The sequence below is a fragment of the Streptomyces cyaneofuscatus genome (genome assembly GCF_033109485.1).
Lineage (GTDB): Bacteria > Actinomycetota > Actinomycetes > Streptomycetales > Streptomycetaceae > Streptomyces > Streptomyces cyaneofuscatus.
Map to the genome: position 1 here is coordinate 7605728 of NZ_CP137002.1, position 56371 is coordinate 7662098.

The 56371-nt window shown below is 73.2% G+C and carries 52 protein-coding genes (2 of these 52 cut by a window edge); 24 read left to right on the top strand and 28 right to left on the bottom strand.

Annotated features, from left to right (window positions below; all coding sequences use genetic code 11):
- A protein-coding gene (locus R2B67_RS33700; RefSeq protein ID WP_018514811.1) for an ROK family protein crosses the window boundary here: on the top strand, window positions 1-917 show its 3' portion. Its footprint begins 298 nt before the window's first position; only the last 917 of its 1215 coding nucleotides appear in the window; its start codon lies beyond the left edge, outside the window; its stop codon occupies window positions 915-917.
- 93 nt (window positions 918-1010) lie between these two features.
- Here R2B67_RS33700 and R2B67_RS33705 read toward each other — a convergent pair whose 3' ends face one another.
- Together R2B67_RS33705 and R2B67_RS33710 are read right to left on the bottom strand one after the other, a co-directional pair.
- Window positions 1011-1529 (bottom strand): ATP-binding protein, encoded by a 519-nt coding sequence (locus R2B67_RS33705; protein ID WP_317823867.1) that lies wholly within the window; start codon window positions 1527-1529, stop codon window positions 1011-1013.
- A gap of 259 nt (window positions 1530-1788) precedes the next feature.
- Window positions 1789-2106 carry a hypothetical protein gene (locus R2B67_RS33710; protein ID WP_109980822.1) on the bottom strand — a complete coding sequence of 106 codons (318 nt, stop codon included), beginning with the start codon at window positions 2104-2106 and terminating at the stop codon, window positions 1789-1791.
- Between the two features lie 278 nt (window positions 2107-2384).
- Here R2B67_RS33710 and R2B67_RS33715 point away from each other — a divergent pair, with 278 nt between their 5' ends.
- Window positions 2385-3530, top strand: a complete 1146-nt coding sequence (locus R2B67_RS33715) for a PLP-dependent cysteine synthase family protein (protein ID WP_317823874.1) — start codon at window positions 2385-2387, stop codon at window positions 3528-3530.
- Between the two features lie 30 nt (window positions 3531-3560).
- Here R2B67_RS33715 and R2B67_RS33720 read toward each other — a convergent pair whose 3' ends face one another.
- The 5 genes from R2B67_RS33720 to R2B67_RS33740 all read right to left on the bottom strand — a co-directional run bounded on the left by R2B67_RS33720 (window position 3561) and on the right by R2B67_RS33740 (window position 9480).
- Entirely contained in the window at window positions 3561-4040 is a 480-nt protein-coding gene (locus tag R2B67_RS33720) for an SRPBCC family protein (RefSeq protein WP_018514815.1), read from the bottom strand.
- 70 nt (window positions 4041-4110) lie between these two features.
- Window positions 4111-5685, bottom strand: coding sequence for an SDR family oxidoreductase (locus R2B67_RS33725; RefSeq protein WP_317823886.1), 1575 nt, complete (start codon window positions 5683-5685; stop codon window positions 4111-4113).
- A 77-nt stretch (window positions 5686-5762) separates the two neighbouring features.
- Entirely contained in the window at window positions 5763-7760 is a 1998-nt protein-coding gene (locus R2B67_RS33730; RefSeq protein WP_317823893.1) for a hypothetical protein, read from the bottom strand.
- Between the two features lie 335 nt (window positions 7761-8095).
- Entirely contained in the window at window positions 8096-8527 is a 432-nt protein-coding gene (locus R2B67_RS33735; RefSeq protein ID WP_317823899.1) for an SRPBCC family protein, read from the bottom strand.
- Between the two features lie 98 nt (window positions 8528-8625).
- A complete protein-coding gene (locus R2B67_RS33740; protein ID WP_317823906.1) occupies window positions 8626-9480 on the bottom strand; it encodes a DeoR/GlpR family DNA-binding transcription regulator in 855 nt (284 codons plus the stop codon).
- Between the two features lie 267 nt (window positions 9481-9747).
- Here R2B67_RS33740 and R2B67_RS33745 point away from each other — a divergent pair, with 267 nt between their 5' ends.
- On the top strand, window positions 9748-12192 hold the full coding sequence (locus R2B67_RS33745) for a hypothetical protein (RefSeq protein ID WP_317823916.1): 2445 nt from the start codon (window positions 9748-9750) through the stop codon (window positions 12190-12192).
- Here the strand turns inward: R2B67_RS33745 and R2B67_RS33750 are convergent.
- The 5 genes from R2B67_RS33750 to R2B67_RS33770 form a co-directional block, all read right to left on the bottom strand.
- Window positions 12162-14603, bottom strand: coding sequence for a right-handed parallel beta-helix repeat-containing protein (locus R2B67_RS33750; RefSeq protein WP_317823924.1), 2442 nt, complete (start codon window positions 14601-14603; stop codon window positions 12162-12164). The two genes, R2B67_RS33745 and R2B67_RS33750, sit on opposite strands and share 31 nt — an antisense overlap.
- A gap of 213 nt (window positions 14604-14816) precedes the next feature.
- Window positions 14817-15407, bottom strand: a complete 591-nt coding sequence (locus tag R2B67_RS33755) for an Rv1733c family protein (RefSeq protein ID WP_317823931.1) — start codon at window positions 15405-15407, stop codon at window positions 14817-14819.
- Window positions 15408-15474: 67 nt separating this feature from the next.
- Entirely contained in the window at window positions 15475-16299 is an 825-nt protein-coding gene (locus R2B67_RS33760) for an MOSC domain-containing protein (RefSeq protein WP_317823939.1), read from the bottom strand.
- A 73-nt stretch (window positions 16300-16372) separates the two neighbouring features.
- The gene (locus R2B67_RS33765) at window positions 16373-16861 is read right to left on the bottom strand and encodes a DUF6643 family protein (protein WP_018514824.1); all 489 of its coding nucleotides are present in this window, start codon (window positions 16859-16861) and stop codon (window positions 16373-16375) included.
- Between the two features lie 371 nt (window positions 16862-17232).
- The gene (locus R2B67_RS33770) at window positions 17233-17370 is read right to left on the bottom strand and encodes a hypothetical protein (protein ID WP_317823953.1); all 138 of its coding nucleotides are present in this window, start codon (window positions 17368-17370) and stop codon (window positions 17233-17235) included.
- Window positions 17371-17563: 193 nt separating this feature from the next.
- Between R2B67_RS33770 and R2B67_RS33775 the strand changes: the two genes are divergently transcribed.
- The gene (locus tag R2B67_RS33775; RefSeq protein ID WP_317823959.1) at window positions 17564-18244 is read left to right on the top strand and encodes a 2-phosphosulfolactate phosphatase; all 681 of its coding nucleotides are present in this window, start codon (window positions 17564-17566) and stop codon (window positions 18242-18244) included.
- Between the two features lie 76 nt (window positions 18245-18320).
- Window positions 18321-19691: a TerD family protein gene (locus tag R2B67_RS33780; RefSeq protein ID WP_317823965.1), complete on the top strand. Its 1371-nt coding sequence runs from the start codon at window positions 18321-18323 to the stop codon at window positions 19689-19691.
- Between the two features lie 51 nt (window positions 19692-19742).
- Here the strand turns inward: R2B67_RS33780 and R2B67_RS33785 are convergent, their stop codons facing one another.
- Complete coding sequence (locus R2B67_RS33785; protein ID WP_317823972.1) at window positions 19743-20942, bottom strand: glycosyltransferase; 1200 nt, start codon at window positions 20940-20942, stop codon at window positions 19743-19745.
- Window positions 20943-21000: 58 nt separating this feature from the next.
- Between R2B67_RS33785 and R2B67_RS33790 the strand changes: the two genes are divergently transcribed.
- The 4 genes from R2B67_RS33790 (at window position 21001) to R2B67_RS33805 (ending at window position 24609) form a co-directional block, all read left to right on the top strand.
- Window positions 21001-21786: a glutamate racemase gene (locus tag R2B67_RS33790; RefSeq protein WP_109976676.1), complete on the top strand. Its 786-nt coding sequence runs from the start codon at window positions 21001-21003 to the stop codon at window positions 21784-21786.
- 48 nt (window positions 21787-21834) lie between these two features.
- The gene (locus R2B67_RS33795) at window positions 21835-22398 is read left to right on the top strand and encodes a hypothetical protein (RefSeq protein ID WP_317823983.1); all 564 of its coding nucleotides are present in this window, start codon (window positions 21835-21837) and stop codon (window positions 22396-22398) included.
- A gap of 106 nt (window positions 22399-22504) precedes the next feature.
- Window positions 22505-24097: an apolipoprotein N-acyltransferase gene (gene lnt, locus R2B67_RS33800; RefSeq protein ID WP_317825020.1), complete on the top strand. Its 1593-nt coding sequence runs from the start codon at window positions 22505-22507 to the stop codon at window positions 24095-24097.
- 29 nt (window positions 24098-24126) lie between these two features.
- Window positions 24127-24609 (top strand): NUDIX hydrolase, encoded by a 483-nt coding sequence (locus R2B67_RS33805; RefSeq protein WP_317823985.1) that lies wholly within the window; start codon window positions 24127-24129, stop codon window positions 24607-24609.
- A gap of 3 nt (window positions 24610-24612) precedes the next feature.
- Here the strand turns inward: R2B67_RS33805 and proP are convergent, their stop codons facing one another.
- Window positions 24613-26112 carry a glycine betaine/L-proline transporter ProP gene (proP, locus tag R2B67_RS33810; RefSeq protein ID WP_317825022.1) on the bottom strand — a complete coding sequence of 500 codons (1500 nt, stop codon included), beginning with the start codon at window positions 26110-26112 and terminating at the stop codon, window positions 24613-24615.
- A gap of 190 nt (window positions 26113-26302) precedes the next feature.
- Here proP and R2B67_RS33815 point away from each other — a divergent pair, with 190 nt between their 5' ends.
- From R2B67_RS33815 to R2B67_RS33830, 4 genes are all read left to right on the top strand, one after another.
- Complete coding sequence (locus R2B67_RS33815; RefSeq protein WP_317823987.1) at window positions 26303-26776, top strand: carboxymuconolactone decarboxylase family protein; 474 nt, start codon at window positions 26303-26305, stop codon at window positions 26774-26776.
- Between the two features lie 39 nt (window positions 26777-26815).
- Window positions 26816-27745, top strand: a complete 930-nt coding sequence (locus R2B67_RS33820) for an oxidoreductase (RefSeq protein ID WP_317823988.1) — start codon at window positions 26816-26818, stop codon at window positions 27743-27745.
- Between the two features lie 109 nt (window positions 27746-27854).
- Window positions 27855-28640 (top strand): SAM-dependent methyltransferase, encoded by a 786-nt coding sequence (locus R2B67_RS33825; protein ID WP_109976673.1) that lies wholly within the window; start codon window positions 27855-27857, stop codon window positions 28638-28640.
- A 180-nt stretch (window positions 28641-28820) separates the two neighbouring features.
- Complete coding sequence (locus tag R2B67_RS33830; protein WP_317823991.1) at window positions 28821-29255, top strand: DUF2267 domain-containing protein; 435 nt, start codon at window positions 28821-28823, stop codon at window positions 29253-29255.
- 56 nt (window positions 29256-29311) lie between these two features.
- Here R2B67_RS33830 and R2B67_RS33835 read toward each other — a convergent pair whose 3' ends face one another.
- A complete protein-coding gene (locus tag R2B67_RS33835) occupies window positions 29312-29800 on the bottom strand; it encodes a beta-class carbonic anhydrase (RefSeq protein WP_109976670.1) in 489 nt (162 codons plus the stop codon).
- 146 nt (window positions 29801-29946) lie between these two features.
- On the bottom strand, window positions 29947-31788 hold the full coding sequence (locus tag R2B67_RS33840; protein WP_317823994.1) for an SIP domain-containing protein: 1842 nt from the start codon (window positions 31786-31788) through the stop codon (window positions 29947-29949).
- Between the two features lie 386 nt (window positions 31789-32174).
- Between R2B67_RS33840 and R2B67_RS33845 the strand changes: the two genes are divergently transcribed.
- Both R2B67_RS33845 and R2B67_RS33850 read left to right on the top strand, forming a co-directional pair.
- Window positions 32175-33950 (top strand): ABC transporter ATP-binding protein, encoded by a 1776-nt coding sequence (locus R2B67_RS33845; RefSeq protein WP_317823996.1) that lies wholly within the window; start codon window positions 32175-32177, stop codon window positions 33948-33950.
- On the top strand, window positions 33943-35646 hold the full coding sequence (locus R2B67_RS33850; RefSeq protein WP_317823998.1) for an ABC transporter ATP-binding protein: 1704 nt from the start codon (window positions 33943-33945) through the stop codon (window positions 35644-35646). The genes R2B67_RS33845 and R2B67_RS33850 overlap by 8 nt, the downstream gene beginning before the upstream one ends.
- 7 nt (window positions 35647-35653) lie before the next feature.
- On the opposite strand, the gene R2B67_RS33855 is transcribed toward R2B67_RS33850, so the two are convergent.
- Genes R2B67_RS33855 through R2B67_RS33870 form a run of 4 tightly spaced genes read right to left on the bottom strand, consistent with a single transcriptional unit; the run spans window position 35654 to window position 39627 of the window.
- On the bottom strand, window positions 35654-36697 hold the full coding sequence (locus R2B67_RS33855) for an ABC transporter substrate-binding protein (RefSeq protein ID WP_317824000.1): 1044 nt from the start codon (window positions 36695-36697) through the stop codon (window positions 35654-35656).
- Window positions 36698-36701: 4 nt separating this feature from the next.
- Complete coding sequence (locus R2B67_RS33860; protein ID WP_018514844.1) at window positions 36702-37505, bottom strand: ABC transporter ATP-binding protein; 804 nt, start codon at window positions 37503-37505, stop codon at window positions 36702-36704.
- A complete protein-coding gene (locus R2B67_RS33865) occupies window positions 37502-38575 on the bottom strand; it encodes a FecCD family ABC transporter permease (protein WP_018514845.1) in 1074 nt (357 codons plus the stop codon). Before R2B67_RS33865 ends, R2B67_RS33860 begins: the two co-directional genes overlap by 4 nt.
- Entirely contained in the window at window positions 38575-39627 is a 1053-nt protein-coding gene (locus tag R2B67_RS33870; protein WP_317824005.1) for a FecCD family ABC transporter permease, read from the bottom strand. The genes R2B67_RS33865 and R2B67_RS33870 overlap by 1 nt, the downstream gene beginning before the upstream one ends.
- 162 nt (window positions 39628-39789) lie before the next feature.
- Between R2B67_RS33870 and R2B67_RS33875 the strand changes: the two genes are divergently transcribed.
- The gene (locus R2B67_RS33875) at window positions 39790-40572 is read left to right on the top strand and encodes a helix-turn-helix transcriptional regulator (RefSeq protein WP_317824011.1); all 783 of its coding nucleotides are present in this window, start codon (window positions 39790-39792) and stop codon (window positions 40570-40572) included.
- A 9-nt stretch (window positions 40573-40581) separates the two neighbouring features.
- On the opposite strand, the gene R2B67_RS33880 is transcribed toward R2B67_RS33875, so the two are convergent.
- Both R2B67_RS33880 and R2B67_RS33885 read right to left on the bottom strand, forming a co-directional pair.
- Entirely contained in the window at window positions 40582-42051 is a 1470-nt protein-coding gene (locus R2B67_RS33880; protein WP_317824013.1) for a SulP family inorganic anion transporter, read from the bottom strand.
- A gap of 561 nt (window positions 42052-42612) precedes the next feature.
- The gene (locus tag R2B67_RS33885; RefSeq protein WP_317824020.1) at window positions 42613-43296 is read right to left on the bottom strand and encodes a class I SAM-dependent methyltransferase; all 684 of its coding nucleotides are present in this window, start codon (window positions 43294-43296) and stop codon (window positions 42613-42615) included.
- 163 nt (window positions 43297-43459) lie between these two features.
- Between R2B67_RS33885 and R2B67_RS33890 the strand changes: the two genes are divergently transcribed.
- On the top strand, window positions 43460-43720 hold the full coding sequence (locus R2B67_RS33890) for a hypothetical protein (RefSeq protein ID WP_018514850.1): 261 nt from the start codon (window positions 43460-43462) through the stop codon (window positions 43718-43720).
- A 17-nt stretch (window positions 43721-43737) separates the two neighbouring features.
- Here the strand turns inward: R2B67_RS33890 and R2B67_RS33895 are convergent, their stop codons facing one another.
- Window positions 43738-45627, bottom strand: coding sequence for an ABC transporter ATP-binding protein (locus R2B67_RS33895; protein WP_317824034.1), 1890 nt, complete (start codon window positions 45625-45627; stop codon window positions 43738-43740).
- 175 nt (window positions 45628-45802) lie between these two features.
- On the opposite strand from R2B67_RS33895, the gene R2B67_RS33900 reads away from it, so the two are divergent.
- Both R2B67_RS33900 and R2B67_RS33905 read left to right on the top strand, forming a co-directional pair.
- Complete coding sequence (locus R2B67_RS33900; protein WP_317824042.1) at window positions 45803-46597, top strand: SDR family NAD(P)-dependent oxidoreductase; 795 nt, start codon at window positions 45803-45805, stop codon at window positions 46595-46597.
- A 97-nt stretch (window positions 46598-46694) separates the two neighbouring features.
- Window positions 46695-47402, top strand: coding sequence for a ribonuclease H family protein (locus R2B67_RS33905; RefSeq protein ID WP_317824049.1), 708 nt, complete (start codon window positions 46695-46697; stop codon window positions 47400-47402).
- Window positions 47403-47526: 124 nt separating this feature from the next.
- Here R2B67_RS33905 and R2B67_RS33910 read toward each other — a convergent pair whose 3' ends face one another.
- Window positions 47527-47937: an ATP-binding protein gene (locus tag R2B67_RS33910; protein ID WP_317824056.1), complete on the bottom strand. Its 411-nt coding sequence runs from the start codon at window positions 47935-47937 to the stop codon at window positions 47527-47529.
- Window positions 47938-48105: 168 nt separating this feature from the next.
- Between R2B67_RS33910 and R2B67_RS33915 the strand changes: the two genes are divergently transcribed.
- From R2B67_RS33915 to R2B67_RS33930, 4 genes are all read left to right on the top strand, one after another.
- A complete protein-coding gene (locus tag R2B67_RS33915; RefSeq protein ID WP_317824063.1) occupies window positions 48106-48939 on the top strand; it encodes a Scr1 family TA system antitoxin-like transcriptional regulator in 834 nt (277 codons plus the stop codon).
- Window positions 48940-49009: 70 nt separating this feature from the next.
- Window positions 49010-50134, top strand: coding sequence for a PP2C family protein-serine/threonine phosphatase (locus R2B67_RS33920; RefSeq protein WP_317824069.1), 1125 nt, complete (start codon window positions 49010-49012; stop codon window positions 50132-50134).
- Window positions 50135-50215: 81 nt separating this feature from the next.
- Complete coding sequence (locus tag R2B67_RS33925) at window positions 50216-50473, top strand: WhiB family transcriptional regulator (RefSeq protein ID WP_317824076.1); 258 nt, start codon at window positions 50216-50218, stop codon at window positions 50471-50473.
- A 48-nt stretch (window positions 50474-50521) separates the two neighbouring features.
- Window positions 50522-50875 carry a YkvA family protein gene (locus R2B67_RS33930; protein WP_018514858.1) on the top strand — a complete coding sequence of 118 codons (354 nt, stop codon included), beginning with the start codon at window positions 50522-50524 and terminating at the stop codon, window positions 50873-50875.
- A gap of 13 nt (window positions 50876-50888) precedes the next feature.
- Here the strand turns inward: R2B67_RS33930 and R2B67_RS33935 are convergent, their stop codons facing one another.
- Window positions 50889-52274 carry a DUF6777 domain-containing protein gene (locus R2B67_RS33935; RefSeq protein ID WP_317824089.1) on the bottom strand — a complete coding sequence of 462 codons (1386 nt, stop codon included), beginning with the start codon at window positions 52272-52274 and terminating at the stop codon, window positions 50889-50891.
- A gap of 180 nt (window positions 52275-52454) precedes the next feature.
- Between R2B67_RS33935 and R2B67_RS33940 the strand changes: the two genes are divergently transcribed.
- On the top strand, window positions 52455-53765 hold the full coding sequence (locus R2B67_RS33940; protein WP_317824091.1) for a streptophobe family protein: 1311 nt from the start codon (window positions 52455-52457) through the stop codon (window positions 53763-53765).
- Here R2B67_RS33940 and R2B67_RS33945 read toward each other — a convergent pair.
- The 3 genes in view from R2B67_RS33945 to R2B67_RS33955 are tightly spaced (at most 9 nt apart) and all read right to left on the bottom strand, a layout consistent with a single transcriptional unit that may run on beyond the window.
- A complete protein-coding gene (locus R2B67_RS33945; RefSeq protein WP_317824093.1) occupies window positions 53762-54778 on the bottom strand; it encodes a serine/threonine-protein kinase in 1017 nt (338 codons plus the stop codon). The genes R2B67_RS33940 and R2B67_RS33945 overlap by 4 nt on opposite strands.
- 6 nt (window positions 54779-54784) lie before the next feature.
- The gene (locus R2B67_RS33950; RefSeq protein ID WP_317824095.1) at window positions 54785-55447 is read right to left on the bottom strand and encodes a hypothetical protein; all 663 of its coding nucleotides are present in this window, start codon (window positions 55445-55447) and stop codon (window positions 54785-54787) included.
- Window positions 55448-55456: 9 nt separating this feature from the next.
- A protein-coding gene (locus R2B67_RS33955; protein ID WP_317824097.1) for an FHA domain-containing protein crosses the window boundary here: on the bottom strand, window positions 55457-56371 show its 3' end. Its footprint extends 1449 nt past the window's final position; only the last 915 of its 2364 coding nucleotides appear in the window; its start codon lies off the right edge, out of view; its stop codon occupies window positions 55457-55459.

A 56371-nucleotide genomic window follows, 5' to 3' on the forward strand; every position in this document is an offset into this window, starting at 1 on the left:
TCCGGGCCGCGCTCGTCGGGCTGGGCGGCCGGATCGTCGCCACATCGCCGGGCTGCGTCGCGGTGATGGCCGACCCCGCGCAGGTGCTCGGCGAGGTCGTCGGCGCGGGAGCGGAACTGCTCGGCGCGAGCGGCCTGCGCTGCGTCGGCGCCGGGCTCGCCGTACCGTCGGCGGTCGCCGAACCCGAGGGCACCGCGCTCAACCCGCTGCACCTCGCCTGGCCCGCCGGCTCGCCGGTCCGCGACATCTTCGCCGCCTGCGTCCGGGACGCGGGCATCACCGGACCCGCCTTCACCGGCAACGACGTCAACCTCACCGCGCTGGCCGAGCACCGGCACGGCGCCGGACGCGGCGCCCAGCACCTCCTCTGCGTCGCCACCGGCCACCGGGGCGTCGGCGGGGCTCTGGTGCTCGACGGTCGCCTGCACAGCGGGAGTTCAGGGCTGGCGCTGGAGGTGGGCCACCTCACCGTGAACCCCGAGGGGCGGCCCTGCCACTGCGGCGGCCGCGGCTGCCTCGACGTGGAGACCGACCCGCTCGCCTTCCTCACCACCGCGCGCCGCGACCCGGGCCCGGAGGAGTCGCTCCTCAAGCAGGCCGGGGACCTGCTGCGTACGGAGTACGAGGACGCCGACGTACGTAACGCCGCCGAGGCGCTGATCGACCGTCTGGGCCTTGGCCTCGCCGGGCTCGTCAACATCCTCAACCCGGACCGGATCATCCTCGGCGGGCTCCACCGCGACCTGCTGGAGGCGGACCCGGAGCGGCTGCGGGCCGTGGTCGCCGACCGCAGCCTCTGGGGCCGTAGCGGCAGTGTGCCGATCCTGCCCTGCACCCTGACCCACAACAGCCTGGTCGGCGCGGCCGAACTGGCCTGGCAACCGGTCCTGGACGACCCGCTCGCGGTACTCGCCTGAGCCGGAAGCCGGAAGCCGGAAGCCGGAAGCCGGAAGCCGGAAACGGCGGTACGGCATCAGGCTCGCCGCACCGCCGCACCCAGGTACTTCACCTCAGCCGACCACGGCCGACCGGGCCGGGGCCGCCGCGACGGCCTCGGGGCTGATGGGGACGGACCCGAACGGCCCGTCGGTGATCGACCCGTAGACCGCGAGCGGCGGCAGGGTCGAGGTGTTGCAGACCGCCGGCAAGGTGAACCAGACGGCCTTTCCGGCCGCGCCGCTCGGCCGTACGCCCCAGCTCTCGCTGACCGCGGCGATCAGGGCCAGACCCCGTCCCGAGGTGGCGAAGGAGTCCGCCTCGTTCACCGTGGGGACACGGGGGTCGTGGTCGTGGACGGAGACCGTCAACCGGTCGAGCAGCAGCTCGATGTCGACGGTGCATGACTTGTCCGGCTGTGCGTGCCGGTGGACATTGGTCAGGAGTTCGGTGACGCCCAGGGCTGCCTGGTCGATCAGAGGATCGAGATGCCAGTAGCGCAGTTGGGCCGAGATGATTCTGCGGACCTGACCGATCCGCGACGGCAGGGCTTGGAGCTCCACCGTGCAGTGCCTGCTTGGCTCGCTGATCACGGCTGCGACTCCCCGAAATAGGTCCGGAAGAAGAAGACGGACGAACGGAGCCGGCGGACGACTGGGCTGACTGCCGAATCCGCTCTGCTCTTGTCGTGTCTGCTCGTGTCGCACGATCCGGTCCCGCGGTGTCCCGTGGGAGCGAATCGCTCTGTCACCGACGGTGCACCTTCAGTGACGTGGGTCCAGCGTGGCCCAGCCCGAGCGGCTCCGCAACTCGCGGAGCCGCGTACGGCACCTGAGGAACCGGGCCCGGGGCTCAGCCCCTGCGGCCGCCCGCGCTGCGCAGCGCCTCCAGGAAGCGGCGCAGTGGGGCCGCTCCGTCGCGTCTGCGGTTGCGCTGCCCCATCGTCAACCGGTAGCGCACGCCGTTCACCCGGGCGATGGCCGAATCCGCCGCGAAGAACCACCGCTTGCCCGCACTCACCGTGCCCACCGGGGCGCTGTCGATCTCCCGCCCGTTGCTCGTCAGCAAGGACAGCCGGCCGTCCTTGACGACCACCTGACCGGCCCTGGTCAGCGACCGGGTGAACCGCTCGATCCTGACCCCCGACGCACTGAACTCGGCGTCCGCCATCGCGGCTTCGCCCCCCTTCGTCACCACTTCTCCTGTTGCAGTGTGCCCGGCCGCGCGCCCGGCCGCCAGAGGGCACGGGAGCCCGCCGCGCGCTCCTCGCACCGCCCGCCCCAACTGCTCCCGCAAGGCCTGCTCAAAGCCAGGGCTATGGACCATCAAAGTCAACGTTTGTGCAGGTCGGGGGCATATCGTGGAGACCGGAGCACCGGGCTGACGAACAGCGGCGAACAACGCACGAACAGAACAGCGGCGAACAGCGCACGAACAGGAGCACGGCGATGGACACCCATGAGCTGGGACAGGACCGCGGGGCCACGGGGGCGGTCATGGGGACGGTGGACGTCGACCGCAGCGACCCGGAGTACCGGGCCTGGCTGAAGGAGGCCGTCCGCAAGGTCCAGGCCGACGCCAACCGTTCGGCCGACACCCACCTGCTGCGCTTCCCGCTGCCCGAGGAGTGGGGCATCGACCTCTACCTCAAGGACGAGTCGACGCACCCCACCGGCAGCCTCAAGCACCGGCTCGCCCGCTCGCTCTTCCTCTACGGGCTCTGCAACGGCTGGATCCGGCCGGGCAAGCCGGTCATCGAGGCGTCCAGCGGATCGACCGCCGTCTCGGAGGCGTACTTCGCCAAGCTGATCGGCGTGCCGTTCATCGCCGTGATGCCGCGCACCACCAGCCCGGAGAAGTGCCGGCTCATCGAATTCCACGGCGGGCAGTGCCACTTCGTCGACGACTCCCGCAAGATGTACGAGGAGTCCGCGTCCCTCGCCGCCGAGAGCGGCGGGCACTACATGGACCAGTTCACCTACGCGGAGCGCGCCACCGACTGGCGCGGCAACAACAACATCGCCGAGTCGATCTACCAGCAGCTCCGCCTGGAGCGCTATCCGGAACCCGCCTGGATCGTCGCCACCGCCGGGACCGGCGGCACCTCGGCCACCATCGCCCGCTATGTGCACTACCTCCAGCACGACACCCGGGTCTGCGTGCCCGACCCGGAGAACTCCTGTTTCTTCGACGGCTGGACGCGGCACGACCCGTACGCGAGCAGCGATTGCGGCTCCCGGATCGAGGGCATCGGCCGCCCCCGTATGGAGCCGAGCTTCGTGCCCGGCGCCATCGACCGGATGATGAAGGTGCCCGACGCGGCGAGCGTCGCCGCCGTACGCGCCCTGGAGCGGGCCATCGGCCGCAAGGCGGGCGGCTCCACGGGCACCGGGCTGTGGAGCGCCTTCAAGCTGATCGCCGAGATGGTGGAGCAGGGGGAGCGGGGCAGCGTCGTCACGCTGCTGTGCGACCCGGGCGACCGCTACCTGGACAAGTACTACTCCGACTCCTGGCTGGAGGAGCAGGGGCTTGACATCGCCCCGTACACCACGGCGATCGGCAACTTCCTCGCCACCGGAACCCTGACCGACTGAGACCCAGGAGCGCTCAGGCTGCCTGAGCGCTCAGGCAGCCGATGCCGTCAGCCGCCCGTCGAGCCGGCGCACCGCGTCCCGGAAGGACCGGCCCATCCCCAGCCGCGCGACCCCCAGCACCGAGCGGAACGGGCCCGTTCCGTCGGCGGCGAAGGTCCACTGCACCCGGGTCCCGGTCCCGTCCGCGGTGAGCCGCCACTCCTCCACCAGGGCCCGCAGCCCCGGCGCGTTCGTTTCGTCGACCCGGTAGGCGTACCGCTCGCCCGGCTCGGCGGCCACGATCGTCTCGCGGAACCGGACCCCGCCGCGCAGCCGCACCTCCCGGCCCGCGCCCCCGTCGGTGGGCGTGGCCCGGGTGACGGCGGTGAACCAGGCGGGCCAGGAGGCGACGTCCTCGGCGAGCGCCCGGTAGACCACGTCCGGGGGTGCGGACACCTCGGCGGCGAACACCAGACGAATCGGCGCGGATTCGGTGAACTCCAGTCCTACGGTACGGAGTCGGCGTGCCATCGTGTGCACCTCCCGGCGGTCTGCGCCTTATGGGGCGCTCATGGGGAGGGACACCATAGCGGCCGGGGCGTCAGTTGTCTGTACCACTGCCGGCCACCGGTTCCCTGTCCTGCTGCCGCGCCCGGGCGGCTGCCTGGGCGGCCGCGGCGATGTTGCGGGCCATCCCGCCGAAGACCACCGCGTGGAAGGGTGACACGCCCCACCAGTACGCATGGCCGAGCAGCCCCTGCGGGTGGTACAGGGCGCGCTGGCGGTAGAGCGTGCGCCCCTGGTCGTCGGTGGCCACCGACAGTTCCAGCCAGGCCAGGCCCGGCAGCCGCATCTCCGCCCGCAGCCGCAGCAGTTCGCCCGGCACGATCTCCTCCACCCGCCAGAAGTCCAGCGAGTCCCCGACCCGCAGCCGGTGCGCGTCCCGCCGTCCGCGCCGCAGCCCGACCCCGCCGACGATCCGGTCGATCCAGCCGCGCACCGCCCAGGCGAGCGGGAAGGAGTACCAGCCGTTCTCGCCGCCGATGCCCTCGATCACCCGCCACAGGTCCGCCCGGTCCACCGGCACGGCCAGCTCCCGTTCGTCCCGGTAGAGACTGCCGCCCGCCCAGTCGGGGTCGGTGGGCAGCGGGTCGCTCGGCGCGCCCGGCAGCGAGGCGGAGGACCAGCGGGTGTCCACCCGGGCCTCCTTGATCCGCTGGAGGGCGAGGCTCAGCGCCCGGTCGAAGCCGATCGCCCCCTCCGGCGGATCGGGGACGTACCGCACGATGTCGTGCTCCCGGCAGACCACCTCATGGCGCAGCGACTCCGCGAGCGGCCGGGCGATCGACCGGGGGACCGGGGTGACCAGCCCGATCCAGTGGCTGGAGAGCGTCGGGGTGAGCACCGGGACCGGCACGATCACCCGCCGCGGCAGCCCCGCCACCCGGGCGTAGCCCTGCATCATCTCCCGGTACGTCGTGATGTCCGGCCCGCCGATGTCGAAGGTCCGGTTCACGTCGGGCGGCAGCGTGGCGCTCCCCACCAGGTACCGGATCACATCCCGTACGGCGATGGGCTGGATCCGGGTGGAGACCCAGCTCGGGGTCACCATCACCGGCAGCCGCTCGGTCAGATAGCGCAGCATCTCGAACGAGGCCGACCCCGAACCGATCACGATCGCCGCCCGCAGCACCGCCGTCGGCACCTGGGAGTCCAGCAGGATCCGCCCCACCTCGGCCCGCGACCGCAGGTGCGGCGACAGCTCCTTCTCGTCCACCCCGGCCGGGGTCAGCCCGCCCAGGTAGACGATCCGCCGCACCCCGGCCGCGCGGGCCTTCTCGCCGAAGTTGCGGGCGGCCTGCCGGTCGGTCTCCTCGAAGTCGGAGCCGGAGCCCAGCGCGTGCACCAGGTAGTACGCCACGTCGACGTCCCGCATCGCCTCGGTCAGCGAGTCGGCGTCGGTGACATCGCCGCGCACCACCTCGACCCGGTCCGCCCAGGGGTAGTCGCGCAGCTTCTGCGGCGTCCGGGCCAGCGCGCGGACCTGGTGGCCGGCGTCGAGGAGCGCGGGCACCAGTCTGCCGCCGATGTAGCCGGTGGCGCCGGTGACCAGGCAGCGCAGCGGGGTCTCGTCGGGGGCCTTACGTACGTCGGGTTCCTCAGGAAGATCCGTCACCTGTCCGAGTCTCGCACCCGACGGCGCACGAGGTCGGGACGAGGACTCCGTACGGCGGAGCGCGCGCTGCCGGGGGCTCAGCGCACCGCCGCCAGCGTCCCGCCCTCGGGCAGCCTCGCCGTCAGCTCGACGGAGGCGTCGCGCGGCGCCCGTACCGCCAGCGTCGGGCCGCCCGCCGCACCCCGCACCTGGCCGGTGGCCTCGATCCGGTTGACCGCCCGGCTGCCCGCCGCCAGGACGTACCACCGGCCGGAGGCGGCCTTCCAGTGCGTGCCCGCCAGGATGTGCTGCCCGAACCGGCTGCACAGGGCGGTGTCGTTCCGGTCGGCGACCACCGCCGCCGGGGCGGTGGGGGAGGCGGCGGGCTGGAGGAACTGCACCAGCACCCGGCCGGGGCCGCGCCAGGTGTCGGCGCGGGTGCAGAGCCACTCGGCCGACGCCCCGCCCTCGGGCAGCCGCTGCTCGGCGAAGGCCCAGTTGTTCACCGCCCGCACCCCCGAGCCCGACAGCGCCCGCAGCGAACACGCCGTCCGCGCCCAGGCGAGGAGCGCCTCCGGTCCGGTCGCCTCGCGGGGCTGCCGGGCGGGTGCGCCACGGCCCGGCTTCGGCGTGTACGTCAGATGCGCCGGGGCCAGGTCGCCCAGGTCGGTCACCAGGAACGCGTGGTTCTCCACGATCCGCTCGGAGGAGCGCAGCTGGAGCACCGGCCAGGCATCGCAGCCACCGCCCGCCGCCGGGCGCTCCACCGGGGCGGTGATCCCGTCCGGGCCCACCTCCAGCGGCCGGCCAGGGGTGTCCGGTGCGAGCAGGTCCCGGGTGGTGGTCTCGGAGATCCAGGGGGCGAGCAGGAACCGCGCCTTCTCGCCCGTACGGCTGACGACCACGGCGGCCCCCGTCGTCACGTCCGCGTCATCGGTCCGGGCGAAGTCCAGCGCCGCCCCGCCACCGCCCGCCAGCGGCTCCGCGTACCGCACGATGCGGACCCCGCCGTCGTGGAACAGCACCACGGCCGCCCCGTCCACCTCACCCGCGAAAAGCAGTCGGGGCGGCTGCGCGGGCGGCACGTCGACCGTGCCCGGCGTGGTCGACACCGGAACGTTCCCCGGGGGCTCGGACCAGGCCCGCAGCGCCCGCCCCAGCAGCTCCCCGTCACCCCGCCGGTCACCGCGTACGGGCCAGGCGGTGAAGTCGATGCGGGAGGTGTCCGCCCACTGCTCCGCCGCCGTACGCAGCAGGGCCGCCGGGTCGAGGGACGGGACCGTCACACCGGCTCCCGGCGCCTCGTCCCGTACGTCGTTCCCGGCGGCCACCGCGAGCGTGCCCGCCACCACGCAGAGCGCCGCCGCGAGGGCCGCCGCCCGCACCCGGTGCCTGCGCCGCAGCAGATCGCTCGGCCGGGTCTGCACGGTGCACGGGTCGAACTCCCCGGACCGCAGCAGCACTTGGGCCGCCGCCCGGTCCGGCCTCCCCAGCCGGGCCGCCCGGCGCACCGCCCCCGCCGGATCGTCCACCCCCGCCTCGGCCAGCAGCGCCCGCACCGCAGTCTCCGGCAGCCCGTCCAGCAACTGGAGCGCGAACGCGGCCCGTACGGCACCCGTGACCTCCGACAGCGACCGGTCCAGGGCCAGTTCGTCGACGCCGCCCGCCCGGGGGAAGAGCCGCAGCCCCCACACCACGGGCAGCGTCGGCCGCAGCGCGGAGGGTGCCGGGAGCCGGCCAGGCCACCAGCGGGGCCTGCGCTCGTACGCCAGCGCCGTCCGCAGCACCCGTAGCCGCATCGAGGCGTACGGGGCGTTCGCCGGAGCCTCGGCCTGCCCCGCCTCCGGGGAGCGCCGGGACTGCGCGGGCACCTGGGCCATGCGGGCCGGGGCGGTCCTGGTCACGGGCAGCGCCCGCTGCACGGCACCGTGCGCGGCCAGGACCCGGCGGTGCCGGCCCAGGGAGGGCGGCAGCACGACATAGGCGAGCCGGACCAGACGCGGGTAGTGCTCCACGAGGGCGGCCTCGGCCTGCTGGACGCCCAGGGACTCGCTGGATGCGGCGGCGGAGCGTTGCTGCGGTTGATGGATCGGCATGAGTTCGGTGCCTTCCGGGGCCGTGGCGGGGAGTGTCATACCGACAAACGAGTCAATCGTGTGACGGTCACATCACCCGCACCGGTCACCGGCGCCGGATCGGTCCTAGCGCCGGACGCCCTCTAGGGCCTGTCGTCAAACTGCCGCCTGCCGGGCGACGCCTGGCACGCCCTCCCCCAAGCTCTCGGCTTCGCTCGAGCAGGGAGGGACCCCCTCCGGCGTTGCCGCAATGCCCTGGTAGCTCCGCTACAAGACCATTCCGGCGCCTTGCGATCGCACGCACCAGACGCCGCCCGGCCGCCCTCCGGGCGACGACGGCAGTTTGACGACAGGCCCTAGGCCAGCAGCTCGTCCAGCACCCCGCCGAACAGCCGCCGCCCGGCCGAGGCCAGCAGCGGATCACCCCACCGCGGCACCAGCCGCACCCGCAGCTCCTCCACCCACACCACATGGGAACCGGAATGCGTCGGCAGCACGTCGATCGAGGCCCGGCCCAGCACCACGGAGCCGCGCTTCTCCAGCAGGCAGATCCCGGCCCGGCCAGCGGCCGGCGGCGTCCAGCGGACCACTTCCATCGGATCGTCGAAGGCCAGCGGGCCCACCCCCGTACGCGCCGTGAACACCGTGCCGACCCTGGTCGGCGGCCCGCCCGCCACCGAGATGGCGGTCAACGGGACATGCTCGGCGTGCCGTTCCCAGTCGGTCACCCGGCGCCAGGCCTCGGCTGCGGGGAGAGGGGAGAAGCGCTCGATCCGGAAGACGGCCATTCCCCGATCCTAGGACGTCACGGCCGGACGGCGACCCGAGCGGAATCCGGCGGACCGCGCCCCGGTTGATCAGCCGGGGGAAACGGTCTCCCCGGGGATCAGCCGGGGAAGACGGTCTCCTCGGGCGGTTCGTACGAATCGCCCGCCACCACCAGGCCCGGCAGATGCTCGCCGATCTCCTCGCGTGCCCCGGGAGCCAGCCCCGCGTCCGTCACGAAGGTGTCCACCTCGTCCAGCGTGGCGAAGGAGCTCAGCCCCACCGTGCCCCACTTGGTGTGGTCGGCCACCACCACGACCCGGCGGGCCGACCGGACGAAGCGCCGATTGGTCTCCGCCTCCGCGAGGTTGGGGGTCGACAGACCGGCCTCCGCCGAGATGCCGTGCACCCCGAGGAAGAGCAGGTCGAAGTGGAGGGAGTCGATGGCCCGGTCCGCGACCGGCCCCACCAGCGAGTCCGAAGGCGTCCGCACCCCGCCCGTCAGCACCACCGTCGCCGTCCCCGGCCGCGCACCCCGTCCGGCCACCGGACGCTGCGCGTCGTGGAACACGTCGGCGACCCGCACCGAGTTGGTCACCACCGTCAGATCCGGTACGTCCAGCAGGTGCCGGGCCAGAGCGTAGGTCGTCGTACCGCCCGAGAGGGCGATCGCGCTGCCAGGCTGGGCCATCGCCGCCGCCGTCCGCGCGATGTCCTCCTTGGCGCTCAGCTCCAGCGCCGACTTCACCTCGAAGCCGGGCTCGTGGGTGCTCGCCTCGACCACCGGGACGGCACCGCCGTGGACCTTCTCGATGACCCCCTGCCGGGCCAGCGCGTCCAGGTCCCGACGGATCGTCATGTCGGACACATTCAGCCTGCGGGTCAGCTCGTTGACCCTGACCCCGCCGCGCCTGCGCACCTCGTCGAGGATCAGGGCACGCCGCTGCTCCGCGAGCAGGTTCTGATTCTCGCTCAACGCCGTCGCCCGGTCCTTCCCTCTGCTCCCACGGTCCGCAGCGGCCTGCGGGACAGGCTCATCCTGCCACGCAGGCATGTCCGGCGTACCACCTGGGGAGATTCCGTGAGACCGCTCACGCACCCGCCCCGCCTCCGGGATTCTGGGGCCGGGCCGGAGCCCTCGGCTCCCCGCCCACCTTCGCCCGACCTCCGTCATGTCCTGCCCGACCCCTGTCATGTCTTCGCCGGCCCCGCGCGGCCGGTGCGCCCGAGAGAGAGTGCCGCCTTGGCTCCTGCCATCCCGCCCCCGTCGCGACCCCCGCAGAACACCGGGGCGGCGCTGGAACTGCTGGTCCACGGCGTCGGAGGCGCCACCCCGCAGGAGATGCTCGGCGATCCCCGTACCGTCCGGGTCACCGGGGACGCGACCGCCGCCGTCTACCGGCGCACCGAGGACGCCCACGGCGAGAAGCACCCCGAGCGCTACCGGGACGAACCCGTCGCCGAGGCGTACTGCTGGTCCGGGCTCACCTCCGGCAACGGCTCCCGCGCCCTGTGGCTGCTGCTCCTGCCGTTCATGGTGGTCAACCTCGCCCACTGGATGCGCCCCACCGCGTCCGGCCGCCGCCGCGCGGTCCGGCTCTACGGCGTGGTGGTGCGGCTCGTCGCGCTCAGCCTCACCGTGCTGCTCACCGCGGCCGCCTGCGAAGTAGCGCTCGACCTGGTGGCCTGGCAGTGCGCGGGCACCTCCGCCTGCTCCGAACGCCGTTCCTGGCTCGGCTTCCTGTCGAGCCATCAGGGCGGCTGGTGGTCCCAGCCCGGACGGCGGCTCGCCCTGGCGGCCGTCGTGCCCGCCGCCCTGGTGGGGCTCCTGTGGTACCTCTCCAACCGGACCTGGAGCGCCTACGAGTCCCAGAGCCCCCTGGACGCCACGGACGACGACGCCTGCGACCCGGACGGGACGGAGGAAGCCCACGGGCCGGGCGCGGACAACGCCGACGACCCGGAGTCCGCGCGCCCGGTGCCGCCCGCGCTCAGCAGGCCCGGCTTCTGGTACGGCCGCCGGCTCGTCTCCCGGCTCCGCGCCGCGCACACCGCCGCGGGCTTCCTCACCGTCGCGGCCTTCGTCATGGGGGCCGCGGCCCTCCACGACCGGACCGTCGGCAGCTCGGTGCCGCCGGTGTTCGGGGTGGTGATACAGGGGGCGCTCGTCCTCTGCGCCATGGTCGTCGTGTGGGTCATCTGCCGCCGGGGCCGCAGCGAGAGCGTCCGGGACAACCGGGTCGACGGTGCCCTCATCACGTACCTGCCCGGCTCCGCGCTCGCCCTGCTCGGCCTCGCCGTCGTGCACGCCGCCTGGTCGCGCCCGGAGTGGGTCTCCTCCGGCAGCCTGTCCGGCGAGACCGCCTTCCGGCTCCTCGCCCTCGGCCAGGGCCTCCTCGTCGTGATCATGGCGCTGGTCGCCCGCAGCCTCTACCGGCGCACCCTCGAACCCCGCACCACGCTGTACGGCCTCGGCGGCCCGTCCGTCGCCATGCTCGCCTGCGCCCTGGGCGGCGTGATGACCGGCGGCGTGGCCCAGCGCGTCGCCGACTGGCTGGACGGCCCCGGCACCCCGGGCACGGGGCGCGGCTCCATCATCGAGGGCCCGCCCGTCCTGCTCAGCTGGCAGGCCTCCGTCATCCCGGTGCTCCTGCTCCTGCTGCTCGTCCCGGTCGTCTTCCTCGTCGTCCGCACCGCGCGCCGGGCCCGCCGCATGGGCCCGGACATCGAGGCGGAGTACGCCCCCGAGCCGCCCGACCGCGCCCGCACCCGGCGGATCGCCCGCATCCGCGCCACGGCGGCCCTCACCGACTCGGCCCCCTGGATCGTCGGCGTGGTCTCCGCCGCCACCCTGCTCCTCGGCGCGGCGGCGGTCGCGGGCTCCTGGGCCAGCGGTGAGGTGCCCGGCCTCGCGACGGACGGGGCTGCCGCCCCCGTCGAATCGCTCGCCGAGGCCGCCCAGTCGACCGGCTCCTGGCTCATCGGCTTCGGCTTCATCCTGTTCGTCGCGGGCGGGCGCCGCGCCTACCGGGACGCCTCCGCCCGGCGCACCATCGGCATCCTCTGGGACGTGGGCACCTTCTGGCCGCGCGCCGCCCACCCCTTCGCGCCCCCCTGCTACGCCGAGCGTGCCGTCCCCGACCTGGCGTCGCGGATGTGTGCCTGGACGGCGACGACCAAGGGCCGGCTCATCATCTCGGGCCACTCGCAGGGCAGCGTCCTCGCGGCCGCCGCGGTCTGGCAGCTCCCCGACACGGCCCGCCGCCGGGTCGGGCTGCTCACCTACGGCTCCCCGATCGAGCGGCTGTACGGGCGCTGGTTCCCGGCCTACTTCGGAGCCGTACCCCTGCTCGGGCTGAACCGTTCGGTGCACTGCTGGCGCAACCTCTTCCGGGCCACCGACCCGATCGGCGGGCCCGTCCGGCTGTCCACCGACCCCCACCCCGGCGTCGACCGGGGACCGCTGAAGGACCCGCTGGCGTACGGGCGTACCACCGCGCTTCCGCTGCCCGAACCGATCCTCGGCCACTCCGACTACCAGGCCGACCCGGTCTTCGCGAAGGAACGGGCCGCGCTCCTCGAAGAGCTCGGACCACGGCTGCCCCGGCAGGCGGAGGGCGGGGACGTGCTGGAGAAGGGGCAGGAGGGCCACGCGAGTCAGAAGAGCTCCGGCAGATCCTCCGGATAGAGCAGGGTCAGGTCGTCCGTGCTCGTCTCGGCGAGCTGGGCGACCCGGCCCGCGTGCCGCTCCACCATCGACTCGAAGGTCTGCCGGGCGGTGCGGCCGTTGCCGAAGGCGGGGCCCTTGGGGAGCGCGGTGAAGTACTTCAGCAGCGCCTCGCCGGTCCCCTCCGCGAGGCTGTACTCGTGCTCCTCGGCCTGCTGCTCGACGATCCGCAGCAGCTCCTCGGGGACGTAGTCGTGGAAGGTGATGGTCCGCGAGAAACGGGACGCCACACCGGGGTTGACGGTGAGGAACCGCTCCATCTCGTGGGTGTACCCGGCGACGATCACCACCACCGCGTCCCGGTGGTCCTCCATCAGCTTCACCAGCGTGTCGATGGCCTCACGGCCGAAGTCGCGCCCGGAGTCCTCCGGGGAGAGCGCGTACGCCTCGTCCACGAAGAGCACCCCGCCGCGCGCCCGGTCGAACGCCTCCTGGGTCCTGATCGCCGTCGAGCCGATGTGCTCCCCGACCAGGTCCACCCGGGAGACCTCGACCAGGTGGCCGCGCTCCAGCACCCCGAGCGAGGCCAGGATCTCTCCGTACAGCCGGGCGACCGTGGTCTTTCCCGTACCGGGGGAGCCGGTGAAGACGAGGTGGCGGCGGACGGAGGCGGCCTTGAGCCCGGCCTCCGCGCGGCGGCGGCCCACCTCGATCATGTCGGTCAGCGCCCGCACCTCACGCTTGACGCTCTCCAGGCCCACCAGCGCGTCCAGTTCACCGAGGACCGCCGCGGAGTCCCGGGCGGGCTCGGCCGCCGGAGCCACCGGTTCGGGCTCCACGGCCCGCTGCCCGGGCATCGTGTTCAGCAGGCCGGGGGTCGACTGCGTGGCCGTCAGCACGGCGGGGGCCGGAGCCGGTGCCGTACGCAGACCGCTCTCGTCGCTCGTGCAGTCCGTGACCACCGGGCCGGAGCCCCCGGACCCGTCGCCGGTCGGCCCGGCGAAGCCCTCGGGGAACTCGTAACCGCCGCGCGCGCACCGCTCGGTGCGGCAGCGGGTCAGCGTGGTGCGGCAGCCGTCCATGACATGGAAGCCGTATCCCTCGCTGCCCGTCACCCGGCAGCTGTCGAAGGTGCCGCGCCCCTCGGCGGAGACGTAGAACCCGGCCTCGGCGGGGTTGGTGACCGTGCACCGCTCGATGACGGGGTCGGCGCCCTTGGTGACGATGACCCCGGTCTGGGCCGCGTCGACGGTGCAGTTGTTCAGCGTGCCGCCACTGCCGTGGTCGCGGAACCAGGCGCCGGTGGAAGCCTCCCGGATCCGGCAGTCGTCCAGCTGGGCGGTGGCGCCGTCGCTCACGGAGACGGCGGTGTTGCGGATCTGCGAGAGGTCGCTGTCCACCACATCGGCGCGCGATCCCCGGTCGAGGACGAAGAGGGCGTCCGGCACGTCGTGGACCCGGCAGGCGTCCAGTATCACCGTCGCCCCGTCGCTGACCCAGACCGCCGGATAGTCGCCCGTACTGTCGTGGATCTCGCACTGGTTGGCGTCCACGCGGGTGCCCGGGTCCCAGACCGAGAGGCCGTTGCGGCCGAAGCGGCGGACCGTGGAACGGGTCAGCGTGAGCACCGAACGCGACCGCAGGTCGATCGCGTTCTCCGGAATGTCGTGGATGTCGCAGTCGGCGAGCGTCAGCACCGCGTCGGTGTCCAGTGTGACCCCGTCGCCCGACGTACGGTGCACGGTGCAGTCGGTGAGGTGCGCGGTGGCGCGGGCGGTGACCTGGACGCCGCTGCCCTTGACCTCGTACACCTCGCAGCCGATCGCCTCCAGACCGCTGCCCTCACCGGTGACGCCGATGCCCGCGCCGGAGGAGTGGTGGATCCGGCAGCGGTCCAGGCGCGGGTGGCCGCCGTCGCGGACCGAGACACCGGACTGCCCGGCCGAGACGATCTCGCACTCCTCGAAGACCCCGCCCGCCCCGTCGAGTACGGCGATGCCGACGCCGGCCGGATTGTCGACGGTGCAGCGCCGCACGGTGGGCCGGGCCGCTCCCCGTACCTCGATGCCGGCGGCCGACCGCGTCACGATCCGCAGATCCGAGAACTCGGGGGTGCCGTCCTCCACCAGCACGGCCGGGGCGGCGGAGTCCTGACCCTCGATGTGCAGATCCTGGACGATCGCGGAGGCGCGCACCGTCAGTGGTACGCCGTCGACCGGCGCGATCCGCACGGAGCCGACCGACCCCTCGGGGCCGCGCAGGGTCACCGCGCGGTGGAGGACGAGGTTCTCCCGGTAGGTTCCGGGCGCGACGGTGAGGACGTCACCGTCGGCCGCCGCTTCCAGGGCCGCGGAGAGGGAGGCGTACTCGCCCGTGCGGCGGCGCCATCGCGATGTGCCGGTGTGCGTCACCTGGACCGTGCCCTGTGCCATGGAGTTGCTCTGCCCCCACCTCGTGCTGTGCTGCCTCGGGTCGTGCTGTGAAGCCCTGGGGCCGTGATGGCCCGGGTCTCTCCGGCCGCCCGCCTGTCGAGGAGGCGGACGCGGTCGGACCACCGTAGCGCGCGGGAGGGGCGGGAGTTGACGACTCGGGCCGCCGGGGTGCTGTCGCCGCCCGCCGTACGTCGTCGAGGTGGCCGCCCGCCGTCAGCTGCCCGTTCCGGCCCGGCCCCAGTCCGGGCCCGCCTCGGCCCACTCCCGGTCCCAGAGCGCGTACCGCTGCCGCACGAGGCGCCCTACGACCAGCCGCCTGCCCGCCTCGACGCACCCGGCGGCGAGCAGGAAGACACCGACCCCGCCGAGCACCGCGTGCGTACGGGCCGCGTCCGCGTCCATCGGCGGCGGTACGGGGAGGCCCGCCGCGTCCGTCCAGACCCGCACCGGCGCCCCGGGCTCCCGGGACTTCGACGTGGTGACCTCTCCGGTGTGCCGGGTGCCGTCCGGCGCCCGCCAGGCCGCCATCACCGAGGTCCGCCCCGACTCGGCACCCGGGTCACCGGCGAACCGACGCGCCTGAGGCGCCGGTCCGACCACGACCGCGGTGACGGGCCGCCGCTCCTCGTGCTGGGCCCGTATCTCCTGCTGGAGCGAGGCGTCGGCGAGCGCACCGCCCGCCCAACCGGCCGCCGGCGCCCCCAGCGCCAGGAGCACCAGCGCGCCGAGCGTCACCCACGCCTCGCGGCGGTCGGTGGCGCGCCACAGCGGACTGTGCCGCCACTTGAGGACTCCCACTCCCATGCTTTTCCCCCCGGTCGTTCCCATGATCCCCCCGGGGCCTTGGGTCCCGGGCCCCGCCCCCGTTTCCTCAGTCGAGGATCTTGACGGGGTCCCCGACCCGGATCACCCCGGTCCCGTCCGGAATCAGATTCTGGCCGAAGAGCAGCTGATTGCCGACCCTGCGGTGGCGGGCCAGCGTGAGCAGCGGCTCCTTGCCGCGCTCGGCGGTCCGCTGGTCGGTGGTGGTGATCACGCAGCGGCCGCAGGGCTTCACCACGGAGAAGGGCACATCGCCGATCGCGATCCGCCGCCAGCCGTCCTCGGCCCATGCCTCGGTGGAGCCGACCACGACGTTCGGCCGGAAGCGGTCCATCGGCAACGGCCCCTCGTGCGGCCGGTCGCCCGCCGCGATCAGCGCGTTGAGGGCGTCGAGCGAAGCGGTGGTGGTCAGCAGCAGCGGATAGCCGTCGGCGAAGGAGACCATGTCCCCGGGGCGCGCGAACGCGGGGTCGACGGCTCTGCGGCGCGCCGGATCGTCGAGATGCACGAGCCGGGCCTCCGAGCCGAGGATCTCGCTGAACCAGGCGTGCGCCTCGTCCGAGGCCTCGGCGACCGTGACGGTGTCCCGGTGCAGCTCCACATCGATAAGGCGCTCCGGCCCCGGCACCTCCACCCGCAGGGGCGGAGCGCCCGGGGCGGAGAGGGCGATCCCCCCACCGGACAGCGGCACCGCGGAGATCCGCGCCAGAAACGGCTGCTGTCGTTGGGTGATCACCCGCGGCGCCTTGTCGACCAGCATCCAACGGCGGTCGCCGTCGAGTCCCCATGGCTCGACGGCGATCTCGTCGGATGTCTGGGCGCCCAGCGATTTGACCGGATACAGGTGGACGGACCGGAGCACGGGAGAGGCCATACGCCCCATCCTGCCAGTCACCTATCCATACCTACGCACGGTTTGTTCGCGGAGCCCGCGGCGGTCCGGAGGGTCAGTATCCCCGGCTCTGGTACGGCCGGTTGTACGGGTCCTCGTACGGCGACGGGGCCGGTGCGGGCCGCGGCGAGGCCGGACGCATCGACTCGTACCCGGTGCCGGGCGCGGGGCGCTGCGGCTGGGGCTGCTGCGGGTAGCCGCGGACCGCCGAGGGCTGCTGCGGGATGTACGGCGCCGGGGCGCTCTGCAGCCCGCCGCCGTACATCGGCGCGCTCTGCGCCGGGGCCTGCTGGTACTGCGGCATCGGCTGGTGCTGCTGCGGATAGCCGTAGGAGCCGACGGGCTGCGAGGGGGCGGCGGGCAGGGCCGGCAGCGCCGACGGCAGGGCCGGCAGATAGCTGCTGGACGTGTCGTACGCGGCAGGGACGCGGATCGGAGCGATCTGCGGGGTGCCCCGCTCCGCGACCAGGGAGTCGTAGATCGGAGTGTCGGGGAACGACGCGGCGTAGTAGCCGCCGCCGAAGGCGGAGCGAGGGGAGGTCATGGCACCTAAGTTAAGCCCACGATGTGCCGGTTGGGGAGCCCCAATCTTAGGGTCATCCGTTTTTACGCTTGTTCTGTCGGCCGGGACCACCAAAACACCGCTAATCCCTCGCCTATCAGAGGCATTCCTCTTGGCGGGCCATTGTCGACGAGAAGTGGCGGGCGGGTTACAAAGGGCGACAGCGGGCCCGCTTCGGGCGGGAGCGGTCCGGTTCGGCGGCGGGTCACGCCCGTTCGGGCGGACGCTGCTTTCGGGGGGAGCCCGTCCCGGGGGTACCCGCACCCGGCGGTTTCGGCCTGTGGCCGGTGGCCGGGGCCACGCCACGTCTTCTGCCTCTCGGGGGTGCGCTCCCCTCGGCCGAGGCGACGACCTCATCGCGGCCGGCCGCCCGCGGTGGCCTGCTCGGGTTCGGCCACGTCCCCGCGTCCCCGGTCACCGAGCGCCTCGGCGGCACGCTCCTGCGACAGCGGCCCCTGCCCCTCTTCCCGGGTTGCGATCGCCGAACTCATAGACAGTCACGCGGCTTCCTATGAGGGCCTGTTCGCCGCACATTGCCGGGTCCGCCCGGTAAAACAACTACAGGACGGCGCCGACGTCGGCACGCTCGGTTTCGTGGAATTTCGGCCCGATGGAATGCCCGGCCGGTGAACGGCCGCGTCGCCGTCCTGGTGCTGCGGGCCGGGTCTCCGCGATCATGATCGGATGAAAGCTCGATTCCTCGGCATCCCCGAACTGGTCGAAACCCCGCCCGTGGCGGTCGTGGTCGACGTCATGCGCGCCTGCACCGTGGCCGCCTGGGCCTTCGCCCAGGGGGCGGAGAAGATCGTTCTGGCCGAGTCCCTGGACGAGGCCCTGGCGCTCAAGGCCCGCCACCCGGACTGGGTGGCGCTCAAGGACGGCCCTCCCGCGCCCGGCTTCGACGCCGTCAACTCGCCGGGCCTGCTGCGCTCCCTGGACCTCGGCGGACGGACCGTCGTGCAGAAGACCACGGCGGGGACGGTCGGCGCACTCGCGGTGAAGGACGCGTCGCTGGTGCTGTGCGCGGGCTTCGTCGTCGCGGAGGCCACGGCCCGGTTCCTGCGCGGACGCGGCGGTGACAGCGTCACGTTCGTGGTCACGGGCGAGGACGGGCGCGCCGATGAGGACCTGGCGTGCGCCCAGTACATCGCCCGGAGGGTCACCGAGGACGTGACGGACGCGGACGGCTTCCTCCGCCGCGCCGGTGCGTCGCGCGCCGCCCGCGAGCTGGCGGAGGGCGTGCGCCAAGGCGTCCACCCCGATGACATCGCCCTCTGTCTCGAACTCGACCGGTTCCCCTTCGCCATGGTGGCGACCTCGGAGGACTCCCTCATGGTCCTGCGTCCCCACCCGGGCCACGCGTAGTCGCCGAACCCTTCCGGTGGCCGCCCGGCGGAGGGATTAGGTTGTGCGGAAAGGCCTGCGGGCAGCCGGAACCGTGATGGGGGCGAGCATGACCATGCAAAAGGGAGCCAACGTTCCGGTGCCTGCGGGCACCGTGCGCGTCGAACTGGGGTGGCGGGCCGCCGCGGGCACCCCTGATGTCGACGGTTCCGCACTCCTGTTGGTGTCGGGCAAGGTACGTGACGACGCCGACTTCGTCTTCTACAACCAGCCGGCCCACGCCTCCGGCGCCGTCCGCCACGAGGGCAAGCGGACCGCCGGTGACGGAGTCACCGACACCCTCCTCGTCGACTTCGGCAGGGTCGAGCCCGCGATCGACCGCGTCATCGTCGCGGCCTCGGCGGACGGCGGCACCTTCGGGCGGGTGAGCGGACTGTACGTACGGGTCGTCGACGCGGCCGGCGGCGCCGAGCTGGCCCGCTTCGACTCCACGGACGCCACGATCGAGACCGCGTTCATCCTCGGTGAGCTGTACCGGCGCCAGGGCGCCTGGAAGTTCCGCGCGGTCGGGCAGGGGTACAGCAGCGGACTGGAAGGCCTGGCGACGGACTTCGGCATCTCCGTCGACGAACCGCAGCAGGCCGCGGCGCCCGCACCGGCCAGGCCCGCCGCCCCCACCCCCGTACAGCCCACGCCTCCGGCCCCCACCCCCGTACAGCCCACGCCTCCGGCCCCCGCTCCCGTACAGCCCACGCCTCCAGCCCCCACCCCGACGCTCCACGTCGCCCCACCCGCCCCGCCGGCCCCTCCCGCCCCGGCGCCGCAGCCCGTGCGGCTGTCCAAGGTCACGCTGACCAAGGACGCCCCGTCCGTCTCCCTCGCCAAGCAGGGCGGCACCTCCGGCGCGCTCCGCGTCAACCTCAACTGGGAGGTGCGCAAGCAGTTCAAGGGCTGGGGAGCCAAGCTCGGCAGGGCCGTCGCGATGCACGGGGACCTCGACCTCGACCTCTGCGCGCTGTACGAACTCACCGACGGCCGCAAGGGCGTCGTGCAGGCTCTCGGCAACGCCTTCGGCTCGCTGGCCCAGCCGCCCTTCATCCACCTCGACGGCGACGACCGCACCGGCGCGCTCTCCACCGGCGAGAACATGACCGTCAACCTCGACCGCAAGGACCTGCTCCGCCGCGTCCTGATCTTCGTCACCATCTACGAGGGCGCCCGGAGCTTCGCCGATCTGCACGCCACGGTCACCCTTCAGCCGCAGAACGGCGCGGCGATCGACTTCTCCCTCGACGAGTGCACCGTCCCCTCCACGGTCTGCGCGCTCGCGCTGATCACCAACAACGGCGGTGACCTCACCGTGCAGCGCGAGGCCCGCTACCTGGTGCCCGACCGCGGCGTCAGCCCGCAGCGCACCATCGACGCCGCCTACGGCTGGGGCATGAACTGGACCCCCGGTCGCAAGTGAGCCCCACGTGACCCACCCCGCCGCCCGGCCGGACCCGGCGCCCCCACGGCGTCACCGGCCGGGCGCGGCCCCGGCCGTCCCGTCTGGATCGGGCCGGGCGTAGGTACGGCCCTTCCAGGCGGCCCCCCGCCCCCGGTAGTGCTGGACCGCCGAGTCCACCGTCATCAGCAGGTACAGCACCGCCGTGAACGGCAGCAGCGGCCCGAGCCACGGCGACTGCCGGTAGTACGCCAGCATCGGCAGGTACGTCGCCGTCATCACCGCCCAGGCCGCGCCACCTGCCCAGGCCGCCACCCCGTCGCCGGCCGCCAGCCCCGCCACCAGCGTCACGGGCGGCCCCAGGTAGACCAGCGCCAGCCCCGGGACCGTCCCCGCCAGCAGCAGCGGACTGTGCCGCAACTGCGCGTACGCGCTCCGCGCCACCATCCGCCACAGGTCCCGCAGCCCCGGATACGGCCGCACGCTGTCCACCCGGTCCGCGAGCCCCAGCCAGATCCGGCCGCCGCCGCGCCGCACCTCCCGCGCCAGCGACACGTCGTCGATCACCGCCTGCCGGATCGACTCCGGGATCCGCGCCCGCTCGGCCGCCTCCGTCCGCAACAGCACACAGCCGCCCGCCGCCGCGGCCGTACGCGACCCGCCCCGGTTCACCCGGCGGAACGGGTAGAGCTGCCCGAAGAAGTAGACGAACGCCGGCACCACCAGACGCTCCCAGAAGCTCTCCACCCGCAGCCGCGCCATCTGCGACACCAGGTCGTAGCCGTCCGGCCCCTCGGCCCCGGCCGCCGCCACCAGGTCCCGCAGGCTGTCCGGCTCGTGCGCGATGTCCGCGTCGGTCAGCAGCAGGAAGTCCGGTTTGTGGAGCCGGGCCAGCGCGATGCCGTGCCGCAGCGCCCAGAGCTTGCCCGTCCACCCGGGCTCCGGCTCCCCGGGCTCCGCCACCGTCAACGGCAGTCCGCCGAACCGGGCGGCCAGCTCCCGGGCCAGCTGCCCGGTGCCGTCGCCGGAGCAGTCGTCGACCAGGATGATCCGGGCCTCGCCCGGGTAGTCCTGGACCAGCAGCGAGGGCAGGCTCACCGGCAGCATGTCCGCCTCGTCACGGGCCGGTACGACCACCGCCACCGACGGCCAGCGCACCGGGTCGGTGAGCCGGGGCAGCCGCTGGTCGGTCCGCCAGTAGAAGCCCTGCCCCAGCAGCAGCCACACCCACGCGATCAGTGAACCCACGGCGATCCAGGCAACGGCGCTCATTCGCCGCAGTCTGCCCCACGGAGCCCGGTCCGCAAGGGCTGTCGGCTAGGGTGACCGGGTGAAGATCGCGCTCATGGACTCCGGAATCGGCCTGCTGGCGGCAGCGGCCGCCGTTCGCCGACTGCGGCCCGACGCCGAGCTGGTCGTCTCCTCCGACCCCGGTTCCATGCCCTGGGGTCCGCGCACCCCCGAGGACGTCACCGCCCGCGCGCTGGCCGTGGCCCGCGCTGCCGCCGCCCTCCGGCCGGACGCCCTGATCGTCGCGTGCAACACCGCCTCCGTCCACGCCCTGCCCGCGCTCCGTGCCGCACTGGAGCCCGCGCTGCCGGTCATCGGCACGGTCCCCGCCATCAAGCCCGCCGCCGCGGGCGGCGGCCCGGTCGCCATCTGGGCCACCCCGGCCACCACGGGCAGCCCCTACCAGCGCGGGCTGATCGCCGAGTTCGCCGGGGCCGTCGACGTCACCGAGGTCCCCTGCCCCGGACTCGCCGACGCCATCGAGCACGGCGACGAGGCCGGTATCGACCGCGCCGTCGCCGCTGCCGCCGCCCTCACCCCACCGGGCGTACGGGCCGTGGTCCTCGGCTGCACCCACTACGAGCTGGTCGCCGACCGCATCCGCGCCGCCGTCCAGCAGCCCGGCCTCCCGCCGCTGGTCCTGCACGGCTCCGCCGGGGCCGTCGCCGCCCAGGCGCTGCGCCGGATCGGTGCCGAGGCCGCCCCGACGGCCGAACCGTCCGGCACGCTCACCGTCCTCCTCGCCGGCCGCCCCGGCACCCTGCCGGAGCCCGCTCTGGCCTACGCGGAGGGCCGCACCCTCCAGGCCGCGGCCCCCGCCCGCTGACCCCGCGGCCCCCGGGCCGGGCGGCTTGATCGTGGGTACGCTGCGAATATGACGGACCACCCCGAGAGCGCGCACCACGGCTCGTCGCAGGCCCCGTCCACCGTCTGGACCGGCCGCGCGACCAACCACTTCCAGTGGCTCCTGGCCCTGGTGGGCGCGGGCTGCATGGCTCTGGGCATCGAGCTCGCCGTCGTCTCGCCCTGGTCGTCCGGGATCGCCCCGCTGCTGATGTCGGTCATCGGCTGCCTCGCCGTCGGACTGCTCGTCCTCTTCGGGACGCTCGCCTTCGTCCATGTGGCCGTGAAGGTCGACGGGGACGCCCTGGAGGTCCGCTGCGGCCACGCCGGGCTGCCGCGCCGCAGGATCCTGCTCACCCATGTGGTCGGCGCGGAGTACGTGGCCAAGGTCAACCCGCGCCAGTGGGGCGGCTGGGGCTACCGCTGGCGCCCCGAGCAGGGCACCGCCGTCGTGGTGCGCAAGGGCGAGGGCATGGCCCTCCGGCTCGGTGACGGCCGCACCTTCACCGTCACGGTGGACGACGCGGAGAGCGCCGTACGGTTCATCCGCCAGCGCCTCCACCTGGCCGCCGGCGCGGAGCGGGACCGGGACTGACCACGCGGACGCCGCGGAGAACGGGCACGCGGCGGCCCCTCGCGGCCCCAGGCCGTCCCCCCGGCCCACAGCCGCCCACCGTAGACTCCGCCAGGTGAGCGCCACTATGACCCCAGTCGCCGACCCGCCGCCCGCGCCGACGCCCCGTACCGCCGGAATCCTCCGGCGACTCCTGCGCCCGGCCGCCGCAGCCCTCTCCGGCGTGCTGCTCTACGCGAGCTTCCCGCCCCGGCCGCTCTGGTGGCTCGTCCTGCCCGGCTTCGCCCTGCTCGGCTGGGTCCTGCACGGGCGCAGGCTGCGCGCCGCCTTCGGCCTCGGCCTGCTGTCCGGGCTCGGCTTCATGCTCCCGCTGCTGCACTGGACCGGCGAGGACGTCGGCCCGGTGCCGTGGCTCGCCCTCGCCGCCGCCGAGGCGCTCTTCATCGCGGTGGGCTGCCTCGGGATCGCCGCCGTGACCCGGCTGGCGTACTGGCCCTTCTGGGCGGCCGCGGTCTGGACCCTGGACGAGGCGGTCCGGGCCCGGATCCCGTTCGGCGGCTTCCCCTGGGGCAAGATCGCCTTCGGCCAGGCGGAGAGCCTGTTCCTGCCGCTCGCCGCGCTCGGCGGCACCCCGCTGCTCTCCTTCGCCGTCGTGCTGTGCGGCTTCGGGCTTTACGAGGCCGTGCGCCGCTTCCGTACGTACCGCTCCACCGGCGAGATCCCCCGCGCCGCCGTCGCCGGAGCCGCCGCCTGCGTCCTCGTACCCGTCGTGGCCGCGCTCGCCTCGCTCCCGCTCGTCGACGACTCCGCCGAGGACGGCACCGCCACCGTCGCCGCGATCCAGGGCAACGTGCCCCGCCTCGGCCTCGACTTCAACGCCCAGCGCCGCGCCGTCCTGGACAACCACGCGGGGCGCACCACCCAGCTCGCCGACGAGGTGAAGGCGGGCAAGGCGAAGCAGCCGGACTTCGTCCTCTGGCCGGAGAACTCCTCCGACCTCGACCCGTACCTCAACGCCGACGCCCGCCAGGTCATCGACGACGCGGTGAAGGCCATCGGGGTCCCCACCGTCGTCGGCTCGGTGGTCGAGAAGGGCTCCGACAGCCTGCGCAACACCCTGATCGAGTGGGACCCGGACCAGGGCCCCGTCGACACCTACGACAAGCGGCACATCCAGCCGTTCGGCGAGTACATGCCGATGCGGACGGTCGCCCGCTTCTTCAGCGAGGACGTCGACCGCGTCCAGCGCGAGTTTGTCCCCGGCAGCAAGGTCGGCGTCTTCGACCTTGCCGGTACGAAGGTGGGGATGGTCACCTGCTACGAGGCCGCCTTCGACGACGCCGCCCGCGACACCGTCCTCCACGGCGGCCAGATGATCGCCGTGCCCAGCAACAACGCCACCTTCGGCCGCAGCGAGATGACCTACCAGCAGCTCGCCATGTCCCAGGTCCGGGCCGTCGAGCACGGGCGGTCCGTCGTCGTCCCCGTCACGAGCGGGGTCAGCGCGGTCATCCGCCCCGACGGCACGATCGCCGACCGGAGCGGCATGTTCACCCCCGACGCCCTGGTCGCCGAGGTCCCGCTGCGCTCCTCGCTCACCCCCGCCACCCGGATGGGCCCGCTGCCGGAGGCCGTCATCGCCCTGCTGGCCGTGGCGGGCCTGGCCTGGTCGGGCATGTCGGCGGCACGGGCGCGGCGGGAGCGGGGGACCACGCGGTAGAGCCGGCCCGGCCACGTAGGCTCGGATCCATGGCGACTCCCGACTTCATCCGCACCATCCGCGCCACCGCCGGACACCAGCTGCTCCTGCTGCCCGGGGTGACCGCCATCGTCTTCGACGACGAGGGCCGGGTCCTGCTGGGGCGCCGGGCGGACACCGGGAAGTGGTCGGTGATCGGCGGCATCTCGGACCCGGGGGAGGAGCCCGCCCGGACGGCGGAGCGCGAGGTGCTGGAGGAGACCGGCGTGCACTGCGTGGCCGAACGGCTGGTGCTCACCCAGGCGCTCCAGCCCGTGCAGTACGCCAACGGCGACCGCTGCCAGTACGTCGACATCACCTTCCGCTGCCGCTCGACCGGCGGCGAGGCCCGGGTCAACGACGACGAGTCGCTGGAGGTGGGCTGGTTCCCGCTGGACGGGCTGCCGCCGCTCGCCGAGTTCGCCCTCTTCCGGATCAAGCAGGCACTGACGGAGGGGCCGGCCTGGTTCCAGCCGACGCAGGTCGACGCCTGACCCTCACTTGTCCGGCCCCCGCCACAGGTGGCGCACCCGCAGCCAGACGTCCCGCGCCTGCCGCCCCGCCGTCGTACGGCTCCGCGCCACCAGCTGCCGGGCCTGCTCGGGCGTCTCCACCATCGGCCCCGAACCGCGCAGCGGCCGCCCCGCCGTCTCGTGGAGGAAGAAGGTGGCCACCAGGCCGATCACCCCGGCCACCATCAGGTAGTACGCGGGCACCATCTCGTCGCCGGTCGCCTCCACGAGGGCGGAGGCGAACAGGGGGGTGGTACCGCCGAAGAGTGAGACCGAGATGTTGAAGGCGATCGACAGCGCCCCGTACCGCAGCCGGGTCGGGAACAGGGCGGGCAGCGTCGAGGCCGCCGTACCCGCGAAGCAGACCAGGAGCAGCCCCAGCACCGCGCAGCCGAGGGCGGGCAGCAGGATCCCGCCCTGCCGGATCAGCAGGAACGCCGGTGCGGCCAGCACGATCAGGGCCACGCTGCCCGCCATGAACACCGGTCTGCGGCCCCAGCGGTCCGAGGTGCGGCCGACCGTCGTGATCATCAGCACCACCAGCAGCATCGTGCCGAGGACCAGCAGCTGGGACGTGGTCTCCGGTTCGCCGAGGGTCTGGGACATGTAGGTCGGCAGATAGGACGTGACCATGTAGTTGGTGACGTTGTAGAGCAGCACCAGGCCCATGCAGATGAGCACCGCCTGCCAGTGCCGGGTGAAGATCTCCTTGAGCCGCCCCTTCCCGGACTGGCGCGCCTCCTCCACCGGATCGTTCTCCGTGCGCGCCTTCGCCTGGGCCTCCTCCTCGCGCTGGAACGCCGGGGTCTCCTCCAGCTTGAGCCGCATGTAGAGCCCGATCAGGCCCATCGGGCCCGCCACGAAGAACGGGATGCGCCAGCCCCAGTCGGTCATCCCGTCGGTGCCGAGGACGGCGGTGAGCACGGTGACCAGGCCGGAGCCGAGCGAGTAGCCGACGAACGTGCCGAAGTCGAGCCAGCTGCCGAGGAAGCCGCGCCGCTTGTCGGGGGCGTACTCGGCGATGTACGTGGTGGCGCCCGCGTACTCCCCGCCGGTCGAGAAGCCCTGCACCAGACGGCAGACCAGCAGCAGGAGCGGGGCGGCGAAGCCGATCGCGGCGTACGTGGGGAGGAAGCCGACGGCGAACGTACTGGCCGCCATCATGATCATGGTGAGTGCCAGCACTTTCTGGCGTCCCACGCGGTCGCCCAGCGGCCCGAAGACCAGTCCGCCGAGCGGGCGCACCAGGAAGGCGGCGGCGAAGGTCGCGAAGGTGGAGACGACCTGGGCGCCGGGGGAGCTGGAGGGGAAGAACACCTTGCCGAGCGTTCCGGCCAGGTAGGCGTAGACGCCGAAGTCGAACCACTCCATGGTGTTGCCGAGGGCGGCGGCCGTGACGGCCCGGCGCACCTTCGGCGGGTCGGTGACGGTGACGTCCTGCTCGCGCAGGGACCTCTTCCGTCGGCGGATGACCGTACGGACCATCCGCTCCACTGCGGCGTTGTCGTTCCCTCGGCGCGGCACCTTTCGATTCTTGGGTCGCCGTCCGTGTCCGGCCTCCGGGGCGGCCCGCACGGGTGACCCGGCCGTGCGTGTGACAGGCCGCGTGTCACATCGCGGCGAGCCCGTCCGTCGTAGGGGTGTAGCGACCGACAACGGCGAAGGAGCCGACAAGATGAACGCCCGTTTGAACGTCCTGGGCAGCCCGACCACGGCCACGATCCTCAAGCACCTGACGGCGGCGGGGCGGGCGGTCTCGGAGGCGGGGCTGTCCACCATCACGCAGGAGCTGGTGAAGATCCGGGCCAGCCAGATCAACGGCTGCGGGTTCTGCACCGACATGCACACCAAGGAGGCCGAGGCTGCCGGGGAGACGTCCCTGCGCCTCAACCTGATCGCGGTGTGGCGGGAGGCCACGGTCTTCACCGACGCCGAGCGCGCCGCCCTGGAGCTGACCGAGCAGGGCACCCGCATCGCGGACGCGGCCGGCGGGGTCCCGGACGGGGTCTGGGCGCGGGCCGCCGAGCACTACGACGAGGACCAGCTCGTCGCGCTGGTCTCCCTGATCGCCCTCATCAACGCCTTCAACCGGCTGAACGTGATCGTCCAGCAGCCGGCGGGCGACTACAAGGTGGGCCAGTTCGGCTGACCGGTGTGTGACCCGGCCCCGGCCGGGGAGGTGTGCGGCATGCACTCCTGGAATCTGCACGACATGCCCGACCTCTCCGGCAGGACCGCCGTGGTCACCGGCGCCAACAGCGGCATCGGGGCCGTCACCGCGCTCGCCCTCGCCCGCTCCGGCGCCCGTACCGTCCTCGCCTGCCGCGACGCCGAGCGGGGCCGGCGCGCACTGGAGGCCGTACGCCGCGCCGCACCGCGCTCCGACACCCGCCTCGTCCGTCTGGACCTCGCGGATCTGGCCTCCGTGGCCGAGGCGGCCGACGCCATCGCCAAGGAGGTGGACGGCCGCCTCGACCTCCTGGTGAACAACGCCGGGGTGATGGCCCTGCCGCTCCTGCGCACGGCGGACGGCTTCGAGATGCAGTTCGGCACCAACCACCTCGGCCACTTCGCCCTGACCCTCCGGCTGCTGCCGGTGCTCGGCGTGGCGGGACCGGCCCGGGTGGTGACCCTGTCCTCGCTGGGCCACCGCATCGGCCGCATCGACCTCGACGATCTCAACGCCGAGCGCGGGTACAGCAAGTGGGGCGCCTACGCGCAGTCCAAGCTCGCCAACCTGCTCTTCACCGCCGAACTCGACCGCCGCGCCCGGGCCTCCGGCCGCGACCTGCTCGCCCTCGCCGCGCACCCCGGCCTCGCCGCGACGGAGCTGGGGCAGGCGGGCCCGAAGCTGTCGGGGCGGAACTGGGCGGCGAAGCTGGAGCGGGCCTCGCGCCTGTACACCCAGCCCGCCTCGGCCGGTGCCCTGCCCACGCTGTACGCGGCGACGCTTCCGGACGCGCCCGGCGCCTCGTACTACGGCCCCCGGCACCTGGGTGAGACCCGGGGAGCCCCGGGCCCGGCGCGCAGGTCCGCCCGGGCGCGGGACATGGGCATGGCGCGGGCGCTGTGGGAGGAGTCGGCGCGCCTGACGGGCCTGGATCCGGACCTCGTCTGAGGGAGGGGCGGTCAGCGGGAGGCGGGATGGCGATGTACGGTCAGCTCAAGGCTCTCACCGGCGGTTATTCGGTCAACGGCCTTGTACGGACAGTGAGTAGAGGAGAGACATGAGCGTCGACGACGTCGAGTTCCGCCGCAGGATCCGCTCCGATGTCCCGCACTCGGCGAGGGTGTGGAACGCCTGGCTGGGTGGCAAGGACAACTACCCCGTGGACCGCGAACTGGCCGACGCGGTCAGCGCGGCCTATCCGCAGATGGTCGACATCGCGCGCGCCTCCCGCGCGTTCCAGGCCCGCGCGATCCGGCACCTCGCCTCGCTGGGCATCCGTCAGTTCCTGGACGTGGGCACCGGCCTGCCGGTGGCGAACAGCACCCACGAGGTGGCCCAGGGCATCGCGCCCGACGCCCGGATCGTCTACGTGGACAACGACCCCATCGTCCTCGCCCACGCCCAGGCCCTGCTGACCAGCGCCCCGGAGGGCCGGACGGACTACGTGGACGCCGACCTGTCCGACACCGACACGGTGGTGGACGCGGCGGCCAAGACGCTCGACCTGTCCGAGCCCGTCGCCGTCCTGCTGCTCTCGACGCTGGGGCACCTGACCCCGGCCGACGGCATCGATGTCGTGCAGCGGTACATGGCCCGGATGCCCTCGGGCAGCTACCTGGTGCTCTGCGACACGGTGAAGACACCGCAGACGCTCGCCGCGCAGGAGGCGTACGACTCCGGCGAGAACCCGCCGTACCTGGTCCGGGAGCCGGAGGAGATCACCGGCTGCGCCGAGGGCCTGGAGATCATCGAGCCGGGCTTCCTCTCGATCGCGCTGTGGCGCCCCGAGGAGGACGACCCGGTGCTGGTCGACCAGTGGGGTCTGGTGGCCCGCAAGCCGTAGGCCGTGCGCGGGACGGTGCGGTGAGCTGAGCGGCGGAGGCCCCCGGGGCCTCCGCCGCTCTTCGGCCATCCGGGGTCCTTGGGACGGCCGAATACCCCCCAGGGGGTGTACGGCGGCGTTTTTGGAGTAGAAGCCAGAGGCAACCGACACCGCACGACCACGAGAAGGGCTGCCGCCGCCATGATTCCTGAGCCTCGGACCATCGCCGCCCCGAAGGCCATGACGTTCGACCGGCTGCTGGAGAAGATCAGATACGAGGGCGCCTACCCCACCCGGGAGCGGGCCGAGGAAGCCCTCCGTGCCGTTCTGGGCGGGCTCGGCGCCCAGATCACCGGCGAGGAGCGGGTCGCGTTCGCCGCCGCGCTCCCCAGGGAGGCCGCCCTGGTGTTCACCGCCGAGGCTCCCGGTATCGCCCCGGCCCCGGCCGCCCGGTTCGTGGACGACCTGGCCGCGCGGACCGGCGGCACCGCGGCGACCGCCCGCTGGGACGCGGGCACCGTACTGGCCGCGGTCGGCACGCTGATGGACCCGGCGCTGGTCACCCGGATCATCGAGGCCCTGCCGACCGGCTACGCCCTGCTCTTCGGCCGCGCGCAGCTCACCACGGCGGCCTGAGCGCAGCCGGCCCGGTCCGTGGCTCTCTCCACGGGCGGCGGCAGCCCCACCGGCCGTCAGACGACCTCGTCGAGGCGGCCGGTGGCGACGTCGAAGACGAAGCCGCGGACCTGGCCGGTGTGCGGGATGAACGGACTGCTCGTCACCCGCCGCAGGGACTGCCGTACGTCGTCGGCCGCGTCCGGGAACGCCTCGGCGGACCACGGCGGCCGGATACCGGTCTCCTTCTCGATGCCCTGGCGGAACGCGTCGTCGGAGAAGGTCACCATGCCGCAGTCGGTGTGGTGGATCAGCACGATCTCCCGCGTACCCAGGAGCCGCTGACTGATCGCCAGGGACCGCACCACGTCCTCGGTGACCACGCCCCCGGCGTTCCTGATGACATGTGCGTCGCCCTCGGCGAGACCGAGGATGCCGTACGGATTCAGCCGCGCGTCCATGCAGGCGACGACGGCCGTCCTACGGGCGGGGGGAAGCGGAAGGGGACCGTCGAACGTCGACGCGTACACCTCGTTGTGGGCGAGGAACTCCTCGGTCACGCTCATGGCTGCTCCAGGTGCTCGGCGCGGGGGGAGTCCCGAACCTACGCAGCCCCGCGGGCGGGGCGGAAGCCCGTCGCCGGGCCCGCCACGAGACCGCAATGTGCCCGCATTACTCCCTTTCGTACACCTGTTCCGGTCGTGTCCCGGTGTCACCCCTCCGCCGGGCGCTCCAGCACCCACAGCCGGTGGTCCCAGCCGATGTCGTCGCGGCGGCGCACCCGCAGTCCGGCCCGTACCGCCAGCGCGTCCAGCTCGTCCTGCGAGCGCAGCCCCGAGCCGAACAGGCAGGCCAGCCGCAGGTGTTGGAGCGTGGCGTCGATGTCGTCCGGGGCGGTGGGGCGGATCTGCTCCACCAGGAGCAGGGTCCCGTCGGAGGGGAGGGCGGCGGCCGCCTCGGTGAGCGCGAGGACGGCGTCCTCGTCGGCCAGCCGCTCCAGAAGACGCGAGACCAGGACGGTGCTGCCCCCATGCGGCACCGGCCCGGTCTGCGGGATCAGTTCGACGTTCGGGGAGACGTCGGTGTCGAGGATCTGCTCGTCCAGCACCCGGAGTTCGGAGGGCAGCGCCGCGATCCGCACCCGCAGCGCGGGGTACGCCTTGACCAGGGCGTTCACCAGCGTGCCGACACCATGGCCGCCGGCGGTCAGCGTGGAGACCGAGGCCCAGTCGTACGCCCCCAAGACCCCGGGCGCCACCCAGCGGGCCTCCTCCTCCACGGCCGCGCGGGCGCTGCCGGCCAGCCGCTCGTCGGTGTGCATGGCCGTGGCCACCCAGTCGCCGCCCGCGGTCCGGTAACCGGGCTCACCGGTCCGGAGCGTGTGCAGCAGACCCGAGAGCGAGAGGTCCATGGCCGCCTGCGCGCCGCCCAGGTGGTACTCGTCCGACGAGTGGTCGTCCTCCACCAGCTCCTCGCTGACCGGGGTCAGCCGGTGGCCCTCGCCGTCCGCCTCCAGCAGCCCGATCGCCACCAGGTAGTCCAGCAGCGCGCCGAGCAGCGACGGGTCGGTGCCCGTGCGGCGGGCCAGCTCGGCGGAGTCGGAGACCCCGCCGCGTACGAGGTCGAAGAGGCCGAGCGTCACGGCGGTCCGGATCGCGAAACCCGGGGCCAGGTCGGTGAGTTCATGCAGCCGCTCGTGCGCCTCCTCGTCCTCCGGCGCCGCTTCCCCGGCCGCGCCCGGGGCCGGTTCGGTGCGCCGCCAGTAGCCCGTGAAGTGGCACTGCTCGCGCGGAACCTGACGCTCGACGGCGATATGGCGGCGGATGCCCTTCAGGGTGACCGCCTCGCCCGCCGCCCACACGTAGACCGTGCCCGGCAGCCACTCCAGCGACCGGACGGCCTGCTCCAGGAGGTCGGTGGTGCCCGCCGGGGCGCCGTCCCGCGACAGCCAGGTGACGACCGCGTCCGCCGCCGTCGGCAACTCCTGTCGGTGGCTCTCCTCGCCGACCTCGACGAAGACCCGGGCCCGGGTGCCCGCAGGCATCTCCGCCAGCCACCGGGCGATCGCGGGCAGCGCCGTCTCGTCGCCGATGACCAGCAGCCAGTCCGCGCCCTCGGGGTGTCCGTGCGACATCTTCGGCCCGGCGATCCAGGTCACCTCACCCGGCTTCACCCGCTGCGCCCAGGAGGAGGCGACGCCACCTTGGTGCCGGACGAAGTCGAAGTCGATCTCCCCGGCCTCGGGATCGAACCGCACCGGCGTGTAGTCCTTGGCGAGCGGCCGCGCGTCCGCCGGCCAGTCCAGGCTGCTGACGTTCTGCCCCGGCAGCACCGGCGGCTCGTCGCCCTCCGCGAAGAAGAACTTCACATGGTCGTCGAACCCCTCCGTGCGCAGCGCCGGAAGATCCAGCCCGTCCCGGTGGAACGCGTGCAGCTGCGGGCCGCCGAGGGTGACCCGCCGCATGCCCGGGGTGACGTCCGCGACGCGCAGCACCGTCAGCTCCCTCAGCACGATGGGGAACGTCACGACGGGACGGGGGTTGCGGGTGGACACAGCTGCTGCTCCTTCGGATCCGGTACGCCCCAGGCTGGGGCGTGTCCGGCGGATCTTGACCGGGTCCGCGGCGTCTGGCACTTCCCCAAGCTCTCGGCTTCGCTCGAGCAGGGGAGACCCCATCCCTCGCGGCGTTGCCGAAACGCCCGAATCGCTCCGCGATGAGGACGTTCCAGCGCCTTGCGATGCACCGCACCAGACGCCGCGGCCTATCCGGCCCTGATCCACCGGACACACCCTAGGCCGCACGGGTGGGCGGCGATCCAACCAGCCGTCCAGCCGGTGCCACTGCGCGCCCCGTCCCGGGCGGTGTCTCCCCCTCCCGGGCCCGCGGCTTCGACCGGCCGCTCTCTGCCTTGGACCACGGCCGGAGCCCCGCTCCTACGGTGACCGGACCCGCCCGCACCACCGCCCGTGACCGAGGACAGCAGCCGCCCGTGATCTTCTCCCGCAGCCCCGCCGACCCCTCCGTACGGCTGCTCCGCCGCGCCCTGACCCAGGTGCGGGGCCACTTCCTGCGCTCGGTGGCCTGGGCCGCCCTGCGGCAGAGCGCCTTCCTGGCCATGCCCTGGCTGCTGGGCCGGGCCGTCGACGAGGGAGTCCAGACCGGATCGCCCGGCGGCGCCCTGCTGTACGGGGGCGGGTTCCTGGCCGCCGCCTGCGTCGAGTACGCCGGGATGCGGGGCTGGCAGTTGTGGGCCACGCTCGCCGACAACCGGGCCGGGACCTGGCTGCGCACCCGGCTGCTCAAGGCGATCCTCGCCGTCGACACCGACACCCTCCAGCGCCGCACCGGAACCTTCGGCGACCTCACCACCCGCGCCACCCGTGATGTGGACACCGTCCTTGTCTGGATCCATGGTCTGACCACATGGGTGGTCATCGGTCTGACCGCACTTGTCCTGGTCCCGGCCATCGGCCGGCTCGACCCGCTGCTCCTGCTGGTCGCCGCCGCCACCGTCCCCGTACTCCTCGTCGTCAACCGGGTGTTCCCGCCGGTCTTCGGCCGCCGCGCCGAGCACCTCGCGGCCGCCCACGGGGCCCGCGGCTCCGCCGCCGACGAACTCCTCACCGCCCTCCTCCCGCTCCGGGGCGTCGGCGCCGACCACGTCCTGGTGGAGCGGCACCACCGGCACAGCGCCGAGGTGACCCGCTCCACACTGCGGCTCGCCACGGTCGGGTCGGTGTGGGAGGCCGTCGCGTTCGCCGTCCCGCTGCTGGCCGTCACCGCCGGGCTGCTCGTCGGCGGCCTCGCCGTGGCCGACGGGCGGATCACCGTGGGGGCGCTGACCACCTTCGTGCTCTGGATGGGGACGGTCTCGCTCGCCGTCAACGCGATGATCGCCCGGCTCGGTGACCTGGCCGAGGCCCGGATCGCGGCGGGCCGGATCGCCCGCGTCCTGGACCTGCCCGGCCCGCCACGTCCGTACGTCGGTCTGCCCGAGCGCGATGTCCTACGGATCAATGGTCTGACCGTAACGCGCCCCGACCGCGCGCCCATCGGACCGCTGACCCTGACCACCACCCCCGGCGAGTGGATCGCGCTCACCGGACCCACCGGCTCCGGCAAGAGCACCCTGCTGCGCGCGATCGCCCAGCTCGTCCCCTCCTCCGGCACCGCCGCCTTCGGGGCCGTACCCCTGGACACCCTGGACCCGGAGCAGCTCCACCGCCTCGTGGGCTTCGTCCCCGAAGGGCCCCTCCTGCTCAACGGCACCGTCACCGAGAACCTCCTCCTCCCCGGCGACCGCCCGCCCGCCGAGGTCGCCGCCGCCGCGCACACCGCCGGACTCGACCTGGCCCTCGCGCAGCTGCCCGACGGCCTGGACACGCAGGTGGGGGAGCGCGGCGGTGCGCTCTCCGGCGGACAGCGCCAACTGGTCACCCTGGCCCGGGCGCTGCTGCGCGACTCTCCCGTCCTGCTGCTCGACGACGTGACCTCGGCCCTGGACGCCGGGACCGAGGCCGAGGTGCTGGACCGGCTCCGCGCCGCCACCGCCGACCGCATCGTCCTCTTCGCCACCCACGCACCCGCCGTCCGGGCCCGCGCCGACCGGGAGATCACCGTCGCGGCGACGCCCGGTACGCCGGGTACCGAACCTCCGGTGCCCGGCGCGCGAGGCACCGCACCCGCCCGTGAACAGGAACCGCTCCATGGCTGACCCCACGCTGCTCACCGACCTCCCCGACCAGCGCGCCGTGTTCCGCCGGGCCGCCCCCTTCCTGGCCGGACACCGCCTCGCCCTCGCCGCCACCGTCCTCCTCAACCTCGCCGGAGCCGCGGCCGCGGTCGGTGTCACCGCCGCGATCGGGCGGGTCGTCGACGCGGCGGGCGGCGGCGACCGGCCGGGGCTGCTCCGCCGGGTGCTGGTCCTGCTGCTGCTCGTCGCCGGCAGCGGGGTCCTCACCTGGCTCTCCCGCTACTGGCTGATCCGGACCGGCGAACACGTCCTCGCCGGACTCCGCGAGCGGGCGGCGGCCGCCGTGGGCGCGGCCCCGCTGCGATTCCTGGAGGCCCACCGCAGCGGGGAGCTGCTCCGCAGGCTGACCGGGGAGATCAACGGCCTCGCCTCCTTCGCCGCCGCCACCCTGCCCGACCTGGCGACCGCCGCCACGGTTCTGCTGCTCACCGTCGTCATGCTGGCCCTGTACTCCTGGCCGCTGACCGCCCTCCTGCTGCTCGCCTTCGTCCCTCCCGCCCTGCTGATCGTGCGCGCGTTCCACCGCCGGGCCGGAGCCGTCTACGCCGAAGTGGCCTCCGCCGAGGCGGCGGTGGTCTCCGGGTTCGCCGAATCACTGCCCGCACAGGAGCAGTTGAGGATCAGCGGGTCCGTGCCGCGCTGGCTGGGCCGGTTCGCCCGGGACAACGCCCGGCTCCAGGACGCGCAGAGCGCCGAGGTCCGCACCGAACTGCGCCTGAATCAGCTGGCGTTGCTCCAGGCGGGCTGCGTGGCGGGGCTGCTGGTGGTCAGCGCGGTCATGGTGGGCCGAGGGGCGCTGAGCGTCGGGGTGGCGGTGGTGTTCGTCCTCGCGACGCGGGACATCTTCCACCGCTTCGAGGATCTCGCGGGAGCCATCGGGGACGCCCGCGAGGCCCACGTACGGCTGGCCCGGCTCCTGGACCTCCTCCGGGCGACCGGAGGGGAAACCCGCGCAATCGCAGGTCCCGACCTGCCCGCCCGGGGTGAACTCGCCCTGACCGGCGTCGGGTTCGGCTACCGCGCGGGGCGCGACGTCCTCGACGGGCTCACGCTCACCGTCGCCGGCGGCGAACGGCTCGTCATCGCCGGGGAGACCGGCTCCGGCAAGTCCACCCTGGGCAAGCTCCTGGCGGGCCTCTACGCCCCCGACCGGGGCACCGTCCGCTTCGCCGGCCATGACCTCGCCACGGTGGACCCGAAGGCGCTCCGCTCCCGGATCGTCCTCGTACCGCAGGAGGTGTCCCTCGTCGACGGCACCCTCGCGGAGAACCTGGCCATGACCGCGGGCCGTCCGGACCGGGCCGCCGTGTCCCGTACCATCGGCCTGCTCGGGCTCGCGGAGTGGGTGGACTCGCTTCCGTACGGCCTCGACACCGCCGTCTCCACCCGTACCCTCTCCGCCGGGGAGCGCCAGCTCGTCGCCATCGCACGGGCCGCGCTCGCCGACCCGGCGGTGCTGATCCTGGACGAGGCGACCGCCGGGGTCGACCACGCCACTGCCGCCCGGATCGAGGAGGCGCTCTCCGCGCTCGCCGCCGACCGGACGCTCATCGTGATCGCCCACCGCGCGGACACCGTCGCCCGGGGCCGCCGCCTGCTGACCATGCCCGAAGGCCGCCTCACCGACATCGTGCGGGAGACGGCCGACAGGGGCTAGGAGAAGGTCACTTACCGGCGACCGCCTTCGCCAGGATCGGCGTCAGGTTCTCCACCACCCACGGGGCGCTCAGCGCGTCCGGGTAGGCGATGGCGGAGGCCAGGGTGTTCTCCGAGGGGACCACGGCGAAGTGCTTGTTCTTCACGACGTCAAGGGACCGGAAGAGCTTGTTGGTCTCCAACTCCGAGGCGGAGAGCAGGCCTTCGTCGCCGAACGGGTAGGTCATCAGCAGGACGTCGGACTCCAGCTCGTCCAGGTTCTCCAGGCTGACTCCGTTCTTGTTCGCGGAGTAGTCCTTCGACCGGGGGTGCTTGACCAGACCCAACTGCTCGAAGACGCCCGGGTCCTGGTCGGCGTAGGACATGTAGGTGATCTGCTCGGGGTGGACGACGGAGTAGGTGTACGTCTTCCCCTGGAACTCCGGGTGCGCCGCCGCCGCGTCCTTGAGCGTCTTCTCGTTGGCCGCGATCACCGCGTCCGCCTTCTCCGTCAGACCGAGCGCCTTGGCAGCCGTCTTGAGCCGCTCCTGCCAGGTCAGCGTGTCGGACTGCTTCTTGTCGGCGAAGGTGACGACCGGGGCGATCGGGCTGAGCTTGGCGTAGTCGGTGTCCATGTCCCACGTGTTCACCCCGAGGATCACGTCCGGCTCCTCGGCGGCGATCGCCTCGTAGTCGGTGCCGTCCGTGTCGTCGTAGGTCTTGAGCTTCTTCTCGCCCAGCTTCGTGATCGCCCGCTGCTTGTACTCGGCGACCTGGTCGCCGTCCTCCACGTCCGGGGTGATCACCGGGACCAGCCCGAGGGCCAGGGCGATGGCGGTGTCGCCATCGGAGACGGTGGCGACTCTGACGGGCTTCTCCTTCACCTCCGTACGGCCCCAGGCGTTGGTCAGGGCGACGGGGAAGGAGCCACCCCCGGCGGAAGCCTTGGAGCCGGAGGAGCCGGTGCCGGTCCCGGTCTCGGAGGAGAACCCGCAGGCGGTGAGGAGGCCGAGGCAGGTGGTGGAGGCGAGCAGGGCGGCGGTGAGCGACCGGCGGCGTACGGAAAGGGACATCGGTTCAGTTCTCCAGCGTGAGGGTGCGGCGGCCCAGGGGGAAGATCTGGGGCTTCGCGGTACGGGGATGGGGGACGACGACGCAGTTCAGACCGAACACGTCGGCGACGGTTTCCTCGGTGAGCACATGCTCGGGCGGCCCCTGGTGCACGATCCGGCCGCCGCGCATGGCGACGATGGTCGAGGCGTAGAGGGCGGCCTGGTTGAGGTCGTGGGAGACCAGCACGATCGTCTTGCCGGTCTTCTCGTTGAGATCGCCCAGCAGGTCCATGACCTCGAACTGGTGGGCGATGTCCAGGTAGGTGGTGGGCTCGTCGAGCAGGAGCGCCGGGGTGTCCTGGGCGAGTGCGAGGGCGATCCAGACGCGCTGGCGCTGTCCGCCGGAGAGTTCGTCCACCGGTCGGTCGATCAGCTCGGCGGTGCCGGTGGCCAGGAGGGCGTCGGTGATCAGCTCGTCGTCGGCCGCCGTGCGACGCTGGCCGAACCTGCGGTGCGGGTGACGGCCGCGCCAGACCAGGTCGCCGACCGTGATCGACTCCGGGGCGATCGGGGACTGCGGCAGGATGCCCAGCTTCCGGGCCACCTCGCGGGTCGGCATGGCGTGGATGTCGGAGCCCTCCAGGAGCACCGAACCCGCCGCGATCGGCAGCAGCCGGGCGATGGACTTGAGCAGGGTGGACTTGCCGCAGGCGTTCGGTCCGACGAGCGCCGTGATCTCCCCGGCCGGGACGGCGACCGAGAGGCCGTCGATGACCGGCGCCTTGCCGTACCCGGCGGTGATGGAGCGGGCTTCGATGTGGTGGGTCACGACGTGGCTCCGGGTCTGCGCCGAAGGATCAGCCAGACGAAGTAGGGCGCGCCGAGCAGCGCGGTGAGGACCCCGGTGGGCACCGGGCTGATCAGAGGGGCGTTCTGGGCGAGGACGTCCGCGCCCAGCACCAGGGCCGCCCCGACGAACGGGGCGAGGCCGAAGGCCCGGTCCGCGCCGACCAGCCGGGCCGCGATCGGCCCGCTGATCAGCGAGACGAACCCGATCGGCCCGACGACACTCGTGGCGAGCGCCGCCGCCCCCGCGCCGAGCGCGAGGACGGCGACCCGGGCGCGGGTCACGGACGTGCCGAGGCCGGTGGCCAGTTCGTCGCCGAGCGACATCGAGCTCAGCGGGCGGCCGAGCCGCGCGGCGCACAGGACGCAGACGGCGAGCCCGACGGCGAGGGTGGTCACCCCGGTCCAGTCGACGCCGTTGACGCTGCCGATCAGCCAGCGCATCGCGACGGCGATGCTGTGCTGGTCGGCCACGCTGAACAGGTAGTTGGTGTACGCGGTGCAGACGCCGCTGAGCCCGATGCCCACCAGCACCAGCCGGTAGGTGTTCAGCCCGCCGCGCAGACTCAGCGCGTACACCGCGCCCAGCAGCACGAGCGACCCGGTGACGGCGGCGAGCGGCGCCCCGAGGGGGAGGGCCGGGGCGAACAGCAGCACGGTGGTGGCACCGGCGCCCGCCCCCGCCGAGATCCCGACGATGTCCGGTGTGGCCAGCGGGTTACGGATCAGCCGCTGGTACAGCGCCCCGGCCAGGCCGAACAACGCACCGGAGAGCAGGGCGGCCAGGGCGCGCGGCACCCGGATGCGGAAGATCATGTAGTCGGCGAGTCCGGTACGCAGTCCGAACGCGGCGGGCAGCACATCGGCCGGGTCGACCCGCCCCACCCCGCCGAGCAGCACCGACGCGACGAGCAGCCCGGTCAGCAGCACGGTGAGGACGGCGACGGCGAGGACCGTACGGCGCGACCGGGCCCGCCGGTCCGCCAGCAGCCGCGCCAGGGTCGCCTCCCGCAGCGCGGAATCGGGCGCGGGGTGACGTATCAGCAGCTCCATCACACACGCACCAGATTCCGGCGGCGGGCCAGCCAGACGAAGAACGGGGTGCCGACGACCGCCGTCATCACGCCCACCTGGATCTCGCCGTGGTCCAGCACCAGCCGGCCCGCGATGTCCGCGCCGATCAGCAGGATCGCCCCGCACGCCATCGACAGCGGCAGCGACCAGCGGTGGTCGGCCCCCGCCAGCATCCGGGCGCAGTGGGCCGCCACCAGACCCACGAACGCCACCGGGCCCACGGCGGCGGTCGCGGCCGCGCAGAGCAGCACCGCGACCGCCGCACCGAGGAGTTGCGCGCGCTCGACGCGGACACCGAGCCCGCGCGCGGCGTCCTCGCCCATGCTGAGCACGTTGAGCGTGCGCCCGAACGGCAGCGCCAGCAGCAGTCCGGCGACCGCGAACGGCAGGATCTCGTCGAGGACCTTGCCCCGGCCGGTGAGCTGTCCCATCGACCAGAACCGCAGGTGCGCGTAGACCGCCTCGTCCCGGACGACCAGCAGGGTGATCAGCGACGACATCACGGCGGCGAGCGCCACCCCGGCCAGCACCAGCCCGAGGGTGGAGCTGCCCGCGTTGGTCCGGGTCCCGATCAGATAGACGAGCGCCGAGGTGAACGCGGCCCCCGCCAGCGCCAGCCAGAAGTAGCCGGTCGCCCCGGTGATGTCCAGGAACAGGATGCCGAGGACGACGAACATCGCGGCCCCCTGCTCGATGCCCAGGATGCCGGGATCGGCCAGCGGGTTCATCGTGAGCGCCTGCATCATCAGCCCCGAGGCGCCCAGCGCGGCGCCCACGGTCAGCCCGAGCAGGGTGCGCGGGATGCGTTCGGTCCACAGGACGTGGCTGTTGTAGCCGGTGCCGTCGGGGTGCAGCAGAATGCGCACGACCTCCGGCGGGGAGATGTCGCGGGCACCGAGCGCGATGCTCGCGACGACCGCGACGGCGAGAACGGCGCAGGCGGCCAGCGTCAGCGCCGTACCGCGCGAGGAGGAGGTCCTCGCCGGTGGTGGCGGTGGCGTCGGCGTCACCGGCGGGGACGTGGCGTACATGGGGATTCCTGGGCTCCTCACCTGGGCAAGCGGCAGGTTAGGTTACCCTTATCCAGCTTTGGGACGGTCCAATGCCGGAGCCGTTCCACTCACAATCAGGGGTCAACAGAACCGGCCCCGCGCTGCTTGGAGGACGGTGTGGCGGAAGCTGCCCTGCGGACTGTGGCCCCCACCGGAGACGTGCCCGCGCCCGAGGCCCTGACCGGAGCCGAGCCGGCGCCCGAGGCCCTGTTCGACGACGAGTTCATCGCGGCCGGGGGACACCCGACGCATGTGCACGCCTTCCACCAGTTCCTCTACGTACCGCTGGGCCGGATCGTGGTCACTGCGCTGGGCCGCGACCACGAGCTCTCCCCGTCGGTGGCGCTCTGGATCCCCGCGGGCATCCCGCACAGCGCCCGATTCGACCCCGACTCCCTGGTGGTCCCCGAGACCTTCGAGCCGGAGCTGCACCGCCTGCCGTACTCCGAGGTGACCAGCGTCAACGTCTCCGACGCCCAGCGGCAGCTGCTCCTCAGCCGGATGCGCGCCTCTGAGGTGAGCGAGGAGGACCCGGCCGTCTTCGCAGTCCTGTGCGCCGGCCACCGTGACGTACTGCCGCTGCCCCAGCCCACCGGGCGGTCCGCCGCGACCGTGGCCGGTGAGCTGATGCGCAACCCGGGGGACCCGCGTACCGCCTCCGAGTGGGCCGAGAGCCTTTACACCAGCTCCACCAGTCTGCGCCGGGCGTTCCGCGCCGAGACGGGCCTGGCCTTCTCCGAGTGGCGGACCCGGCTGCGCCTGAACCACTCGCTCCAGCTGCTCGCCGCCGGGCACATGGTGAGCACGGTCGCCGCCAGGGTCGGCTTCGTCTCCACCAACGGCTACATCCTGGCCTTCCGCCGCTACTTCGGCGAGACGCCGGGCGCCTATGTGAAGCGCTCGGCGACTCGTACAGCCGCTTGATCCACCGCCCTACCGGCGGATCGTCACCGGATCGGTCTCCGCGTCGTTGTGCCGGCGCGCCCAGTTCTCCAGCGCCACCCGGCAGGCGTGGTCGAGATGGCGCAGGCCGCTGAGGTCCAGCTCTATGGGCTGGTCCTGCGGCAGCTGCTCCAACTGCTCCAGGATGCGGGGCAGCCGGAGGAAGGTCGCGTTGCCGGTGAGGGTCACCACGACCCGGCCGCCGGTGAGTTCGCGGGTGGAGAGCTGTACGTGGGAGGTCTCCCAGGCCGACTTGACCACGGCCAGCAGCAGCCCCAGCACCACACCCTCGAACAGGTTGGTCACCACGATGGCCAGTGCGGTGACCGCCAACAGCACGGCCTCTCCGCGGTGTTCGCGCCACAGCGGGCCGAACTCCTTCCAGGGCACCAGCTTGCATCCGGCGTGCACCAGGATCCCGGCGAGCGAGGCGAGCGGGATGATGCCGATGGCGGCGGGCAGCAGCGCCGCGAAGAGCAGCAGCCACAGCCCGTGGGCGACCCGGGAGAGCGCGGTCGTGGCCCCGGCCTGGACGTTGGCCGCGCTGCGGACGATGACGGCGGTCATCGGGAGTGCGCCGAGCGCCCCGCAGATCGTGTTGCCGACGCCCTGCGCGACCAGCTCCTTGTCGTAGTCGGTACGGGGGCCGTCGTGCATCCGGTCGATGGCCGCCGCGCTGAACAGGCTTTCGGCCGAGGCGATGAGGGCGAAGGCGAGGACCGTACCGATGACGGCCACGTTGGCCAGGTTGCCGAACTCCGCCGCACCGGGCAGGTCGATGGCGTGCAGCAGCCCGTTCACATCGGCCACCAGGGGCCGCAGCTCGGCGAGGGCGGCGACGGCGGTGGCCAGGCCGACCGCGGCGAGCGGCGCGGGCACGAGCCGTACGCGCGCGGGGAGCTTCGGCCAGATGAGCAGGACGGCGACGGTCCCGGCGCCGAGGCCGAAGGCGGTCATGGCCTCGTTGTCCGTGACGATCTCGGCGGCGAGACCGGGAAGCCCGGCCAGCTTGGCGAGGGCGGTGCCCGGCTGTTCGGTGTCGGCCATGGCGTACAGCTGGCCCAGCACGATGACCAGGCCGATGCCCGCGAGCATGCCCTGCACCACGGAGACGGAGATGGCGCGGAACCAGCGGCCGAAGCGCGCCACGCCCAGCACCACCTGGAGCAGACCGGCGGCCAGGACGATCGGGCCGAGGGTCGCGAGGCCGAACTCCGTGACCGCCTCGTAGACCAGGACGGTGAGGCCGGCGGCGGGTCCGCTGACCTGGAGCTTGCTGCCCGGCAGCATGCCGACGACCAGGCCGCCGACGATGCCGGTGACCAGACCGAGTTCGGCCGGTACGCCGGAGGCGACGGCGACGCCGAGGCAGAGGGGGAGGGCGACGAGGAAGACGACGAGTGACGCCAGCAGGTCACGTCGTGCGACGTGGGGGTTCTTGAGTTCCTTCATGGAGATCACGGGTGACGATTCCCTTGAGGGTGAGGTCCGCGCCCGGGCGGGGCCGGGGCGCGGACGAGTGGGGGGCGGGAAGCCGTCAGAGGCGGCCGCACGACGGGCCGCTCTCCGGCCGGTGAACGCTGATCGAGCCGGGGTGCACTACGCCGCGGCTCGTACGGAAAGGTCTCGGGGGCCGGGCGTAGGTGGGGAGCCCGGCCTCCTTTGCGTTCGCGGTGCCGTGCTCGGTGAAAGTCCGGGCGGGTGGGGAAAGGGACTTCATGGGTGGCCTGCCTCCTGCATCCGGCGGGGGCCGGGGAGCGGTGTGGTCGGGTCATGGTGACGAATGCGCGGATGGAATCCGTATGAATGTTCGGAGAAGAGAGTGTGTTCCACCTCGTGTTCTTCCGAACATATGACCCGCCCGGATGCGCGATCGACGTCCGGACGGATACAACTACAGCTCAGCATATAGGCCAGAACTTTGCTATCGCATTACCTTCTTGTGAAGGAACGCGAATGCGCCATTCTTGTCATTCATTCGGCTTGTTCTTTGTGATTGCGAAAGGCTTTGGGGCGGGGGCGTCAGATGCGACGGCCGTGCAGGAAGAGGTGCGGCTCGGGTGCGCCCGCCGGGTGGTCCGGGGTGAACAGCACGCTGTGCCGCTCCTCCACCGTGAACCCCGCCCCGGCCACCACGGAGGCGAACTCCTCCTCGCCGAAGCTCGACACCACCACCGGCTGCCCCATGAAGACGGCGCTCACGTCCGCTACGTCCACCGGCACGGTGGCCACCGCCAGCCGGCCCCCCGGTTTCACCGCCCGGCCCAGCCGGCCCAGCAGCCCGCTCTGCTCACCGCGCGACATCTGCAGCAGCGAGAAGTAGACGCAGACGGCGTCGAACTCCCCGTCCGCCCACGGCAGCTCCCGGATGTCGGCGCACCGGAACTCGGCGTCCGGCACCTGCCGCGCCGCCAGGGCGGTCATCACCGGGGAGACGTCGACGCCCACCACCCGGTGTCCGGCCGCGGCCAGCCGTCGCGCGGTCGGGACGCCCGTCCCGCTGCCCACGTCCAGGACCCGGCTGCCCGGCGCGAGGTGCTCAAGGAGTCGGTCCAGCGAGGCGTGGTGGGCGGCCGAACCTGCGAACGCCCGCTCGTACTCCGCGCCCAGCGCGTCGAACACCGTCGCGGCGGGGAGTGCGGAGGCCTGATGCGGGGCCGGGTCCCCGTCCGGGCGCTCCGCCGGCTGTCCCTGGTGCTCGCTCATCGGCGTGGTCCTTCCGGTGGTCCGGCGGCCGCCCCGCGGCCGTGGCCCCGCGGTCCGGGGCCGCGTCCCCAGCGTCCCCGTACGCACGCCTGAGTATGCGCGGCCGTCACCGCTGAGTACCTGCCCCGATGTTCCGCCGCCCGCCCGCTGTTCGAATGGGGTCATGGACTCCGCAGCGCAGCGCCGCCCCCACATCCAGCACGTCACCACCGCAGGCACCGCCCTCGCGGTCACGCTGCTGCCGCTGGTGGTCGGTGTGCTGCTCGCCAAGTCCATGGCGGCGGATCCGATGACCTCGGTGAACGCGCTCGTCACCAACGGCACCAACCGCCCCCGGGTCTCGCCGAAGCAGTGGCGCAGCTGCGGCGGGGACGCCCTGCGGCGCCTGCGCACCACGGAACGTCTCCGCCTCGTCCGCCGCTGACGCACGGCGGGCCCGGCTCAGCCCACCGGCTGCGCCTCGTCCGCCGACGGCCGGTCGAACTGGGTGCGGTACAGCTCCTCGTAACGCCCGCCGGCCGCGAGCAGTTCACCGTGCGTGCCGCGCTCCACGATCCGGCCCGCCTCGACGACCAGGATCTGATCGGCAGCCCGTACGGTGGAGAGCCGGTGGGCGATCACCACGGCGGTCCGCCCCTCCAGCGCCTCGGCCAGGGCCTCCTGGACGGCGGCCTCGGAGGTGGAGTCCAGGTGCGCGGTCGCCTCGTCCAGGATGACGACCCGCTGACGGGCCAGCAGCAGCCGTGCGATGGTGAGCCGCTGACGCTCACCCCCGGAGAGCCGGTACCCGCGCTCGCCGACCACCGTGTCCAGGCCCTCCGGCAGCGAGGCGATCAGCCCCTCCAGCCGGGAGCGGCGCAGGGCGTCCCAGATGTCCTCCTCGGAGGCGTCGGGCCGGGCCAGCAGCAGATTGGCGCGTACGGACTCGTGGAAGAGGTGCCCGTCCTGGGTGACCATGCCCAGCGTGTCGCGGATGGAGCCGGCGCTCAGATCGCGTACGTCGATCCCGTTCAGCCGTACGGAACCCGCGTCCGCGTCGTACAGCCTCGGCAACAGCTGCGCGATGGTCGACTTGCCCGCGCCCGAGGAGCCCACCAGGGCGATCATCTGGCCGGGTTCGGCGCGGAAGGACACGTCGTGCAGGACGGGGGTGCCGCCCCGGTTGTCCAGCGTCGCGACCTCCTCCAGCGAGGCGAGGGAGACCTTGTCCGCGGACGGGTAGCCGAACGAGACCTTCTCGAACTCGACCGAGACCTGACCCTCCGGCACCTGACGGGCGTCCGGCTTCTGTCCGATCAGCGGCTTCAGGTCCAGCACCTCGAAGACCCGCTCGAAGCTGACGAGCGCGCTCATCACCTCGACCCGGGCCCCGGCCAGCGCGGTCAGCGGGGCGTACAGCCGGGTCAGCAGCAGGGCCAGCGCCACCACGGCCCCCGGCTCCAGCGTGCCGCGCAGCGCGTAGTAGCCGCCGAGCCCGTAGACCAGGGCGAGCGCCAGGGCGGAGACCAGGGTGAGGGCGGTGATGAACGCGGACTGGGCCATGGCGGAGCGGACCCCGATGTCCCGCACCCGGCGGGCCCGCTCGGCGAATTCGGCGGACTCCAGCGACGGGCGGCCGAAGAGCTTGACGAGGGTGGCGCCGGGAGCGGAGAACCGCTCGGTCATCTGGGTGCCCATCGAGGCGTTGTGGTTGGCCGCCTCCCGCTGGAGTCCGGCCATCCTGGCCCCCATCCGGCGGGCCGGCACGACGAACACCGGGAGCAGGACCAGCGAGAGCAGCGTGATCTGCCAGGAGATCGTGAGCATCACGGCGAGCGTCAGCAGCAGGGTGACGAGGTTGGAGACCACCCCGGAGAGCGTGTTGCTGAACGCGCGCTGGGCGCCGATCACGTCGTTGTTGAGCCGGCTGACCAGGGCGCCGGTCCGGGTGCGGGTGAAGAAGGCGACCGGCATCCGCTGCACATGGTCGAAGACCGCGGTCCGCAGATCGAGGATCAGCCCCTCACCGAGGTTGGCCGACAGCCACCGGGTGAGCAGTCCCAGCCCGGCCTCGGCGACCGCGATCAGGGCGATCAGCAGGGCGAGCCGGGTGACCGTCCCGGAGTCCGCGCCCCGCACGATGGCGTCGACGACGCGCCCGGCGAGGACCGGGGTGGCCACCGCGAGCAGCGCGGTGACGGTGCTGAGCAGGAGGAACCGGTAGATGCGGGCCCTGTGCGGCCTGGCGAAGACCAGGATGCGGCGTAGCGTCGCCTTGGAGAAGGGCCGCCGGTCCTGCTCGGCGTTCATCGCACTGTGCAGTGATGTCCATGCGGTGACTTCCATGTCCATGGGGCGCTCCGAACTCTGCTGACCTGGGTGTGCGGACTGCTCAGAACGCTAGGACCTCAAGTTTGGTTGAGGTCAACAGGGCGCGCGGCACTCCGCCGGGCGCCGGCCTCCGGCCGGACGAAGAGGCGGCCACGAAGAGGTGGCCACGGAGAGAGCGAGCAAGGGGAGAAGTGGCGTGCGCATCGATCTGACGGGCAAGAACGCGGTGGTGACCGGTTCCTCGCAGGGCATCGGCCTGGCCATCGCCACCGGGCTGGCCGCGGCCGGCGCCGAGGTCGTCCTCACCGGACGCGGCCGGGAACGGCTGGACGCGGCGGCGCGGTCGCTGCGCGCCGACGTGGCGGAGGCGGCCGTCACGACGGTGGCCTGCGACCTGACCACGGAGGAGGGGGCGGCCGAGCTGTACGCGGCCGTCCCGGAGACCGACGTCCTCGTCAACAACCTCGGCATCTTCGGCTCCCGCCCGCCCCTGGAGATCACCGACGAGGAGTGGCGTACGTACTTCGACACCAACGTGCTCAGCGCGGTACGCCTCATCCGCCACTACCTGCCGTCGATGACCGGCCGGGGATGGGGCCGGGTGCTGAACATCGCCAGCGACTCCGCGATCGTCATCCCCGCCGAGATGATCCACTACGGCATGTCCAAGACCGCGCTCCTCGCCGTCTCCCGCGGTTTCGCGAAGGAGGCGGCCGGTACGGGCGTGACCGTGAACTCCGTGATCGCGGGCCCCACCCACACCGGCGGCGTCGAGGACTTCGTCTACGAGCTGGTCGACAAGGCGCTCCCCTGGGAGGAGGCGCAGCGCGAGTTCATGCGGCTGCACCGGCCGCAGTCACTGCTCCAGCGGCTCATCGAGCCCGAGGAGATCGCCGACCTGGTGGTCTACCTCAGCTCCGCCCAGGCGTCGGCGACGACCGGGGCGGCGGTACGGGTCGACGGCGGGTACATCGACTCGATCGTGCCCTGAGACCGGCTCGGCCGGTCCTTGAGACCGCCTCCGCCGTGGGGTGAGGGCGCCTCGGCCGCCGGTCCGGGCGGTGATGCCGGGCTGGCATGATCAGGGGATGAACGAGAGCATCATCGCCGCGTGTGACGGGGCGTCCAAGGGAAATCCCGGACCGGCCGCCTGGGCCTGGGTCGTCGCCGACGCGCAGGGGAGCCCGCAGCGCTGGGAGGCGGGCCCGCTGGGCGCCGCGACGAACAACGTCGCCGAGCTCACCGCCCTGGCCGAACTGCTGGAGTCCACCGATCCGGCGGTGCGCGTCGAGGTGCGGATGGACTCGCAGTACGCGATGAACGCCGTGACCAAGTGGCTGCCCGGCTGGAAGCGCAACGGCTGGAAGACCTCGGCGGGCAAGCCGGTCGCCAACCGTGAGCTGGTCACCCGCATCGACGCCCTGCTCACCGCCCGTACGGTGACGTTCCGCTATGTGCCCGCCCACCAGGTGGACGGCGACCCGCTCAACGCGCTCGCCGACCAGGCCGCCAGCGAGGCGGCGGTGGCGCAGCGCCCGGCGGGTACGGCGCACGGTGCGACCGCGCTGCCCGTACCCGCCCAGACTCGCGCCACGAAGGGGCGTAGGGAGGCGGGGGACGGCGCGGGGGAGGCGAAGGGGGCGAAGAGTGCGTCCCGGACCGGGCGGTCCGACGGCACGATCAAGGCGCGGTTCGCAGGGCGGTGTCACTGCGGGAGGACGTACGCGGCGAAGGAGCCGATCGCGAAGAACCCGAACGGCTGGGGTCACCCGGAGTGCCGTACCGCCCCTGCCTGATCACCTGGAGAGACCTGATCGTCCGGAGAGGTTCTCTCGCCCGGAGAGACCTGATCACCTGGGGGAGGCTGATCGTCCGGGGGAGTGGTGGGGTGAGTCCCGGCCCCTGCTCACGAGGGGAGCATCAGACGTCGGCCCAGACGAGCCGGCCGGCCAGCGCCGCGCGCGTGCCCCAGCGGGCCGCCAGCGCGTCCACGAGCAGGAGGCCTCTGCCGTCCTCGGCCAGACAGTCGAGTGAATCGTCGCCGTCCGGGCCGTCCGCCGGTGGAGCCGCCTCGACGGGCAGCCCCGCCGCGTCGGCCGGGGACGCCGGCGCCGGAATACGGGCCCGGCCGCGGTTCCACACGCAGATCCGGACCCCCTCGGCCGAGCGGAGAAGCCGACAGCGGATCCGGTGGGTGCTGGTGTGCTGGACTGCGTTGGTGACCAGTTCGGTCACTATCAGCGCCGCCGCCTCGATGCGTTCCGCGGGTTCTCCCCACGCGTGCATCGCCTCCTGCACCCGGTGACGGGCTTCGGGAACGCCCCCGGGCAACCGGGGGACCCACCAGCTGTGTGCACCTCTGACTCCCCCGTTTTCCGGAGCGCGTTGCGCGCAACTGACTATTTCCGACATGTATGTACTCTCGGCGCAAAGTGCATACTTTGCAAGCGACAGAGTGTCCACGGCTCCGCCCCGGGGCTCGACGAACGAGGTACGAGCATGCGACCCCGCTCCGGCCCCACGGTGCAGCACCGCGTCCTGGCCGCCCGGCTGCGGATCCTGCGGGAACAGGCGGGCGTCTCCCTCCGGGCCGCCGCCGACGCGCTGGACGCGCATCCCGCGACCGTACGGCGGATCGAGCGGGCAGAGACCGGGCTCGACGCCCGGCAGGTCGCCGAACTGCTGCGCCGCTACGGGGCTCCGCCCGACGTCGCCGAACCCATCCTGACCGGGCTCGGAGCCGCGAACCTGCCCGGCTGGTGGCACCAGTGGCGGGACGCCATGGAGAGCTGGCAGCAGGACGTCATCGGGGTCGAGTCCTCGGCCAGCCTGGTGCGCACCTGGCACCCCGCCCTCGTGCCCGAGCTGCTGCGCACCTCCGCCTACGCCGCCGGGCTGTACCGGATCCGGTACCCCGACGACACCCCCGCCCGCCGTGAGCGCCGCCTGGAGCTGCTGAGGGAGCGCCGGCGCCGGCTGAGCGAGCGCGGTGCGGCCTTGTGGGCCCTGCTCCCGGCCGCAGCCCTGCACACCCGGGTGGGCGACGCGGAGACCATGGCCGGGCAGCGCCGAGCGCTGGCCGAGGCGATGGAGCAGCAGCACATCACCGTCCAGGTGGTGCCGCTGGACCACCCGCCGCACGCCCTGACCGCCATGCCGCCCCTGCACCTGCTGCGCGTGCCCGCCCCGGAGATCGGCGACCAGGCGGTCCTGGAGACGCCCGGGGTCCGCGTCGACCTCATCGACGACCCGGACGCCGTGATGGCCCACCGCATCCGGCTCGACGCCGCGTGTGCCGCCGCCCCGCCGCCGGGGACCCCGCTGCCGCTCTGACACCCGGCCCCGGGGCCCGGACGCGCCCCGCCGGGATGCGGCGCGTGCCCCGGCCGTACAGCGTGGGGGAGTGGTGCAGCCGCGCAGGGCCCAGTGGATCCCGGTCGGGGTCATCGTGCTGGCCGTCGTCCTCGATCTGGCGACCCCGAGGGACGTGACCTTCGCGCCCCTGCTGCTGGCCGCGCCCGTCGCCTCCGCACCCCTGCTGCCGCTGCCCGGCATCATCGCGATCGGAGCCCTGTCGATGGCCGTCCACACGGCCCTCGCCTGGTTCGACGGCACCTTCGGCTGGAAACAGGGGGTGGCCAACCAGCTCACCCTTCTGGCCGTAACCGTCCTCGCCGTTCTCATCAACCGCGCCCTGGAGGGCCAGAGTGCCCGGACGCGGCGGGCCCGCCAGGTCGCCGCCGTGGCCCAGGCCGCCGTCCTGCCCCTCCCGCCGTCCCGGCTGGGTGACCTCAGGATCGCGGCCCGGTACATCCCCGCCGAGGACGAGGCCATGATCGGCGGCGACCTCTACGTCGTCCAGGAGACCCCGCACGGGGTGCGCGTCATGGTCGGGGACGTCCGGGGCAAGGGGCTGGGCGCGGTCCGCGCGGTCTGCGCGGACCTGGGGGCCTTCCGGTTCGCCGCCGACCAGGCGGAGGACCTGCCCGGCCTGGTGACCGCGCTGGAGGGGGCCCTGCTGCGCGAGGGCGGGCGGCGGGGCGGCCAGGAGGAGGACGAGGGGTTCACCACGGCGCTGATCGCCGAGTTCACCGCGGGCCTGGACGCCGTACGGATCGTCAACCGCGGCCATCCGCCACCGGTGCTGCTGGACGCCGCGGGCACGGCCACCGTCCTCGAACCGTCCCAGGAGGCGCCCCCGCTCGGGATGGCGGCCCTGGGCACCTATGCGTTCCCGGTCGACACGTTCCCCTTCCCGCCCGGCTCCACGCTCCTGTGCTACACCGACGGCGTCACCGAGGCCCGCGACGAGGCCGGGGTCTTCTACGACGCGGCCGTACGGCTGCCCCGCCTCCTGCGCCACCGCTCCCTCGTCGGCGACCCGCCGGCCCCCGCGCAGATCCTCCAGCTGCTGATCGAGGACGTCGGGCGGCACACCGGCGGCCGGGTCCAGGACGACCAGGCCCTCCTCGCCCTGCACCGCCCCGCCCCGGAAGCCACAGCGGTTCTCCGGCGGCCACGTGTTTGAGGTGCCGATCGTCGGTCACCCGGACGTTACGGCCGTACGGCAGGCGCCTACGGCACCCATCCGAGACCGGGAGTGAGCAGCATGGAGAACTGGCGCACGCACGCGGCCTGCCGCGAGGAGGACCCGGACCTGTTCTTCCCCATCGGGACGTCCGGCCCCGCCGTCGTCCAGGCCGCGGAGGCCAAGGCCGTCTGCCGGACCTGCCCGGTCCAGGCCCAGTGCCTGGAATGGGCCCTGGAGAACGGGCAGGACTCCGGCGTCTGGGGAGGTCTCGCCGAGGACGAACGGCGCGCGCTGAAGCGCCGGAACCGCCGGCGTACCGGGAACACCGCCCGCTGACTTGCCCGTAACGCCGTCAGCGGCGGCCGATTGGGTAGACGATGAGCCATGGACACCACCGTTTGGCTCGTTGTCGCCGCCGTCGCCGCACTGATCATGCTGGCCCTGGCCGCCGTACTGCTGGTGCGCGTCTTCAAGGCCAGGAAGCTCCTGGTCGACGCCGGGATCCCACTGCGCAACAAGGCCCTCGTCTGGGCGGCCGTCGTCTACACCGTCTCCCCGGTGGACCTGCTGCCCGACCCCGTCTACCTCGACGACATCGGGTTCCTGCTGCTGGCCCTGCGCTCGCTGCACTCCGCCGCATCGGCGGCCGGCCTGGGACGGGCCAAGGGGGCCGGTGCCCCGGTGGAGATTCCGAACCTGGACAAGACGGTGAAGCCCCGGCCGGACGCGGTGCGTTAGGCGTTCGTGTGCGCTAGGAGCTGGGCTGTTGCTCCTGGGGTTGTTGCTGCTCCTGCGGCTGCTGTTCCTGAGGCTGCTCCTCCTGCGGCGCGGGCTGGGTGTCCGGCTCGGGCTGGGGCGGGTCGTCCGGGGGCGGGGTGTCGGCCTCGGGCTCGGGCGGCGTCGTCACCTCGTCGTCAGGGGGAGTCGTGGTGCCGTCGTCCGGCTTGGGCGTATCGTCGCGCGGGGGCGGGACCTCACCCGGGCTCGGAGGGCAGGACCGGTTCCCGTCGTCGCCGGACCCCGGCGGGCAGGACTCGGGCGGATCGCTCTTCTTGTCCTTGTCGCCGGTGTCTCCCGCCGGACGGGTGAACCAGTCACCGTTCGCGGGATCGACCATCACGAACTCGTCCACCGGCTTCGACGCCGGCTGCACGACGACCACGTCCGACGCCCAGTATCCCGGCCAGGCCTTCCCCGTCTGCTTGGGGTCCTCCTGGGCGACGGGCGGCAGCAGCGGATTGCCGCAGGCGCACCGCACCCGGGGCACCCCGCGGCCGTCGACGAGCACCGCCGTACCGGCCTGGAGCACCGCCTGATAGGGCGTCGCCTTCCCGTCCCGGAAGCCGTGGTTGGTCACGCGGGTGTCCATACGCAGCTGTACGGGGGTGAGGGAGCGCAGATAGTCCGGTACGGCGGACGGCTCGATGTCCTGGACCGAGGCGAACGCCCGGTTCTTGTCCGGAGCCGCCCGCAACGTGCTGATCTGCTTCTCCACATCGCAGCTCGCGACCTTGCGGGTGCCCCCGTAGAGGCCGGGCGCCGCGCCGTCCACCCCGCGCGTCACCTGCGCCCCCGTGGCCGAGGCGCTCGGGACCGCGGACGAGGAGGCGGTCCCCGGCTCCGTGTCACTCTTGCGCGCCGTGGACTCCGTGAACGGGTCCGGTCCTGAGGAGCCCGCCGCCTGGAGGAACACCTCGCCGCCCGCCTTCGAGCCGCTGCCGCCGCCGTAGTCCGGACGGGTCAGGAACACGACCAGCGCCACCGCCACGACCACGGCCGCCGTGATCGCGGCGATCCGGGGTACGGGCCGCCACCAGGGGCGCCCGGGACCGGAGCCGGGGGCGGCACCGGAGCCGCCTCCCGCACCGCTACCCGAACCGGAGCCGCCGCCTGCTCCGCCGCCCGGACCGCTCCCCGGACCGCCTCCCGCACCGCCGGAGTCTCCCGGCCCGCCCCGGCCGCCGCCGGAATCCCCGGAGCTGCCCGAACCGCCCCGGTCCGCGCCGCTCGGCGGACCGGGCGGTGTGCCGGACACCGTGGTGGGAGGCGGGGGCGTCGGGCCCGACTGGGAGGGGCCCGAGAGCGGACCCGAGGGCGGTCCTGTGGGGCGGCCGGACGACGGCGGTTGATCACTCACGGGCTCTGCTCCCCGAGGTCGGGACCCGCCTCGGATCCCCGCTTCCCCAACTGGGGCAGATCTGGGCAATCCGGGCCTTGTCGCACTCATTGTGTGTACCGCCCGCGTGCTCCCCGCAAGCGGAGGGAGGGACCGATTCCCCGGGGAGCGCGGCGCCGGACCACTGCTTAGCGTGGCAGCGTGAACGTCCGGGCGAGCAACGACAGGAACAGCGCGACACGCGCACCGCACGGCTGGCGCGACGCCCTCGTGGCGGTGCTGGCCGGAACCCTGGCCATGCTGGTGACGGCCGCCCTCGGCCTGTGGGCCGCCGGCGCTGCCGGGCTGCCCGGCGGTGCCTTCCCCCGTGTGGTCGCGGCCGTCGTCGTGATGGCGGTGGGCGGTTCCGTCGGGCTGGCGGGCGACGCCGGTTCCCTCGTGGGGGCGCAGGCGGGCCTCTCGGTGCTCCCGCTCTCGGTGACCCTGGCCGGCGCGCTGCCCATCGCCTACGGGTTCCTCCGCCCCCTGCGCCACCGGGCCGTCGCCGGAGGCCGCGAACTGGCGGGCTGGGCGGGCCGGGTCGCCGCCCTCTGGGCCGTGGTGCTGATCGTCCTCTCGCTCCTGGCCCGGCACACGTTCACCCTCCCGGCCGAAAGCCTCACCGGTGACGGCAGCGGCGACGGCACCGGGGACGCCTTCGGAGACGTACTGGGTGACTCGGCGCGGGTCGGATTCCGGGCCGACATCCCGTTGACCGTCGTCATCGGCCTGGTGTGGCTGGCGGGTGTCCTCGTGCTGGCGCTCCTCGTCTCGCGCCGGGCGCCCCTCCCGGCCCGGCTGGTGCGCTTCCAGGAGACCGTGCGCCCGGCGGCGTCCGCCATGGTGGCGCTGCTCCTGGCCTCCGTCGCCCTCGGCGTCGTCGCCGGACTCGTCGTGATGGTGGTGCGCGGACATCCCGCCCAGACCCTCGCGGTGATCCTCCTCGGCCTGCCCAACCTGGTCTGGCTCGCGCTCACCCTGGGCCTCGGCGCCTCCTGGGAGGGCAAGGTGCAGGGCCCCTTCGGCCTGCCGATGCCCCAGGTGCTCGACTCCGTACTCCGTACGCCGGACCTGTCCACGGTCAACCTGCGCACCCTGGCCGACCAGGACGGGCGCGTGTGGTGGCTGCTCGTCGTCACCGCCCTCCTCGTGCTCGGCGCCGCGTTCCTCATGGCCGTCCGGTCGCCCGCCCGCATGCGGCCCTGGCAGCACGCCCTGCACCTGGCGGTCGCGCTCACCCTGACCGTGCTGCTCATCGGCCTGACCGCGGCAGTCTCCGCCCGGTACGGTCTGTCCCTCCTGGGCATCGGGGACCTCGGCGGCGGTCTCGGCGGCGAGGTCTCGCTGCGTCCGAAGCTGTTGACCGCGCTCGGCATCGCCTTCCTGTGGGGCCTGGTCGCCGGATTCCTGGGCGGGCTGGCCGCCTCCCGGGTGCACCGGCGCCACGGCGAGGTACCGCCGGACGAGACCTAGGCCTCCGGAAACACCGGGCGGGCCCAGCGCGGCGGCCGGGGCGGCGGCTCGGGCGTCGCCGACCAGGAACCGGCCCGCGCGTCCACCCGGGTCGGCGCATGGTGCCCGGCCGGAACCCCCGACGACGCGGCCCGCAACGCCGCCACGAACCGCAGACAGGTGTCATAACGGTCGTCCGGCGACTTGGACAGCGCCTTCGCCAGTACGCCGTCCACCGCGCCCGGCAGGTCCGGCCGCTGCCCGGTCGGCGGAGGCGGCGGATCGTACTGGTGGGCCCAGAGCAGGGCCATGTCGTCGTCCCGCTGGAAGGGCGGCGCCCCGGTGAGGGTCTCCTGCACCACGCACGCCAGGCTGTACACATCGCACCGGCCGTCCACGGGCTTCCCCGAGATCTGCTCCGGCGCCACGTAGTCGAGCGTCCCGACGAACTGGCCGACCGTGGTGAACCCCGTCAGCGACAGCGACTTCTTCGTCAGCCCGAAGTCCGTCAGATACACATGCTCCGGGTGGTCGCTGTCGGTCCCCGCCGCCACCAGGATGTTGCCCGGCTTCACATCGCGGTGCACCAGATCGTGGTCGTGCGCCGCGTCCAGCGCGGACGCGACCTGCCCGCCGATCCGGACGGCGGCGGTGAGATCGAGCGGCCCGCGCCGGTCGATCAGCACGCGCAGGTCGGCGCCCGCCACGTAGCGCATGGCGATGTAGAGGAGCCCGTCCGTCTCACCGGCCTCGAAGACCGGCACGATGTGGGGGTGGTCGATCGCGGCCGCCACCCGCGACTCATGGGTGAACCGCTGGCGGAAGGTGTCGTTGCGGGCCAGTTCCGGGGCGAGCAGCTTGAGCGCGACGGTCCGGTCCAGCCGCAGGTCCTTGGCCCGGTAGACGACCGCCATGCCTCCGCGGCCGACCTCGGCCTCCACCAGATAGCCCGCGATCCGCTTGCCGATCAGCTCGTCGTCCCGGCCGGCCGGCAGCCCGGCGTTGTGCGACGGGGGAGGCGGCGGAGGTGCCACGGCCCGTCACCCCCCGCCGTCCCGCGCATCGTCGGGAGTGACGACGCGCGTCGGCTCGGGCGCCATCAGCCGGGTGGGTTCGGGTCCGTCGGGGGTCACGACCTGGGTGGGCTCGGGTCCGTCGGGCGTCACCACCTGAGTCGGTTCGGGTCCGTCGGGGGGCACCGCCGTCCCCGACCCCGGCCCCGACTCCGCCGCGTACGTACTGAGCTGTTTCCCGTCGCAGAAGACCCACCGCTCGTGCTCGGCGTCGTACAGCCACACCGACTCCCCGTCCACGACCATCCCCACCCGCATCCCCCGCGTCCGCTGCTGGAAGCCCTCCCCGTCGCTGCGGCCCTCGGCCAGATCCTGGGCGGCGCGCCGGTACTGGTTGAGGGCCTCCTCCGCCCGGGCCAGCAGGGGGCGCGGGTCCGCCGTGCGGGCGAGCGGCTGACCGGGGGCCGGGGGAGTGCGCGGTACGGAGACGAGGAGCCGCCCGTCGACCCAGGCCGCCCAGCCGTTGGAGCAGATCACATACGCCCAGTCCCCGCGCCGCTCGGCCAGCTGCACCGGCAGCAGGGCGTCGAGCGGGTCGGTGGGCCGGGCGACATCGGGCGCCTCCCAGGCGGGCAGGCCGTCCGGGGGGATGACATGGGTGGGGCGGAATTCCGGGGCCGGGGTCGCCATGGGACCGCCTTACTTCCGCATGACCGCGGGCTCATGGCGCCGCAGCAGCTTCGCGACGACGTAGCCGAAGAGGGCGGAGAGGACGACCAGCATGCCCATGTTGAGCAGCCAGACCCCCGCGGAGTGGCCGAAGAGCGGGTCGGACGTGAGCTCGCCCGGCACGATCCGGGCCAGATCGATCGTGCCGGCCATCGCACCCAGCGCCCACCGCGACGGGACCAGCCAGGACAGCTGCTCAAGCCCGGGCACCCCGTTCAGCTTCAGCAGGGCCCCGCAGAACACCACTTGGACGATGGCGAGGAGGACGAGCAGCGGCATCGTGACCTCCTCCTTGCGCACCAGGGCGGAGACCAGCAGGCCGAGCATCATCGCGGTGAAGGACAACAGGGCGACGGCCAGGGTGATTTCGACGAGCGGTGGCAGGAACACACCTTCGCCACCTGGTGCGTTGAGGTCGACGCCCACCAGCCCCACCAGGGTCAGCACGATGGCCTGGAGGATGGTGATGGTGCCGAGCACCACGATCTTCGACATCAGGTACGCGGATCTGGAGAGGCCGACGGCTCTCTCGCGCTGGTAGATCACCCGCTCCTTGACCAGTTCCCGTACGGCGTTGGCAGCCCCGGTCAGCACGCCGCCCACACACAGGATGAGCAGCGCGTTCATCGCCGTCTCCTGGGTGAGCCTGCTGCCCGCCAGGGCGCGGGCCATCGCGCCCATGACGAAGGGCAGCGCGATCATGATGATCAGGAACGTGCGGTCGGCGGCGAGCGCGGAGGCGTACCGGCGGACCAGAGTGCCCAGCTGCGCACCCCAGTTACGGGTCTTCGGCGGCGGGGCGACGGACGCCCCGGGCGAGGCCTGGGGGAGCTGGGGCTGCGCCGAGGCGTTCACGATGTACTGCCGGTGGAACGGCGAGTCCGC

Excerpts from the sequence above, each read along its gene's own strand:
- R2B67_RS33730 (WP_317823893.1), bottom strand. The coding sequence starts at position 7,760 with ATGCCGATCCATCAACCGCAGCAACGCTCCGCCGCCGCATCCAGCGAG.
- R2B67_RS33850 (WP_317823998.1), top strand. The coding sequence starts at position 33,943 with ATGGCTGACCCCACGCTGCTCACCGACCTCCCCGACCAGCGCGCCGTG.
- R2B67_RS33855 (WP_317824000.1), bottom strand. The coding sequence starts at position 36,697 with ATGTCCCTTTCCGTACGCCGCCGGTCGCTCACCGCCGCCCTGCTCGCC.
- R2B67_RS33870 (WP_317824005.1), bottom strand. The coding sequence starts at position 39,627 with ATGTACGCCACGTCCCCGCCGGTGACGCCGACGCCACCGCCACCACCG.
- R2B67_RS33765 (WP_018514824.1), bottom strand. The coding sequence starts at position 16,861 with ATGACCTCCCCTCGCTCCGCCTTCGGCGGCGGCTACTACGCCGCGTCG.
- R2B67_RS33710 (WP_109980822.1), bottom strand. The coding sequence starts at position 2,106 with ATGGCGGACGCCGAGTTCAGTGCGTCGGGGGTCAGGATCGAGCGGTTC.
- R2B67_RS33830 (WP_317823991.1), top strand. The coding sequence starts at position 28,821 with ATGATTCCTGAGCCTCGGACCATCGCCGCCCCGAAGGCCATGACGTTC.
- R2B67_RS33780 (WP_317823965.1), top strand. The coding sequence starts at position 18,321 with ATGGGGGCGAGCATGACCATGCAAAAGGGAGCCAACGTTCCGGTGCCT.
- R2B67_RS33915 (WP_317824063.1), top strand. The coding sequence starts at position 48,106 with ATGCGACCCCGCTCCGGCCCCACGGTGCAGCACCGCGTCCTGGCCGCC.
- R2B67_RS33905 (WP_317824049.1), top strand. The coding sequence starts at position 46,695 with ATGAACGAGAGCATCATCGCCGCGTGTGACGGGGCGTCCAAGGGAAAT.
- R2B67_RS33785 (WP_317823972.1), bottom strand. The coding sequence starts at position 20,942 with ATGAGCGCCGTTGCCTGGATCGCCGTGGGTTCACTGATCGCGTGGGTG.
- proP (WP_317825022.1), bottom strand. The coding sequence starts at position 26,112 with ATGGTCCGTACGGTCATCCGCCGACGGAAGAGGTCCCTGCGCGAGCAG.
- R2B67_RS33890 (WP_018514850.1), top strand. The coding sequence starts at position 43,460 with ATGGACTCCGCAGCGCAGCGCCGCCCCCACATCCAGCACGTCACCACC.
- R2B67_RS33865 (WP_018514845.1), bottom strand. The coding sequence starts at position 38,575 with ATGGAGCTGCTGATACGTCACCCCGCGCCCGATTCCGCGCTGCGGGAG.
- lnt (WP_317825020.1), top strand. The coding sequence starts at position 22,505 with ATGACCCCAGTCGCCGACCCGCCGCCCGCGCCGACGCCCCGTACCGCC.
- R2B67_RS33835 (WP_109976670.1), bottom strand. The coding sequence starts at position 29,800 with ATGAGCGTGACCGAGGAGTTCCTCGCCCACAACGAGGTGTACGCGTCG.
- R2B67_RS33925 (WP_317824076.1), top strand. The coding sequence starts at position 50,216 with ATGGAGAACTGGCGCACGCACGCGGCCTGCCGCGAGGAGGACCCGGAC.
- R2B67_RS33825 (WP_109976673.1), top strand. The coding sequence starts at position 27,855 with ATGAGCGTCGACGACGTCGAGTTCCGCCGCAGGATCCGCTCCGATGTC.
- R2B67_RS33760 (WP_317823939.1), bottom strand. The coding sequence starts at position 16,299 with ATGGCCTCTCCCGTGCTCCGGTCCGTCCACCTGTATCCGGTCAAATCG.
- R2B67_RS33805 (WP_317823985.1), top strand. The coding sequence starts at position 24,127 with ATGGCGACTCCCGACTTCATCCGCACCATCCGCGCCACCGCCGGACAC.
- R2B67_RS33720 (WP_018514815.1), bottom strand. The coding sequence starts at position 4,040 with ATGGCACGCCGACTCCGTACCGTAGGACTGGAGTTCACCGAATCCGCG.
- R2B67_RS33750 (WP_317823924.1), bottom strand. The coding sequence starts at position 14,603 with ATGGCACAGGGCACGGTCCAGGTGACGCACACCGGCACATCGCGATGG.
- R2B67_RS33795 (WP_317823983.1), top strand. The coding sequence starts at position 21,835 with ATGACGGACCACCCCGAGAGCGCGCACCACGGCTCGTCGCAGGCCCCG.
- R2B67_RS33755 (WP_317823931.1), bottom strand. The coding sequence starts at position 15,407 with ATGGGAGTGGGAGTCCTCAAGTGGCGGCACAGTCCGCTGTGGCGCGCC.
- R2B67_RS33815 (WP_317823987.1), top strand. The coding sequence starts at position 26,303 with ATGAACGCCCGTTTGAACGTCCTGGGCAGCCCGACCACGGCCACGATC.
- R2B67_RS33930 (WP_018514858.1), top strand. The coding sequence starts at position 50,522 with ATGGACACCACCGTTTGGCTCGTTGTCGCCGCCGTCGCCGCACTGATC.
- R2B67_RS33950 (WP_317824095.1), bottom strand. The coding sequence starts at position 55,447 with ATGGCGACCCCGGCCCCGGAATTCCGCCCCACCCATGTCATCCCCCCG.
- R2B67_RS33770 (WP_317823953.1), bottom strand. The coding sequence starts at position 17,370 with ATGAGTTCGGCGATCGCAACCCGGGAAGAGGGGCAGGGGCCGCTGTCG.
- R2B67_RS33735 (WP_317823899.1), bottom strand. The coding sequence starts at position 8,527 with ATGGCCGTCTTCCGGATCGAGCGCTTCTCCCCTCTCCCCGCAGCCGAG.
- R2B67_RS33715 (WP_317823874.1), top strand. The coding sequence starts at position 2,385 with ATGGACACCCATGAGCTGGGACAGGACCGCGGGGCCACGGGGGCGGTC.
- R2B67_RS33820 (WP_317823988.1), top strand. The coding sequence starts at position 26,816 with ATGCACTCCTGGAATCTGCACGACATGCCCGACCTCTCCGGCAGGACC.
- R2B67_RS33895 (WP_317824034.1), bottom strand. The coding sequence starts at position 45,627 with ATGGACATGGAAGTCACCGCATGGACATCACTGCACAGTGCGATGAAC.
- R2B67_RS33885 (WP_317824020.1), bottom strand. The coding sequence starts at position 43,296 with ATGAGCGAGCACCAGGGACAGCCGGCGGAGCGCCCGGACGGGGACCCG.
- R2B67_RS33775 (WP_317823959.1), top strand. The coding sequence starts at position 17,564 with ATGAAAGCTCGATTCCTCGGCATCCCCGAACTGGTCGAAACCCCGCCC.